Source organism: Polaromonas potterensis, assembly GCF_033446725.1.
Taxonomy (GTDB): Bacteria; Pseudomonadota; Gammaproteobacteria; order Burkholderiales; family Burkholderiaceae_C; genus Polaromonas.
This window is the reverse complement of sequence record NZ_JAWQLX010000012.1, coordinates 106914-164584: the sequence shown is the minus strand read 5'-3', so window position 1 is coordinate 164584 and position 57671 is coordinate 106914. Positions and strand designations below refer to the sequence as shown.

General features: G+C 61.2%; 47 protein-coding genes and 1 pseudogene (1 of these 48 only partly in view). 10 read left to right on the top strand and 38 right to left on the bottom strand.

Annotated elements, in window-relative coordinates:
• The 13 genes from R6254_RS19620 to R6254_RS19560 all read right to left on the bottom strand — a co-directional run.
• Positions 1-218: the 5' portion of a YchJ family protein gene (locus R6254_RS19620; RefSeq protein ID WP_318409357.1), read on the bottom strand. It extends 214 nt beyond the left edge of the window; the window shows 218 of its 432 coding nt (coding positions 1-218); its start codon is at positions 216-218; its stop codon lies beyond the left edge, outside the window.
• Positions 215-631, bottom strand: a complete 417-nt coding sequence (locus R6254_RS19615; protein ID WP_318409356.1) for a rhodanese-like domain-containing protein — start codon at positions 629-631, stop codon at positions 215-217. Before R6254_RS19615 ends, R6254_RS19620 begins: the two co-directional genes overlap by 4 nt.
• A gap of 75 nt (positions 632-706) precedes the next feature.
• Positions 707-1891: a DUF1501 domain-containing protein gene (locus R6254_RS19610; RefSeq protein ID WP_318409355.1), complete on the bottom strand. Its 1185-nt coding sequence runs from the start codon at positions 1889-1891 to the stop codon at positions 707-709.
• Positions 1892-1914: 23 nt separating this feature from the next.
• On the bottom strand, positions 1915-3483 hold the full coding sequence (locus R6254_RS19605) for a DUF1800 domain-containing protein (protein ID WP_318409354.1): 1569 nt from the start codon (positions 3481-3483) through the stop codon (positions 1915-1917).
• Positions 3484-3638: 155 nt separating this feature from the next.
• On the bottom strand, positions 3639-4766 hold the full coding sequence (locus R6254_RS19600) for an acyl-CoA dehydrogenase family protein (protein ID WP_318409353.1): 1128 nt from the start codon (positions 4764-4766) through the stop codon (positions 3639-3641).
• A 97-nt stretch (positions 4767-4863) separates the two neighbouring features.
• Positions 4864-6114, bottom strand: a complete 1251-nt coding sequence (locus tag R6254_RS19595; RefSeq protein WP_318409352.1) for a glutamate carboxypeptidase — start codon at positions 6112-6114, stop codon at positions 4864-4866.
• A 159-nt stretch (positions 6115-6273) separates the two neighbouring features.
• A complete protein-coding gene (locus R6254_RS19590; protein WP_318409351.1) occupies positions 6274-7455 on the bottom strand; it encodes an acetyl-CoA C-acyltransferase in 1182 nt (393 codons plus the stop codon).
• 28 nt (positions 7456-7483) lie between these two features.
• The gene (locus R6254_RS19585) at positions 7484-7960 is read right to left on the bottom strand and encodes a hypothetical protein (RefSeq protein WP_318409350.1); all 477 of its coding nucleotides are present in this window, start codon (positions 7958-7960) and stop codon (positions 7484-7486) included.
• A gap of 10 nt (positions 7961-7970) precedes the next feature.
• Positions 7971-9782, bottom strand: coding sequence for a bifunctional isocitrate dehydrogenase kinase/phosphatase (gene aceK / locus R6254_RS19580; protein WP_318409349.1), 1812 nt, complete (start codon positions 9780-9782; stop codon positions 7971-7973).
• A gap of 52 nt (positions 9783-9834) precedes the next feature.
• A complete protein-coding gene (can, locus tag R6254_RS19575) occupies positions 9835-10488 on the bottom strand; it encodes a carbonate dehydratase (RefSeq protein WP_318409348.1) in 654 nt (217 codons plus the stop codon).
• Between the two features lie 103 nt (positions 10489-10591).
• Positions 10592-11773, bottom strand: a complete 1182-nt coding sequence (locus R6254_RS19570) for an isovaleryl-CoA dehydrogenase (protein ID WP_318409347.1) — start codon at positions 11771-11773, stop codon at positions 10592-10594.
• 54 nt (positions 11774-11827) lie between these two features.
• Positions 11828-12271: a PaaI family thioesterase gene (locus R6254_RS19565; protein WP_318409346.1), complete on the bottom strand. Its 444-nt coding sequence runs from the start codon at positions 12269-12271 to the stop codon at positions 11828-11830.
• Positions 12272-12302: 31 nt separating this feature from the next.
• The gene (locus R6254_RS19560; RefSeq protein WP_318409345.1) at positions 12303-12713 is read right to left on the bottom strand and encodes a MerR family transcriptional regulator; all 411 of its coding nucleotides are present in this window, start codon (positions 12711-12713) and stop codon (positions 12303-12305) included.
• Positions 12714-12827: 114 nt separating this feature from the next.
• Here R6254_RS19560 and R6254_RS19555 point away from each other — a divergent pair, with 114 nt between their 5' ends.
• Positions 12828-13895: an MBL fold metallo-hydrolase gene (locus R6254_RS19555; RefSeq protein ID WP_318409344.1), complete on the top strand. Its 1068-nt coding sequence runs from the start codon at positions 12828-12830 to the stop codon at positions 13893-13895.
• Between the two features lie 84 nt (positions 13896-13979).
• On the opposite strand, the gene R6254_RS19550 is transcribed toward R6254_RS19555, so the two are convergent.
• The 11 genes from R6254_RS19550 to glyQ form a co-directional block, all read right to left on the bottom strand.
• Positions 13980-15548 (bottom strand): sensor histidine kinase, encoded by a 1569-nt coding sequence (locus tag R6254_RS19550; RefSeq protein WP_318409343.1) that lies wholly within the window; start codon positions 15546-15548, stop codon positions 13980-13982.
• A gap of 60 nt (positions 15549-15608) precedes the next feature.
• Entirely contained in the window at positions 15609-16250 is a 642-nt protein-coding gene (locus tag R6254_RS19545) for a response regulator (RefSeq protein ID WP_318409342.1), read from the bottom strand.
• A gap of 80 nt (positions 16251-16330) precedes the next feature.
• The gene (locus R6254_RS19540) at positions 16331-21049 is read right to left on the bottom strand and encodes a PAS domain S-box protein (RefSeq protein ID WP_318409341.1); all 4719 of its coding nucleotides are present in this window, start codon (positions 21047-21049) and stop codon (positions 16331-16333) included.
• 123 nt (positions 21050-21172) lie between these two features.
• Positions 21173-21613 carry a response regulator gene (locus R6254_RS19535; RefSeq protein WP_318409340.1) on the bottom strand — a complete coding sequence of 147 codons (441 nt, stop codon included), beginning with the start codon at positions 21611-21613 and terminating at the stop codon, positions 21173-21175.
• Positions 21614-21751: 138 nt separating this feature from the next.
• Positions 21752-22735, bottom strand: a complete 984-nt coding sequence (locus tag R6254_RS19530; RefSeq protein WP_318409339.1) for a M48 family metallopeptidase — start codon at positions 22733-22735, stop codon at positions 21752-21754.
• Between the two features lie 43 nt (positions 22736-22778).
• Positions 22779-23534, bottom strand: a complete 756-nt coding sequence (locus tag R6254_RS19525) for a lysophospholipid acyltransferase family protein (RefSeq protein WP_318409338.1) — start codon at positions 23532-23534, stop codon at positions 22779-22781.
• A gap of 83 nt (positions 23535-23617) precedes the next feature.
• The gene (gene gmhB / locus R6254_RS19520) at positions 23618-24175 is read right to left on the bottom strand and encodes a D-glycero-beta-D-manno-heptose 1,7-bisphosphate 7-phosphatase (RefSeq protein ID WP_318409337.1); all 558 of its coding nucleotides are present in this window, start codon (positions 24173-24175) and stop codon (positions 23618-23620) included.
• Between the two features lie 12 nt (positions 24176-24187).
• Entirely contained in the window at positions 24188-26305 is a 2118-nt protein-coding gene (gene glyS, locus R6254_RS19515) for a glycine--tRNA ligase subunit beta (protein WP_318409336.1), read from the bottom strand.
• 140 nt (positions 26306-26445) lie between these two features.
• A complete protein-coding gene (locus R6254_RS19510; RefSeq protein WP_318409335.1) occupies positions 26446-27861 on the bottom strand; it encodes a tetratricopeptide repeat protein in 1416 nt (471 codons plus the stop codon).
• A 113-nt stretch (positions 27862-27974) separates the two neighbouring features.
• A complete protein-coding gene (locus R6254_RS19505; RefSeq protein WP_318409334.1) occupies positions 27975-28271 on the bottom strand; it encodes an antibiotic biosynthesis monooxygenase family protein in 297 nt (98 codons plus the stop codon).
• Positions 28271-29176, bottom strand: a complete 906-nt coding sequence (gene glyQ, locus R6254_RS19500) for a glycine--tRNA ligase subunit alpha (protein ID WP_318409333.1) — start codon at positions 29174-29176, stop codon at positions 28271-28273. The genes R6254_RS19505 and glyQ overlap by 1 nt, the downstream gene beginning before the upstream one ends.
• 380 nt (positions 29177-29556) lie before the next feature.
• On the opposite strand from glyQ, the gene R6254_RS19495 reads away from it, so the two are divergent.
• Positions 29557-30432, top strand: coding sequence for a bile acid:sodium symporter family protein (locus R6254_RS19495; RefSeq protein WP_318409332.1), 876 nt, complete (start codon positions 29557-29559; stop codon positions 30430-30432).
• Positions 30413-32173 (top strand): N-acyl-D-amino-acid deacylase family protein, encoded by a 1761-nt coding sequence (locus tag R6254_RS19490; protein ID WP_318409331.1) that lies wholly within the window; start codon positions 30413-30415, stop codon positions 32171-32173. Before R6254_RS19495 ends, R6254_RS19490 begins: the two co-directional genes overlap by 20 nt.
• A gap of 80 nt (positions 32174-32253) precedes the next feature.
• On the opposite strand, the gene lnt is transcribed toward R6254_RS19490, so the two are convergent.
• From lnt to R6254_RS19470, 4 genes are all read right to left on the bottom strand, one after another.
• The gene (gene lnt / locus R6254_RS19485) at positions 32254-33888 is read right to left on the bottom strand and encodes an apolipoprotein N-acyltransferase (protein WP_318409330.1); all 1635 of its coding nucleotides are present in this window, start codon (positions 33886-33888) and stop codon (positions 32254-32256) included.
• 13 nt (positions 33889-33901) lie between these two features.
• The gene (locus R6254_RS19480) at positions 33902-34759 is read right to left on the bottom strand and encodes a CorC family transporter (protein ID WP_318409329.1); all 858 of its coding nucleotides are present in this window, start codon (positions 34757-34759) and stop codon (positions 33902-33904) included.
• Between the two features lie 194 nt (positions 34760-34953).
• Complete coding sequence (locus R6254_RS19475) at positions 34954-35679, bottom strand: GNAT family N-acetyltransferase (RefSeq protein WP_318409328.1); 726 nt, start codon at positions 35677-35679, stop codon at positions 34954-34956.
• Between the two features lie 268 nt (positions 35680-35947).
• Positions 35948-36421, bottom strand: a complete 474-nt coding sequence (locus R6254_RS19470) for an Lrp/AsnC family transcriptional regulator (RefSeq protein ID WP_318409327.1) — start codon at positions 36419-36421, stop codon at positions 35948-35950.
• Between the two features lie 117 nt (positions 36422-36538).
• Between R6254_RS19470 and hppD the strand changes: the two genes are divergently transcribed.
• From hppD to R6254_RS19450, 4 genes are all read left to right on the top strand, one after another.
• Positions 36539-37669, top strand: coding sequence for a 4-hydroxyphenylpyruvate dioxygenase (gene hppD / locus R6254_RS19465; protein ID WP_318409326.1), 1131 nt, complete (start codon positions 36539-36541; stop codon positions 37667-37669).
• Positions 37670-37686: 17 nt separating this feature from the next.
• Positions 37687-38547, top strand: coding sequence for a phenylalanine 4-monooxygenase (phhA, locus tag R6254_RS19460; protein ID WP_318409325.1), 861 nt, complete (start codon positions 37687-37689; stop codon positions 38545-38547).
• 314 nt (positions 38548-38861) lie between these two features.
• Entirely contained in the window at positions 38862-39380 is a 519-nt protein-coding gene (locus tag R6254_RS19455; protein ID WP_318409324.1) for a hypothetical protein, read from the top strand.
• Positions 39381-39411: 31 nt separating this feature from the next.
• Positions 39412-40065: a class I SAM-dependent methyltransferase gene (locus R6254_RS19450; protein ID WP_318409323.1), complete on the top strand. Its 654-nt coding sequence runs from the start codon at positions 39412-39414 to the stop codon at positions 40063-40065.
• Here R6254_RS19450 and R6254_RS19445 read toward each other — a convergent pair.
• The 10 genes and pseudogenes from R6254_RS19445 to R6254_RS19405 form a co-directional block, all read right to left on the bottom strand.
• Positions 40043-43069: an ATP-binding protein gene (locus R6254_RS19445; protein WP_318409322.1), complete on the bottom strand. Its 3027-nt coding sequence runs from the start codon at positions 43067-43069 to the stop codon at positions 40043-40045. The two genes, R6254_RS19450 and R6254_RS19445, sit on opposite strands and share 23 nt — an antisense overlap.
• Positions 43070-43147: 78 nt before the next feature.
• Positions 43148-43273 (bottom strand): annotated as a pseudogene (locus R6254_RS21980) (double zinc ribbon domain-containing protein); the annotation flags it as partial.
• A gap of 96 nt (positions 43274-43369) precedes the next feature.
• Positions 43370-44458 carry a M4 family metallopeptidase gene (locus tag R6254_RS19440; RefSeq protein ID WP_318409321.1) on the bottom strand — a complete coding sequence of 363 codons (1089 nt, stop codon included), beginning with the start codon at positions 44456-44458 and terminating at the stop codon, positions 43370-43372.
• Positions 44459-44555: 97 nt separating this feature from the next.
• Positions 44556-45209, bottom strand: coding sequence for a Crp/Fnr family transcriptional regulator (locus R6254_RS19435; RefSeq protein ID WP_318409320.1), 654 nt, complete (start codon positions 45207-45209; stop codon positions 44556-44558).
• A 66-nt stretch (positions 45210-45275) separates the two neighbouring features.
• Positions 45276-45935 (bottom strand): helix-turn-helix transcriptional regulator, encoded by a 660-nt coding sequence (locus R6254_RS19430; protein WP_318409319.1) that lies wholly within the window; start codon positions 45933-45935, stop codon positions 45276-45278.
• A 276-nt stretch (positions 45936-46211) separates the two neighbouring features.
• Positions 46212-49586 carry a response regulator gene (locus R6254_RS19425; protein WP_318409317.1) on the bottom strand — a complete coding sequence of 1125 codons (3375 nt, stop codon included), beginning with the start codon at positions 49584-49586 and terminating at the stop codon, positions 46212-46214.
• Positions 49587-49638: 52 nt separating this feature from the next.
• Positions 49639-50760 carry a response regulator gene (locus R6254_RS19420; RefSeq protein ID WP_318409315.1) on the bottom strand — a complete coding sequence of 374 codons (1122 nt, stop codon included), beginning with the start codon at positions 50758-50760 and terminating at the stop codon, positions 49639-49641.
• Between the two features lie 83 nt (positions 50761-50843).
• Complete coding sequence (locus R6254_RS19415) at positions 50844-51770, bottom strand: esterase/lipase family protein (RefSeq protein ID WP_318409313.1); 927 nt, start codon at positions 51768-51770, stop codon at positions 50844-50846.
• A 26-nt stretch (positions 51771-51796) separates the two neighbouring features.
• Complete coding sequence (locus tag R6254_RS19410; RefSeq protein ID WP_318409312.1) at positions 51797-53422, bottom strand: GMC family oxidoreductase; 1626 nt, start codon at positions 53420-53422, stop codon at positions 51797-51799.
• A 16-nt stretch (positions 53423-53438) separates the two neighbouring features.
• Positions 53439-53945 (bottom strand): hypothetical protein, encoded by a 507-nt coding sequence (locus R6254_RS19405; protein WP_318409311.1) that lies wholly within the window; start codon positions 53943-53945, stop codon positions 53439-53441.
• A gap of 68 nt (positions 53946-54013) precedes the next feature.
• Here R6254_RS19405 and R6254_RS19400 point away from each other — a divergent pair, with 68 nt between their 5' ends.
• From R6254_RS19400 to R6254_RS19390, 3 genes are read left to right on the top strand one after another with little or no spacing between them, the layout of a single operon-like run.
• Entirely contained in the window at positions 54014-54748 is a 735-nt protein-coding gene (locus R6254_RS19400) for a DUF8198 family protein (protein ID WP_318409310.1), read from the top strand.
• 60 nt (positions 54749-54808) lie between these two features.
• Entirely contained in the window at positions 54809-56494 is a 1686-nt protein-coding gene (locus R6254_RS19395) for an AMP-binding protein (protein WP_318409308.1), read from the top strand.
• Between the two features lie 21 nt (positions 56495-56515).
• Positions 56516-57436 carry an MBL fold metallo-hydrolase gene (locus R6254_RS19390; protein ID WP_318409306.1) on the top strand — a complete coding sequence of 307 codons (921 nt, stop codon included), beginning with the start codon at positions 56516-56518 and terminating at the stop codon, positions 57434-57436.
• Positions 57437-57671 lie beyond the last annotated feature (235 nt).

The window sequence follows — 57671 nt, the reverse complement described above, 5'->3', positions numbered from 1 at the left end:
GCCGGGCGCTGGCTGGCATGCCAGGTGGCGAGCAGGTAGTCGGCGCGTTCCAGCACAAAGGCGGTGTAACGCGAACGCATCAGCGACTCGGCGTCGGGCGCCGGTGTCTTGGCAAAGTCGTCGATGAAACGGCCGCAGCAGTGGGCCAGAGCCAGCGGTTTTTTGGACGGCCCCAGGCGGCCGCAGGGACAGGGCTGAGTAGGCTGAAAAACTGTCATGCGCCCTTTTTCGCCTTGCGCGCTTCCAGGGTTTCGGTCGGCGCGCCCTGCTTGACCCACTCGGCGTAACCGCCGTCAATGTGGGCAACGTTGCGCATGCCCATGTCCTGCAAGGTTTTGGTCGCCAGTGCGCTGCGCCAGCCGGCGCCGCAGAACAGGATGAACTCCTTGCTGTCGTCGGCAAACATCGGCTTGTGGTAGGGCGAAGCCGGGTCTACCCAGAACTCCAGCATGCCGCGTGGCGCATGGAAAGCGCCGACCACCGTGCCGGCAGTCAACTCGCGCACGTCGCGGATGTCGACAAGCTGCACGCTGGGATCGGCGAGTTTGGCCTTGGCCTCTTCAACGCTATAGGTTTTGACCTCGGCCATGGCCTCGTCGACGAGGGCCTGGAAACCTTTGGTGATGGGCATCCGCGTTCTCCTGAAAATGTTCGGGCGGCACAGGCCTCGAACACCCAAGAATAGCGGACACACGGCCCGCCCGCTTCAGAGCAGGCCCAGATCCCGCGCTTTGACGCCAGCAAACACCTGGTCGAGCTGGCCGGTGTTGAGCCCGAACTGGCGCGCGAACAGGCCCGCCAGCACCGCCCGGTACTCGTTGAGCACGGGGTAGTCGCGGTTCTGGAACAAGCTGGCGGGCTCAACCCGGACCTGCTCGCCGGCCATTCTTTGGCCACGCACGCTGCCGCCCAAGACCCAATACACCGTGCCATGGCCATGGTCGGTACCGCGGTTGCCGTTTTGCCGGAAGGTGCGGCCGAACTCGCTCACCACGACCACCGTGGTATCGCGCCAGGCCGGCCCCATTTCCTGCGCAAAAGCGGCCAGGCCCTGGCCGAGTTCGTCCAACCGGTTCGCCAGATAGCCCTGGGCGCCACCCTGGTTGACATGGGTGTCCCAGCCGCCTACATCGACAAAACCGAGGTTGTAACGATCACGCATCAGGCGCGCGATGCGGCGCGCCTCGCCGCCAAAACCCTTGGCCGTCATGGCGTTGCGGCTGGCCGCATCCATCTCGGCAGACATCTCACGCATCACCTCGTCACGCACCGAAAAACCTTCATCCACGCGCGAGGCCAGCGCCGTGCCCTGGTACATGGAGGCAATCAGCTGACTCTGGCGCGTATCGACCGAGGACTTGGCCACCGCCTTGAGTGCCGCATTGGGCACCTGGACCTGGCCTTGCAGCACCAGCGGCAGCTGGTTGGTGAAGGCAATCGGCGCAGCGCCATTGACCACCGCCGCCAGCCGGTTCATAAACCCCGAGCGGTAGTCCCGGCTGCGGTCCAGCGCCTGGCCCAGCTCGATGCTGTCCTGGGTCTCGAAATGGCTGCGCGAGCTGTCGTCGGTCCCGGCAAAGGGAATAAAAGCGAGCTCGCCTTTTTGAAACAGCGGATACACCGTGTCGCGCAGCGCCGGGTGCAAGCCCCAGTCGGCCGTCAGTGGCAGCGCGCTGTTGAGATCAGCGCCGGGGCGCAGCACGGCGATATCGGGACGCGCCTCGTAATAAAAGTTGCTGGAGATAGGCACCAGCAGGTTGCAGGCGTCGTAAGCACCGCGCAAAAAGACCACCAGCAGGCGCGATTGCGCGGCTGGAGCGGCCAGCAGTTGCCCGGCGCCCGCCGCCAGCGACAGGGCTGCGACGGATTGCAGCAAGTTGCGACGTTTCATGGCGACTCCTACTAATTAGTTTCTTAACGGTTCATCCACTCGGGGGAAGACAGCAACAAGGTGTTCCATTCCTGCGGCGAGGCCGCCTGGTCCAGCGCATGCAAGGTGGCTGGACTCAGCGTCTGGCTGATGGCCTGCTCGTACAGGGCGCTGGCCAGTTGCGGAAAGGCCGGCCGCTCGCGCGGCTGCGGTTCGTCGGTTTTGAACAGACCGGCACTGCCCGAACCTATGGCCTTGGCGATTTCAAAACGTGTGGCCATCTGGCCCGAGCTGGCCCAGGCCGAATCCACCAGGGGGTAACCGTCAGGTGTCTGGCGTCCGTATAGCGGCTCGCCCATGCGGTTCAGCCAGTTCAGGATGGGACCAACGTTGAGAATGACCTTGTCGTTATAGGCCAGGCGCACCGACGAAATCACGTAACGCACCGGGTCCTTGAACTTGCGGCCGGCCGCCTGCGCAAACTCCTGAGAGTTCAGCAGGGACTGCAAGGTCACGGCGATGTCGCCGTCGCTGCTCAAAAAAGTCTGGGCCATACGTTCCACCAGCGCCGCTGGCGGGTCGTCCGCCAGCCAGTACACCGCCAGCTTGCGGCTGATAAAACGCGCCGTGGCCGGCGCACTGGCCAGGCGGTCCAGCGCCTCGTCGAACTCGGCCAGGCCGCGGCCGCGTATGGGCTGGCCCAGGAACTCCTTGGCACCGAAATCATGCCGCGCGGGGTTGAACATAAACACGCCCTGGCGCACGTAATACGGCTGCAATTCGGGGCGCAGCCTCGGCTCGTTCGCGCCGTAACTGATGCCCACACCGGTCAGGATGCGTGCCAGTTCCTGCACGTCGCGCTGGCTGTAGCCGGCGTTCACGCCCAGCGTGTGCAACTCCATCAGTTCACGCGCATAGTTTTCGTTGATACGCCCGGCGGCGTTTTGCACGTTGTCGAGGTAGACCAGCATGGCCGGGTGATGCGCCACTGCGCCCAGCAAGTCCCTGAACTTGCCGAGCGCACGCGGTCGGACCGCCGCGTCCTCGTAGTCACCTATCGTGGCGCGCAGATTGGCCTTGTACTGGTGAACGTTGAAGTGGTTCATCCAGAACCAGGTCATCTGTTCCTGGATCTGGTTCGGCGAATAAAGCGCACGCAGGATGTGGCGCGTGGCCGCCTCGCGCCCGAGCCGGTTCATCTCCTGCTGCCAGGCCTGCAAAGCCACTTTTTTCTCGTCGTCGTTGGCCAGCGCCGCGGCATCCTTGCGGCGTTGCGCCATCTCCTGCTCCAGCGCAAGCACCGGTCGCTGGCTGATGGTCATGACGTCGATTTGCGCCTGCACCGCCGGCGCAAGCCGTGCGGGAGACGGGTGTAATTGCTGGCGCAGGTATTGGTCCAGACCAGCGCCATCCACAGACGCGACCGCAGCGGTGTTGGCACCCCAGGACAGGTGGTTGATGAACTTGAAGGTCTCCACAGCGGCCGGCTTTCCCGATACCGGAGCGACCGGCATCCCCGCGTTGCCATTGATACCGGTGACGCCAGGTGCGGTGCAAGCGCTCAGAGCCCAACAGCAGAGCAGCGCCAGCATGCTGGGGACCGAGGTCTTCATGGTTTTTTCCTGGTGGGTTCTGGCCAAGCGGTTTGGCCCGCCGACCTACTCTAACGCCAGAACAGAACGCAGCGCCTACAGCCCCGACCACCTTTACAAAAAACAAGGCCTACAGCCGGGCTCGCGTGCGGCCGGAATCCAGGAAGCCTTCTAAATCACAGCGCGCGCTGGATGATGATTTTTTGCACGTCGGAGGTGCCTTCGTAAATCTGGCAGACACGCACATCGCGGTAAATACGTTCGACCGGGAAGTCGCTCACATAGCCATAACCACCCAGGGTCTGGATGGCGGCGCTGCAGACTTTTTCGGCCATTTCGCTGGCGAAAAGTTTGGCCATGGCGGCTTCCTTCAGACAAGGCCGACCGGCATCACGCAGGCTGGCCGCATGCCAGATCAGCTGGCGTGCCGCTTCAAGCTGGGTCGCGCAATCGGCCAGGCGGAAACCCACGGCCTGGTGGTTAAAGATGGCGGTGCCAAAACTCTGACGCTCCTTGGCGTAGGCCACGGCAAACTCGAAAGCGCTGCGCGCCATGCCCACACTTTGCGCGGCTATGCCTATACGTCCGCCTTCCAGCGCGCCCAGGGCGATCTTGTAACCTTCGCCCTCGGCACCAATCAGGTTCTCGGCCGGAATACGGCAGTTGTCGAAATTGATCTGCGCCGTGTCGCTGCTGTGCTGGCCCAGCTTGTCTTCCAGCCGCGCGACCACATAACCGGGTGCGCTGGTCGGCACCAAAAAGGCGCTCATGCCTTTTTTGCCGGCGCCCTTGTCGGTGACCGCAATCACAATCGCCGCGTGGCCGTTTTTGCCGCTGGTGATGAACTGCTTGACGCCGTTGATCACATACTCATCGCCCTGCTTCACCGCCGTGGTGCGCAGCGACGAGGCATCGCTGCCCACATGTGGCTCGGTCAGGCAGAACACACCCAGCATCTGACCCTGCGCCAGCGGCTCCAGCCATTGTTTTTTCTGCGCTGCGTTGCCGTAACGCATGAGGATGGCATTGACCGGGCAGTTGGTCACGCTGATGGCGGTGCTGGTGCCGCCGTCGCCGGCGGCAATTTCTTCCAGAACCAGCGCCAGGGTCACGTAGTCGAGGTTGGCGCCGCCAAACTCTTCGGGCACACAAATGCCGTAAGCGCCCAACGCCGCCAGGCCCTGATGCGCCGCTGTCGGAAAGTCGTGTGTCTTGTCCCAGCGCGCGGCGTGGGGCCAGAGTTCTTCTTTCGCAAAAGCGCGAACCGCGTCGCGGATCATTTCCTGGTCTTGGGTCAACAACATGAAAGAGTCCTGGTCTGAGCGTCGCCGGGCCGTCCCAAGACGCGAGCGCCCCCTCGGGGGGCAGAGAGCCACACGCAGTGGGCGAACGTGGGGGCCACTATTTTCCTTGACCCAGGTCCATGATCATGCGGGTCGTCAGGTAGAGACGACGCGGGATCGCATCAATCATCACGAACTCGGCCTGGTTGCTGTGATAACCGAAACCGGGCAGGCCCAGGCTTTCGATCACAGGTTTGCCCGACAAGGCCGCATACGCCGCATCGGTGCCGCCGCCAGTGCGATCGACAATGGTCAACTCGGCGCCAACTTCCTTGTAGATGGCCACGGCCTTGTCCACCAGCTTGCGGCCTTCCGTGCCGGCGTTGAAGGCCGGACGGCCACGGACGACGTTGACCTGGACCTGGGCATCGGGCAGGCGCTTCTTCGCGGCCTTTTCTTCAAGCTTCTTCATCGCGGCTTCGAAGTCTTCGTTGCGGGCATAACGCACGTCGGCGCTCAAGGTCGCTTCATCGGGAATGATGTTGCTCACCGCGCCGGATTTGGCGACGGTCCAGTTGAAACGCAAGTCCCCTGCCTTGTTGTCGATATCCATCGTGCGCAGCACCAGGTCAGACGCCTCGACCAGTGCATTGACACCCAGCTCGGGCGCCGCGCCCGCGTGTGAAGCCTTGCCCTTGATCTTGGCTTCGACATAGGCGATGCCCGAGGTGCCCAGGGTCAGGTTCTCTTTCATGGCCATGGTCGGCTCGAAGGACAAGACGTAATCGTTTTCCTTGGCCAGCGCCTGGATCAGGTCGCGCGAGCCGAAGGAGCCTTTTTCCTCGTCGGTGTTGAACATCACGGTGATGCCGCCAAAACCCTGGAAACCCTGGGCTTTCAACACACGCAGCGAATGCAGGATGACGGCGATGCCGCCCTTGTCGTCGGCGATGCCGGGGCCGAAAGCGCGGTTGCCGTCGATGCGGAACGGTGCTTTTTCCAGCGTTCCCTTCACGTACACGGTGTCCATGTGTGCGATCAGCAGCAGGCGCTTGCCGCCTTTGCCCTGCAGGCGGCCAACGATGTTTTCGCCGACCACATCGCCCGCGGCTTTTTGCCGGGTGACGGTGAAACCTAGGCTTTTCAGTTCGTTTTCCAGCAACTGGCCCATGGCGGCCATGCCGTCGGTGTTGCCGGTGCCGGTCTCGATGTTGACCAGGCGCTCCAGTGTTTTCACGGTGGCCGACTGCTCGGCACTGGCCGCGCCAAACAGTTTTTCATCACGGGCCTGGGCCCAGCTTGCGCTGGCAAGCACAGCCGTGACCAGCGCCACGACGGCGCGCATTTTCCAAGGGGTAGCAATCTTCATTGGTGTTCCAGATTCAGAGGGTTGTCTCGTCGATTTTCATGGCAGCACGCAGCCAGCCGTGCCGCGCGAAGCTCCGATCCCCTGGATCGGAGCTTGCTCGATTTCTTAAGAAAAATAGGGCCCTAGCCCAGGTGGACATTGCGCAAGCAGCTACTGAATTTATAGCAACTCAATTGCCAGAGCGGTGCCTTCGCCGCCACCGATACACAAGGTCGCCACACCTTTTCTCAAGCCACGGGCTTGCAGCGCATGGATCAAGGTGACGATGATGCGGGCACCGCTGGCGCCAATCGGATGGCCCAGCGCACAAGCGCCGCCGTTGACGTTGACGATGTCGTGGCTGATGCCCAGCTCTTTCATCGCGGCCATGGGCACGACGGCAAACGCCTCGTTGACTTCCCACAGGTCCACGTCTTTCACGCTCCAGCCGATTTTCTTGAGCAGCTTGTTCACCGCACCGACAGGCGCCGTGGTGAACCACTCGGGTGCCTGGGCAAAGGTGGCATGGCCAACGATGCGGGCGATGGGTTTGGCGCCCAGTTCCTTGGCGGTGGATTCGCGGGTCAGCACCAGCGCGGCGGCGCCGTCGTTGATCGAGGAGCTGGAGGCTGCGGTGATGGTGCCGTCTTTCTTGAAGGCCGGACGCAGCGTGGCGATCTTGTCGAGTTTGACCTTGCCCGGGCCTTCATCGATGGCAATCACGGTGTCGCCGGCACGGCCTTTGACGGTGACCGGGGTGATCTCGGCCTTGAAGGCGCCGGACTCGGTGGCGGCCTTGGCGCGCTGCACGCTGGTGATGGCAAACGCATCTTGCGCTTCGCGCGTGAACTGGTATTTTTCGGCGCACTGCTCGCCGAACGTGCCCATGGCGCGACCGGGTTCGTAAGCGTCTTCCAGGCCGTCCAGCATCATGTGGTCCATCACGCGGTCGTGGCCGATACGGATGCCGCTGCGGCCCTTGAGCAGCAGGTGCGGCGCATTGGTCATGCTTTCCATGCCGCCAGCGACCATCACGTCACGGCTGCCGACCAGCAACTGGTCGTGCGCGAGCAAGGTGGCTTCCATGCCGGAGCCGCACATCTTGGATAAGGTAACCGCGCCGGCGCTGGCAGGCAGGCCGCCCTTGAAACCCGCCTGGCGCGCGGGCGCCTGGCCCTGGCCCGCCATCAGGCAGTTGCCGAACAAGACTTCGTCGACCTTTTCAGGCGCGATGCCGGAGCGCTCGATGGCCGCCTTGATGGCCGCGCCACCCAGGTCATGCGCGGACAGGCTGGAAAAGTCGCCCTGAAACGCGCCCATGGGGGTACGGGCGGCGCCGATGATAACGATGGAATCAGACATGGTTTTCTCCTTGATTAAAAAACGTGAATCATTGAATCAGCGTGCCGCGCTCTTCCTGAGCGACACGCAAGATGTATTTCTGAAAGCCCGGGTCCTCGCGGCGCAACAGCAGCGGCAAGGCATTGAAAAAACTTTCGCGCTGGCACCACTCGCGCATGTAGTCGTCCCAGCTGTTCCAGCGACGCGCCTCGACCTCGCTCATCCGTTCGGCCCAGGCCACGAGATAAGCGCGCTCGAACAGCGAGATCAGCATATCGAAAATAATCATGGTCCGCTCGTTCTGCTCGCGCGTCGGGTTGTCCAGCGGTTCGTTGGTGCGCAGGTGCAGGTCGGGGTTGGCCAGCACTGTTTTCAGAAAATCGCTGTAGGCGTCCGACAGCGACTGGTAAGCGGCCTCTTCCTCGTTGTTGCGCTCCTTGCGCTGCTCCAGCGCAAAAAAGATGATCGCAAACGGCAAGGCCAGGGCCGTGACCACAAAACTCGCATATTCCCAAACGTCTCTCATGGTGGTGCCCTCAGGCTTTCCGCGCGGCGTATTTGCGCCCGAAACGCCGGTCCCGCTCGTAGGGGAACACGTCATGCACATGGCCGGCGGCAATCCGTTCCTTGTGGCTTTGCCAGAAGGCGGCGTCCAGCAGCTCGCTGTGGTGTTTCATGAAGACCTCGCGCACTGCGTCGTTGCCCAGCAGGAAGGGGGCGAAGGTTTCCGGAAACACATCCTTGGGCCCAACCGTGTACCAGACCTCGCCGCTCATTTCTTCTTCATCGTTACGCGGTGTCGGCACGCGGCGGAAGTTGCAATCGGTGATGTATTCGATCTCGTCGTAGTCGTAAAACACCACCTTGCCGTGGCGCGTGATGCCAAAGTTCTTGAACAACATGTCGCCGGGGAAAATATTGGCCGCCACCAGGTCCTTGATGGCGTTGCCGTATTCAAGCACCGCCCGTTCAATCTGCTCCCTTGCCTCGGGCTCCTTGACGCCAATATCAAAAGCTTCCTGCAGGTAGATATTGAGCGGGATCATGCGGCGCTCGATATACACGTGTTTGATGATGACTTCGGTCTGCCCGTCGCCATCGCGGTCGCTGATCTCCAGCTGGCTGGGCGCAAACTTTTCGATCTCGGCAATCAGTTCGTCATCAAAACGATCGCGCGGGAAAGCCACTTCGCGATACTCCTGGGTGTCGGCCATGCGCCCAACGCGATCGTGCTGCTTGACCAGCAGGTATTTGCCCTTGACCTTCTCACGTGTCGTGTCTTTTTGCGGCGGGTAATAGTCCTTGATGACCTTGAACACATAAGGAAACGAAGGCAGGTCAAACACCAGCATGACCATGCCTTTGATGCCGGGGGTGATGCGAAACTTGTCGGAAGAATGCCGCAGGTGGTGCAGAAAATCGCGGTAAAAAAGGGTCTTGCCCTGTTTGGCCAGGCCTAAGGCGTTGTAAATTTCCGCGCGTGGCATACGCGGCATCATGCTGCGCAAAAACTGCACGTAGGCGGAAGGCACACCCATGTCGACCATGAAGTAGGCTCGGGCAAAACTGAACAGGATCAGCAAGTCGTCTTCACCAAACAGCGCGGCATCAATGATCAGCTTGCCGTGTTTGCCGTGCAGCAGCGGCAGGGCCACCGGCAGCTCGCTGAAACCGTTGATGATTTTGCCGACGACGTAAGCCCCTTTGTTGCGAAAAAACAGGCCGGACAAAACCTGAATCTGAAAATTGGCCCGCAGCTTGACATCACCCAAGCGCTCCCGCAAGGCCTCGACCACATAGCCGGCATCACGCGACAGGTCTTCAAAATCGAGGCGTAAATCAAAGTCCTGCACCAGTTGCATGACCGTGGCCTGCAGGGTCTCGGGGGTCGGGTAATACGCGCGGTAGGTTGGCAGCGCGGCCGGCTCTTCGTTTTCTATGTATTCGGTGCTGACCGCGGGCCGGACAAAAATGAAATCATTCTGAAAATAACTGCGGTGCAGAATTCTGGTGGTGACCGAGTTGAAAAAAGACTCGGCCAGCTCCGGCTGCTGGTGGTTTACCAAGAGGCCAATGAAATGCAGCTTGACCTGGTGCCACACATCCATGCTTTGTTCGCCCGCCTTGAACTCGCGCTCCAGCCGCATCGAGGCTTCGCGCACCCGCAGGTCGTAAAACTCGATGCGCTCCCGCTGCGCCCGTTGCTGGCCGTGCCAGTCCCCTGTTTCAAAACGGTGTTTGGCGCGCGCCGACTCGCTGCGAAACAACTGGTAATGGCGGTTAAAGCCATCCCGCATCGCTTTGGCGATGTCGTAAGCAAGCGGCGAGTCGAGGCGCTGGGGGAACATGGACAAGGCTTCCTGAAGCAGACGACAGCGTGTCGGGAATGGCCCCGCGACTTTAGCGGCGCGCCGCCGCCACGCCAGCCACGGCGGCTTGGTAGCGGGCATCCAGCCCTTCGTTGCTGTCCACGGACATGTTCAGGTTGTTGATGAGCCCGTCCTTGAGCCCGTAACACCAGCCGTGCAGCGTGACCTTCTGGCCGCTTGCCCAGGCGTCTTGCAGCACGGTGGTGTGCGCAATGTTGACGACCTGCTCAATGGCGTTGAGCTCGCACAGCGCATCGTGACGATGTTCGGGCGCGGTCGCGGCTATCAGTCCGCGGTGTTTGTCGCGCACATCCTTGACGTGGCGGATCCAGTTGTCGGCCAGACCCACGCGGATGTCGTTCAGCGCCGCCAGCACGCCGCCGCAGCCATAGTGGCCCACCACCATCAGGTGTTCGACATGCAACTGGTCCACGGCGTACTGGATGGTGGACAGGCAGTTCAGATCGGTAGGCACCACCACGTTGGCCACATTGCGGTGCACGAATATCTCGCCCGGCTCCAGACCGGTGATCTGATTGGCTGGCACGCGGCTGTCGGAGCAGCCAATCCACATGTAGCGCGGCTTTTGCTGGGACATCAGCCCTGTGAAGAAACCTGGACGCTCGCGCTCCATCTGCGCGGCCCAGGCACGGTTATGGGCAAAGAGGTCTTGAATGGAGGTCATGGATACTATTTTCACCTTCTTTGACAGTTGTGTCGGCCTGGCGGCGTCTGCCCGACTTTCGATCCGGGGCATTCATACGGCGAGGCCATGACTCATTCGGGATTTACATCGTCTCCGCGAACAGCTCGCGCCCGATCAACATGCGGCGGATCTCGCTGGTGCCGGCGCCAATTTCGTAGAGCTTGGCGTCGCGCCAGAGCCGGCCCAGCGGGTAGTCGTTGATGTAACCGTTGCCGCCGAAAATCTGCACGCCTTCGCCGGCCATCCAGGTGGCTTTTTCCGCGCACCAGAGAATGACCGAAGCGCAGTCCTTGCGCACCTGGCGCACATGTTCAGTGCCCAGCATGTCCAGGTTTTTGGCGACGGTATAGGCAAACGAGCGCCCGGCCTGCAACACGGTGTACATGTCGGCGACCTTGCCCTGGATCAGCTGAAACTCGCCAATGGAAGTGCCAAACTGCTTGCGATCGTGGATGTAGGGAATCACGCTGTCCATGACGGATTGCATGATGCCCAGAGGGCCGCCGGTCAACACGGCACGTTCGTAGTCCAGGCCACTCATCAGCACTTTGGCGCCGCCGTTGAGGCCGCCCAGGATGTTTTGCGCCGGAACTTCCACATTTTTGAAGACCAGCTCGCCGGTGTGGCTGCCGCGCATGCCCAGCTTGTCGAGTTTTTGCGCGACGGAAAACCCCTTCATGCCTTTGTCGATCAAAAAGGCGGTGACGCCGCGTGCACCGAGTTCGGGCTCGGTTTTGGCGTAAACCACCAGGGTATCGGCGTCCGGCCCGTTGGTGATCCACATCTTGTTGCCGTTGAGGACGTAATAACCGCCTTTGTCTTCGGCTTTCAGTTTCATGCTGATCACGTCGCTGCCGGCGTTGGGCTCACTCATGGCCAGCGCACCCACATGTTCACCGCTGATGAGTTTGGGCAGGTATTTTTTGCGCTGCGCCTCGCTGCCATTGCGCTTGATCTGGTTCACACACAGATTGCTGTGTGCGCCGTAGGACAAACCGACGGACGCGCTGGCGCGGCTGATCTCTTCCATGGCGATCATGTGTGCCAGATAACCCATGTTGGCGCCGCCGTATTCTTCGCTGACGGTGATGCCGAGCACGCCCAGGGAACCCATTTTTTGCCACAAGTCCATGGGGAACTGGTCGTTGCGGTCGATCTCGGCGGCACGCGGGGCGATCTCGGCCTGCGCAAAATCGCGCACGGTGTCGCGCAGCGCATCGATGTCTTCGCCGAGCTGGAAATTGAGTCCTGGCATGTTTGTCATGATGGTCTTTCTGAAGGCTGAAGGTGCGCGCCGGAGAGGGTCTGGGGCGCGTGTTTAATAGGTTTTGGGGACGGGAACAAGCGTCTGCTGCATCATGGCGCAGGCACTTTCCTTGCCGCCTGTGTCCAGGTGACTCACTTCCGCCGTGGTCACGATGATGCGTTTTCCGGCCTTGACCACGCGGCCCACCGCGCGCAACTCGCCGTCCGTGAAGCCGGCCAGGAAATTGATTTTGTACTCGACGGTGGTGACCTCGGCGTCCAATGCCACCACCGTCAACGCGGCATAACCGCCGGCAATGTCGGCCAGCGCGCCCATGGCGCCACCGTGAAAGCCGCCTTGCTGCTGGGTCACACGCTCCGAATACGGCAGCGCCACCTCGCACAGGCCGGGCTCGACGCGCAGCAGCCGGGCACCCAGGTGCTGCATCAGCCCCTGGCGTAAAAAGCTCGTTTCTATGCGCCGGAACAACTCTGACGGCGCGGTGGCTGCATCCATATGAAGGACCTCTGAATAATTTGGTTTCGGCCTACAAGAGACCTTTTTTCGGCTTTTCAGCCTTGCCGAGCAGCGCTTTGGCGTCTTTTTCGTGGGTGCGTATCTCGTCCAGATTGGCCTGCAAGTCCAACATCTGAGCTTCCAGCTTCTTGCGGTGTTCGCTCAGGATGTCCAGGAATTTCTTAAGCTGCGGGGCCGTGTCGCGCGGGCTGTCGTAGGAGTCGATGATTTCCTTGGCCTCCACCAAGGAAAGCCCCAGCCGTTTGGCGCGCAAGGTCAGCTTGAGTCGGGTCCGGTCGCGCGCTGTGTAGACGCGGTTGCGCCCGCCCGGCCCTTCGCGCTGCGGCTGCAGCAGCCCCATGTCTTCATAAAACCGGATGGCGCGTGTGGTCAGGTCGAACTCTTTGGCCAGATCGCTGATGGAGTAGGTGATGCTTGCCATGCTGTGAAACCCTGGGGACAGGACCTTTGTGTAACCGCCCGATAAATCAGGTGTAATGAGGGATCTTCGAACTTACGTTAACGTAAACGTCAACCTACTGAGCGATCTTACAAGATGAATGAACTGGAAGCACAACTCCACTATCCTTTTGGCGATGCCTTGCCGCCGCCCGGCGGCACGCTGGAGGTAGCCCCAGGCGTCAAATGGATAAGGATGCGCCTGCCTTTTGCGCTGGATCACATCAACCTGTGGCTGCTGCGCGATACGCTGGACGGCCCGGAGGGCCCGCGCGAGGGCTGGACGGTGGTGGATTGCTGCATCAGCAAAGATGAATCCAGGGCGCAATGGGAAACCATTTTCGCCAACGAGCTGGAAGATTTACCGATTCTGCGCGTGATCGTCACCCACATGCACCCGGACCACATCGGGCTGGCGCACTGGTTGTGCGCACGCTGGAACGCGCCGCTGTGGATGAGCGCCACCGATTACCACACGGCCCGGCTCAGCACCCTGGGCCCCACCGGCTTTGGCGGCGCCAGCGCGGCCGACTTTTTCGTCGCGCACGGGCTGAGCGACCCGGAATACATCACACAAATCCGGGGCCGCACCAATTACTACCCCGGCCTGGTGCCCGATGTCCCCAGCCGTTACCACCGCATGATGGACGGCCAGGTCATCGCCATAGGCGGCCGCCAGTGGACCTGCATCAGCGGTTATGGCCATGCGCCGGAACACATCGCGTTGTCCTGCCCCGACGCCGGTTTGCTGATCAGCGGCGACATGATCCTGCCGCGTATTTCGACCAATGTCAGCGTGTACGACGCGGAACCGGAGTCCAATCCGTTGACGCTGTTTTTGCAGTCCATCGACAAATTCAAGCCACTGTCGCCCGAGACACTGACCCTGCCTTCCCACGGCAAACCCTTCAAGGGCCTGCACACGCGTATCGCGCAATTGCACGCGCACCACCACGACCGGCTGGCAGAAGTCATGGAAGCCTGTGAGGCCAGCCCCTGCAGCGGCGCGGACATCCTGCCGGTCATGTTCAAGCGCAAGCTGGATGTGCACCAGACCACCTTCGCCCTGGGCGAGGCGGTGGCCCATCTGCACACCTTGTGGTTTGAAGGCAAACTGAAACGCCGGCTCGGGGCCGATGGTGTTTACCGCTTCCAGCCAGCTTGATATGCCCCCACGCTTGTCACTTCGTGTACTTCGCTGCCCCCCGAGGGGGCTGTGCTTGCTTGGGGCGGCCCTGCGCTGCGCACGCTAAGAAACTGGCGGCAGGGTGTTGCCGCCGCCCTGCGGCAGGGACAGGAAAAAGCTGGCGCCGCCCTGGTCGGAGCTCACCCCCCAAGCCGTGCCGCCATGGCGCTCGGCCACCCGCTTGACGATGGCCAGGCCCAAACCGCCGCCGGGAAAATCAGCGGCCGAATGCAGCCGCTGAAACGGTGTGAACAACTTGTCGGCGTAGGTGGTGTCAAAACCAGCCCCGTTGTCCGACACAAACAACACACACCCGGCCGGTGATTTGCCCGGCACCAGCCCGATCTTGATCCAGCCCTGCTCTTTTTTGGCGCTGAACTTCCAGGCGTTGTCGATCAGGCAGGCCAAGGCCGTGGCCAGCAGGTTTTTGTCGCCGACCAGTGGCAAGGTCGCCGCCATTTCAAGCACCAGTTGCCGCTCCGGCTCGCGCTGGCGCAAGTCGTCAATCAGGCGTTGGCACACCGGCGCCAGGTCCAGCAACTCGGGCGTCAGGGGCCTGCGCGGCAAATGGGTCAAGGTGCGTAAATCGTCAATCAGTTTGGCCAGTTGGCGGGTGCTGGCGCGAATGCGCGCGAGGTAATGCTGGCCCTGCGCATCCAGCGCCGCCGAATACCGCTCCGCCAGCGTCTTGGCAAAACCGTTGACCACATGCAAAGGTGCTTTCAGATCGGTGGACATGGCGTAGCTGAAAGCCTCCAGCTCCTGGTGGCTGCGTTGCAAGTCGGCATTGCATTGCTCGAGACGCTGCGCCAGCACGGCATTGCGCCGCTGCAACTGCACGTCGGCCAGGTGCCTGGCGCCCACGTCCACCACGCTGACCAGCACGGCGGCGTGTTCGAACCACTGCACACGGCTGCAGGCCAACTCCACGAGCACACGCTCGCCATTCATTTTTTGCTGGGTGCACAGCCGCATCTGCGGCTGGAAATCCCCCGCCGGCAGGGAGTCCAGCCAGCCCGCACCTTCCCCGTCCGGGAAAAGTGTCTCAACCGGCAGGGCGTCCCAGGCATCCTGCGCCATGCCGTAAAACGCAGCCGCCGCCTGGTTGATCGCCAGAAGACGCCGGGAAGAGGGATCAAACAGCCACATGGCTTGCGCATTCGCGTCAAAAAGGCGTTGGTTGCAAAGCTCGCTGCCCTGCAGTTGCAGCAAGGCCTGACGGGTCTCGCTGACATCCCGCAGGTTGACCACCAGTCCGTCGGCATGCCGCTTCATGCGGTACTCCACCCATTGGTCCTCAAACACATGATGGGCAAAAAATGTGTGACTGTCGCCGGCCTCCAAGACCTGCTCGGCCAGGCTGCGGTGCTTCTCGGCAATCGGCGCCGGCACGGCATCCCAGAACGGGATGCCCGTCAAACTGGCCTGCGCTGCTTGAAAAAGATCGCGGGCCCGGCTGTTCATCGCCAGCAGCTGCCCCTGGCTGTCCAGCAAAACAATCCCCTCGGTCGCCAGCTCCAAGCCGGACTGGAAAGTGTCCAGACTTTCTGTCGCCTTGCCGGCCTGACCGTCAACCACCCCACTCCCTGGCCGCTTCTTGGACCGGGTCAGCGACTTCAGCCATGTTGTCAAGGTAGTCAATGGACGCGGGACCGGGTCCGCCCTTTCAAGTGCAAATAAGCTGCGACGGGCTTAACGCCATTTTCGATTGGCCACCAGCAATGCGGTGATGTAGCCATGCAGCCAGTCGAAATTGATTGGTTTTTCCAGATAATGCGCGCTGGGTGGCAGTCCGCCTCGTTCCTTGACCACCTCTTCGGGCAAGCCGCTGATCACCAAAATCTGCATGGCCGACAGCTGCTGGTTGCGCTTGAGCGCACGCAGCATCTCCAGGCCGTCGACCCCGGGCATGTTCAGATCCGTGATCAACAGGTCAGGCCGCATGCTGGCGATGTCCATCAAGGCTTCCAGGGCGGAGTTCATGAAGCTGCAATCCACCGTCATGTCCCATTGCTCGAACTGGGCTTTGTACAACTCGCGTGCGGCCTCGTCATCTTCCACGACCAGCACACTCAGGCGGCTCCTGGGGTCCGGGTCGGCATGCGCCAGTTGCGGACTGTGTTTTTGCAGGTAGCCGTTGATGGCGCGCAGGGACAACCGGCGATGGCCACCCAGCGTTTTCCAGGCCTCAATTTCGCCTTTTTCCACCAACGATTGCACCGTGGCCACCGACAGGCCCAGCAGTTTCGCGGCATAGGTGGTGCCGCAATAGTCCTCGCTGGAGAAATCGGTCGCCGTGATGGCACTCTCAAAAGACAAAGGTTCACGCGGCATAGGAAAAGCCTAAAAAAAATTCAACTAGCAATTTAAACAGATTAATAGGTTTATTCAATTGGGCTAACTCTCGGTCACTTTCAAGCCTCTTCTAACAATCCCCGCTTCAGGGCTGGTGCCCCGGGCAAGGTAAAAAAGAAGGTGGCGCCCTGGCCCGGCTTGGCCTCCGCCCACACCTGACCCCGGTGGCGGCCAATCACCCGACTGACCGTCGCCAGGCCCACACCCGTCCCCGGAAACTCGGTCACCGCATGCAAGCGCTGAAAAGTATTAAACAGCTTGTCGGCATAAGCCATGTCAAAACCGGCACCGTTGTCCCGGACGAAAAAAGCGGTGACGCCGGCAGCGTCTGTGGTGTGTCCAACCTTAATAACGGCAGAAGGTCGCTGAGAAGTAAATTTCCAGGCATTTCCCAGCAGGTTTTCCATCACCACGCGAATCAACCGCCCGTCACCCTGGGCCCGCAAGCCGTCTTCGACACTGATCTCGGCCTTGCGTTCGGGGTTGCGAACCCGGCATTCGTCGGCAATCTCGCGCGCCAGCGCGCTCAGATCGATGGTTTCATAACGCAGTTGCATGCGTGAGACTTGCGCCAGCGACAACAAATCCTCGATCAGCCGCCCCATCTGCGCCACGCCGGCCTGAATACGCGACAGGTAATGCTGGACTTTTTCGTTGGGCTGGCCGGTACTCAGCTGTTTGGCCAGCAGGCGGCTGAAGCCGTCCACGGTGTTCAAAGGGGAACGCAGATCATGCGACACCGAATAGGAAAAAGCTTCAAGCTCCTGGTTGGACAGACGCAACGCGGCCTCGATCGCCTTGATCTCACTCACGTCGGCATCGATACCCACCCAGAACAAGACCTCGCCGCTGTCATCCAGCACCGGGGAGGCCCGGTAAGACATGGTGTGGCAAGTGCCATCCCTGACCATCAGCCGCCGCAGACCCATAAAAGGTGTCAGGCTTCGGCGTGAGACTTCCCAATTGGCGGCCATGTCAGGCAAGTCGTCGGGATGCATCGCCGCCATCCAGCTCCTGCCCTGCCAGTCCGCCAGCGTGCCGCCCATCAGTTCGTACCATTTCCGGTTCAGGTAAGTCACCCGGCCTTGGGCGTCTATGGTCCAGATGACTTGCGGGGCCTGTTCAGCCAGGGCCCGGAACAAGGCTTCCTGCCGCTCCAAAGCCGCCGTACGTTCGGCCACTTTGGCTTCCAGCCCCTGGTTAAGCTGGTGCACCTGCTCAAACAGTTTGGCATTTTCAATGGCGATGGAGGCCAGCTGGGCGATTTCGACCGTCACATACTGGTCCTGCAAACTGAACTCGCCCTCGTATTTATCGGTCAGTTGCAGCAGCCCGATATTTTCGCCATTGCGGCCCGTCAGCGGCACCGCCAGCCAGCCGCGCATCGCCGGCTGTTTGGCTGCGGCCTCACCAGCCACGGCGCGCCAGCGTGGATTCGCCGCCAGTTCGGCCTCCGTCAACCGCATCGGGCTGTTGGTTTCACACACGGCCGACCAGAGCCCACTGCCATAAGACTGGCTGACAAAATCCCGGCAGTTCGCATATTTGTCCGTCAGGGACACGGCATTGATCGTCTGCGCCCAGTCGCCCTTGGCCGTCAGGCTCACCACGGCCTGGTGCGCGCCCACCACGGCCCTGGCTTGGTCCACGGTCTCCTGCATGGTGGCTTCCAGCCTGCGGTGGCTGGTGATTGCCTGGGTCGCATCGGCGGCCCGTTGCAGGGTGAACAAGTGGGCCTGCACATCGTTCTCGGCCTTGAGTTGCGCGGCGATATTGTTCGCCACCACAAAGCGGGCCTCTCGCCCCAGGTAGACGATGGCACGCGAGACCGTCTCCACCGGAAACGACTGGCCCGCCTTGTCAACATGAAACCACCGGTGCGCGCCGTCCAGGAAGCCTCTGGCCAGATGTTTCTTCAGGCGCTCTTGCTCGGCCTCGGGCAGGATATCGGTGACGGTCAGACCCAAAAATTCGTCCCGGGAATAACCGTAGCTATCGAGGGCCGCCTCGTTGACCGCGAGAAACCCCAGGACCTCGAAATCGACGATCCACATCGGCACCGGTGCCGACTCGAACAGGGCGGCGTAGCGCTGTTCGCTGTCGATCAGGGCTTGTTCGGCCTTTTTGCGTTTGGTGATGTCGCGCTCAATCGCCACGAAATGCGTGAACTTCCTTTGGGCATCAGCGAGGGGCACCATGTCGAGGTCCAACCAGAATTCCTCACCATTTTTCTTGTAGTTGATCAGCTCGGCACGCACCGGCTTCATCTCCCGGAGCGCCGCCGTAATGCGGTCCAGTTCGGCGCGCTGCGTTTTGGGGCCTTGCAGAAACCGCGGTGACCGGCCCAGCACCTCCTCGCGGCTGTAGCCGGTGCGGCGTTCAAACGCATCGTTGACAAACACGATACGTGGTCCCGGCTCGCCCAGCGGATCGGCTTCGGTGATCAGCACGATGTCGTTCAAGCGGGCAATGCTGCTCCCCAACAGCCGCAGTTGTTCTTGCGACTCATGTTTCTCGGTGATGTCCTGCAGCGCGCCCACCACGCGCACCACCGTGCCATCCTGCATCAAGGCCTGGCCCTGGGTCCGTACCCAGATACGCCGGCCTTTGGCGGTCACCAGCGGCAACTCCAGGTCCCAGGGCGTGCCGTGTTCCGCGGCAGCCCGCGCGGCGCGGTTCATGGTCGCTCGCGCCTCGGGCGCGTAAAAAGCAAAGGCGGAATCGATGGTGATCGCCGTGGCGGGGTCCACCTCGTGGATACGGTAGACCTGCTCCGACCAGGCCATGCGCATGCCGTCGAGCACCACTTCCCAGCCGCCGATTTTCCCCATCTCGCCGGTGCGACGCAACAACTCGGCGCTACGCGCAGCCACTTGTTCCGCGAGTTTTCGCGCTGTGATGTCCTGCACCACACCAGCGCGCAACACCGCCGCGCCCGTGTGGTCGAGAAAAGGTTCGCCATGCTGGTGTATCCAGCGGATCTCACCGGCCGGGGTGATGATGCGGTACTCCGAGTCCAGGGGCAAGGCGTCGCGCGCGGCGGCATCCCGCTGGCGCACGTAGCCAGGCCTGTCCTCCGGGTGGATCAAGCGGGTGAACTCATCCCGGCTGCCGAGAAAATCGTCCCGGCCCATCCCGAACAATTCATGCGCATCGTCGGACCACCAGAGCTCCTGGGTGATCAGGTTCGACTCCCAGTTGCCGATGCGCCCCAGACGCTGGGCGTTGAGCAGCTTGTGCTGGGCTTCGCGCAACTGCGCGTAGCTGCGCGCCTGCTCCAGCTGCAAGCGCTCAACCTCGGTGATGTCCGTGAACACCATCAAGGCGCCGACCACGCTGCTCGGGCCGCGCATGGGCCGGTAATTGCAGCTGATCAACCGCCCGGCAGGCTCGCGCGCATTGCGCACGAGGATGGGCAAAGGGCCGCCGCTCTCGCCCTGCAGCGCCCGGTACAAAGGCAGCTGGTCAAAGGCATACAAGGTCTGCGTGCCCGGCACAAACAGGCCCTGGCGCTCGGGCCAGCGCGCGGACAGCACCAGGGACAACTCGTCGATGGCAAACAGCTGCGAGGCAGTGTCGTTGACCAGCAGCGGCCGACCGGTGGCGTCCACCGCCATCAGGCCTTCCTGCATGCTGTTGATGATCAGCTCCAGGGTTTCGTAAGCCTGCCGGCTGCGCGCCAGTTCTTTGTCCATATCCTGCTCGCGCTGCTCCAGCGAATCGGCCATCAGGTTGAAACTGGCCGCGATCCTGAAAAACTCGCTCTGCCCCGTGTTGTGGCGGATCGGCACACGTACCTTGAAATGGCCTTTCTCCAGCTCGCGCGTGGCATGCAGGATTTGCCGGGTCGGCGCCACAATCGCGCGGCCGCCAATCATCCAGGCGATCCAGCCGCCGAGAAAAGCCACCAGGGACAAGGCCGCCAACTCCAGCCACAGCTGCTTGCGGCTGGGCCCGACGATCAGGTCGCGGGCCATGCTGACCGAGACAAACACCGACGACTCCGCCCGCGGGCTGCTGGGCATGAAGGCCCACAAACGCGCTTGGCCGGCACCGTCGGGCCCCTCACGCACCCCCGAACTCAAGCTTTTCACCGCGTCCTGCAGAACCGGGGCGCGGACCATCTCCCCCACCCGGATCGGCAAGGCGGGTTTGCCCGCCAGCAACACGCCGTCCCGGTCGTGAATCCCCAGGGCCGCACCGTTGGGCAACTGCAGTCCGGCGATGGACTTGGCCATCTGGTCCAGATCGAAGGAGGCATACACCACACCCGTCACCTTGTCGTTGGCATCGATCACCGGCTGGGCAAAGGTCATGATCGGCTTGGCGACGGCCAGCCGCCCCAGCGTGTAAGGGCCGACAACAAAACGCCGCTGCGCGATGGCGTCGCGAAAATAGCGGCGGTCACCCAAAAAGGCCTTTTTGTCGCTGCCCAGCGCATGGCAACGGGTGTAACCATCCAGCCCCAGAAGGCCCAGGTTGGCATATTCGGGCAGGTGCTGGGTCAGCTTGGAAAAATAGCGGTCGCAATCGGTGTTTTTGCCGTCCTGCAGAAGCGGCAAGGATGCGATCACCGTCAGCACCTGCCGGGCCGAGTCGGCGATGTTTTCCTGGCCGGCCGCAGCCAGCGACGCGGCAAACTGCAGATTACCCCTGGCCAGCGCTACTTCCGCGTCGGCATTGTGCAAGGCCTTGAAAATCGACATGCCAAACAGCGGAACAATCGCCACCACCACCAGCATGACGATACGTGCACGCAAACTGACCCTAGCCTTCATGTTGCTTCCAGCTATTTAAGTCATGCGACTGTAAGTCATGGACGTACGCAAGCAAGGGAAAAAAACTGCCGGCGCCGGATGCGGGCCCGGCTTCGGACCGAAGCCGGGTGGCAGCACCCGCTATCAAGCCGTGGCGAGAGACTCGTTGACCCGCAGCCAGTAGTCTTGCAGGCGGCTCAATTTTTCGGTGAACTCCCCAAAATCGACGGGTTTGCGAACAAAGCCGTTGGCCCCGCTTTGGTAACAGGCCACGATGTCGGATTTTTCGCTGGACGAGGTCAGCATGACCACCGGGACCAGCTCGGTCAAGGGGTTGCGGCGCACACTGCGCAAAACGTCCAGGCCGGACAACTTGGGCAATTTCATGTCCAGCAGGATGAAGGCCGGTTGTTTGTGAGTGTCGCGGCCGGCGTGGGCGCCCTGGCCAAACAGGTAGTCCAACGCCTCGGCACCGTCACGCGCCGTGACGATCACCGTGTGCACCCCTTGTTCCTGCAACGTCAGAACGGTGAGCTCAAGGTGGTCGGGATTGTCCTCCACCACAAGAATAGGTTTGTCGTTCATGGGGGGCCTTTACTATGAATTGTTATGAACTTATTATTTTTGTCATATTTATGATATTGCACGAATTCAACAACTTGTTCAATCTTCTTGCTGTTCCCGGCCGCTTAGGCGCAAATTTCGGCAATTTGTCACCAAGTCCTACCATTTAGGCATGGCTTCGTCCTTCAACTGGCCGCGCAACTCGGCGTAATCCGGCACCACGGCGCGCACCGTGTCCCAAAAACGCGGGCTGTGGTTCATCTCCCGCAGGTGGCTCAACTCATGCACCACCACATAGTCGATCACCGAAAGTTTGAAATGGATCAGCCGCCAGTTCAGGCGGATGGACCCGTCGGCGCTGGCGCTGCCCCAACGGGTACCGGCACTGCTCAAACTCAGCTTGCGCCACTGCACACCCAGTTGCGGCGCAAAGTGATCGAGGCGTTCGGTGAACAGGCGTTTGGCCTGACGCATCAGCCAGGCCTGCACGGAATCGCGGATTTGGTCGGCCGTGGCGTCCTGCGCCAGCGCGATGTGCAGGGCCGATGCCGCTGCCTCGCCCGGGCTGTCGGTGGCCGCGGGGGTCTTGAGTTCGCCGCCGACACCGCCAAAAGCATGGCGCGGGTCGATCACCAGCGTCACCGGTGCGCCCAGGAAAGGCAGGCTCGCGCCGTTTTTCCAGTCAATGCGCGCGGATTCGAGCCGCGTATGCCGCGCCCGGGTCTCCTGCAGCTTGGCGACAATCCAGCCGGCTTTTTCCTGCACCGCCTTGTCAATCTCGTACAGCGGCACCCACTTGGGTGCGCTCACGACCAGCCCCTCGGCACCGACGGAAAAACCGATGGTGCGGCGTTTGCCACGGCGGAACTGGTAGGCCACCACGGTCTCGCCCAGCAGGGCTTCGCGGCTGGCATTCGGATGGCGGTAGGTGGCGGGGTCCAGCAACTGCTGCAAGGTCTGCGTCGGCAGCGGGTCGGCGGCCAGCGCCTGACTCGCTATGCTTTCAGGAGCTTCTTGCGCATACTCCGCAAGGGCTGGAGGCCGATTTGACTCTTTATTTTCAGAGTGATCCGGTTTTTGCACCGCGGGCTTGGCGGGCACGGAATCAAAGAGGTCAAGCGTGAACTGAAGAAGCCTTTGCATGCTGGCAGTTTAGCGCTGCCGGGTCCTGCGCAGGCGATGCCGTTCAAGCTTTTGCGCCGGCCGTTTCAGGGTAAGCCTCGGGATCGAGGCGGCGCATCTCGGCTTCTATCCAGGCCTCGACCTCACGCATCAGTTCTTCGGGTTTGCGGCCCACACTGCTGATGGGTTTGCCGATGGAGATATCGACAATGCCAGGCCGTTTGATGAACGCCTTGCGCGGCCAGCACTTGGCCGAGGTCACGGCGACCGGGACCACGGGTGCGCCGGTTTCAATCGCCAGCCGCGTGCCGCCGGTTTTATAGACGCCTTTTTGCCCACGCGGGATACGTGTGCCTTCGGGGAACATGATGACCCAGGTGCCCTGAGCCATCAAGCGTTTGCCCTGGGCCACCACCTTGTTGAAAGCCTGGGCCCGCTGGCTGCGATCGATGTGGATCATGTCCATGCGGCTCATGGCCCAGCCGAAAAAGGGGACGTACAGCAGTTCGCGCTTGAACACAAAGGCCAGCGGATGTGGCATCAGGGTCACCATGGAAAAGGTCTCCCAGGTGCTTTGGTGCTTGACCAGCAACACCGCGGCGCTGGTTTCGCCCGTGGGCAGGTTTTCCATGCCGGTCACCCGGTTCTGGATGCCCAGGATGACCGTGCCGCCACTGACCGCCAGACGCAGCCAGCCGGCACACAGCCAGTAAATCTGGGTGCTGCTGCCGAACAACGAAAACACCAGCACGGCCAGCGCCCAGGGCACCACCGTGATGGCCATCCACAAAAGATGAAGAATGGAGCGAATCAGTGCCATGGCGTGTTGTCAATCAAGTTTGTAAGCATTTTTGGCATCTAGCCCTTTACACATGGGCATAAGCAGCTATTGTTTTTATAGCGTCACGCCGCCGTGCCGCGATTCAGGATGAATTCGACAAAGGCGGCCAGGTCGGCGTGCAAGCGTGTCCCTGGCGGCAGGCCCTCGGGCTGGCCGCCAGCCTGGTATTGCGCCGACTTGCCGGTCAGCACCAGGTGCGGCTCGCAACCAGCGGCGGCGCCGGCCAGCAAATCACGCACCGAGTCGCCGGCCGTCGGCACGCCTTTGAGCGGCACGCCAAAACGCGCACCAATCTGCTCGAACAGGCCGGGCAGCGGTTTGCGGCAGTTGCAGGACTCTTCCGGGCTGTGCGGGCAATAAAACACCGCGTCAATGCGCCCACCCTGGGCCGCCAGCAGCTTGTGCATCTTGGCGTGCATGGCGTTGAGCGAGGCCACGTCAAACAAGCCACGACCCAGGCCCGACTGATTGGACGCAATCACCACATGCCAGCCCGCATGGGTCAGCCGCGCAATCGCCTCCAGCGCACCGGGCAGCGGCATCCACTCGTCCGGCGTCTTGACGAAATCGTCACTGTCGCTGTTGATGGTGCCGTCGCGGTCGAGGATGACGAGTTTCATGGGGGCTCCTGATCAGGCCGCGAGTTTGGACAGATCGGCGACGCGGTTCATGGCCTGGTGCAGCGTGGCCAGCAGGCCGAGGCGGTTGGCACGCAGTGCCGGGTCTTCGGCGTTGACCATCACCCCGTCGAAGAAGGCATCGACCGGCGCCTTCAAGGCCGCCAGTGCCTGCAGCGAAGCGGCGTAGTCGTCCAGCGCAAAATGCCCATCCGCAATCGACGAAACGATTTGCAGTGTGGAGAAAAGCTGTTTTTCAGCATCCTCTTGCAACAAGGCAGGATCGACCTTGGCTTCTACCGTGCCTTCGGCTTTTTTCAGGATGTTGCCGACACGTTTGTTGGCGGCGGCCAGCGCCGGCGCTTCGGGCAGCGCAGCAAAAGCACGAACGGCCGCCAGGCGTTTGGCGACATCGCCCAGGCGCTGTGGCTTCAAGGCCAGCACGGCATCGACTTCCTGCGCGCTGTAACCTTGCTCACGCAACGAACCGGCCAGACGGTCGTAAATAAAGTCCACCAGAGCCGCGGACGCGTCCTGAATCTTGTCGCCAAACACAGCGCCAGCGCCCGCAACCAACTCCGTCAGCCCCAGCGGCAAATCTTTTTCGACCAACATGCGGGTCACCCCCAGGGCATGGCGGCGCAGCGCAAACGGGTCCTTGTCGCCGGTCGGCAAATTGCCAATGCCGAACATGCCGACCAGTGTCTCCAGCTTGTCGGCCAGCGCCACTATCACGCCGATAGCGTTGCGCGGCAACGCGTCGCCGGCAAAACGCGGCTTGTAGTGGTCTTCAATCGCGTCGGCCACATCGGCAGGCAAGCCATCGTTAAGCGCGTAGTAGCGACCCATGATGCCCTGAAGCTCAGGGAACTCGCCAACCATGTCGGTCACCAGATCGGTCTTGGCCAATTCGGCGGCGCGCTGCACGTCGGCCACATTGACACTCAATCGGTTGGCGATTGCTTCGGCGATGGCCCGCACACGCTGAATACGTTCACCCTGCGTGCCCAGCTTGTTGTGATACACCACCTTGTCCAGCCCCGCCACACGCGAAGCCAGCGTCTTCTTGCGGTCCTGGTCAAAAAAGAACTTGGCATCGGCCAGGCGCGGGCGCACCACACGTTCGTTGCCGCCAATCACGGCGCTGGCATCAGCCGGGCTGATGTTGCTGACGACCAGAAACTGGTTACTCAACTTGCCCGAAGCATCGAGCAGCGGGAAATACTTCTGGTTGGCCTTCATCGTGAGGATCAGGCATTCCTGCGGCACATCCAGGAATTCTTTTTCGAACTCGCAGACCAGCACGTTCGGGCGCTCGACCAAAGCCGTGACTTCATCAAGCAGGGCGTCGTCTTCAATGGCTTTGACACCACCGCCAAGCTTGGCCGCAGCAGCCGCCAGCTGGCGGGCTATCTCGGCGCGGCGCGCGGCAAAACCGGCAATCACGGCGCCGTCTTTTTCCAGGGTCGCGGCATAACTATCGGCATCTTTCAGGACCACCGGATCAACAGCAGCCTCGAAGCGATGGCCATGGGTGCTGTTGCCCGACTTCAGGCCCAGGGCCGTCACAGCCACCACGCTGCTGCCATGCAAGGCCACCAAGCCATGGGCAGGGCGCACAAAACTCACGCTGCTCCAGCCCGGCAGTTCGCAATCGGTTTCCAGCTGGTAAGTCATGACCTTGGGGATGGGCAGCTTGGCAATGGCTTCGAGCAAGGCTTTTTGCAGGCCTTCGGCCAGGGTCGCACCGGTGACCGTGCTGTCGTAAAACAGCGCCTCGGCCTTGCCGTCCATGGCTTTTTTCAGACCCGCGACGCTGGACGCATCAGCGCCCAGCGCGGCCAGCTTTTTCAGCAAGGCGGGCGTGGCATTGCCAGAGGCATCCAGCCCCACCGTCACCGGCATCAGTTTTTGCGACACGGACTTGTCGACCGCTTGCGCCGCCACAGCGGTGATGTGCGCAGCCAGACGGCGCGGCGAGGCAAACGCCGTCAGCACGGCGTCGGCGGGTGCCAGCCCCTGGCTTTTCAGTTGCTCCAGCAACACGCCAGCAAAGGCGTCGCCGAGCTTTTTGAGCGCCTTGGGGGGCAGCTCTTCAACAAACAGTTCAACAAGAAGATTTTGTGCGGTCATATCGAAATCAATTCCAGCCCTGCAGCCTGTGCATGGGCCCTACGGTTACGGTCAAACGGTAAAAAGTGGCTGCGCCCCGGAGTCGCTGGCCTGCCTCGCGGCGCATTTTCACCACTGTATCTTTTATTCTTCTGTCCACCTCATGGCTGCGGGCTGACATTGTCCTGCCGCGCCAACACATCAATAATTTCCACCATCTTTTTAAAGGTCGCTTCGCCGGCCAGCATGGCCGCTGCAAATCGTTCCGGGTCCGGCGGGAATCGCGCCTGGTCACTGGCAATACGTGGCCGGGTGTCTCGTTGCACACGCAAATGTTCAAAGCCGATATTGAAATAAAACTCCAACTGGTAAAACAGCCAGCCCCGGTCTTGCGGGTAACGCTGCGCGTAATACGCCATCTGCTGTTGCGCGGCCCGGTTGACTTCCAGCATCTGGGCGTACTCGCCGCCGTCCCCATAAAACCTGGCGATTTTTTGGTGGATCTCCACCAGATGAACCTGCCACAGGATATTGGCCGGTTCCCGCTCAAGCAGTTGGGTGCGTATTTTCAGCGCGTCCTGGTAAGCGGCCAAGGCCTGCCCCTGGAATTTTGCCCGGCGCCGGTTTTCCAGATCGGCAATGTCCAGGTAAACCGTGCCCAGGTCGCTTTGCCACTGGGTGTTGGCTGGGTCCAGCTTGGCCAAATCCTCATGCAGCCCCTGCCCGTCGGTGTAGGCATCACGTGCAGGAGCTAGTTTGCCCAAATAGTTCAGCGTCTTCCCGATCTTGTCAAAAGTCAGCGCCAGTTCACGCGTCCACAGCGTGTTGGTTTCGTCTTGGCGGAACAGGTTTTGACGTATCGCCAGTTCCTCATGGTAGGCCGCCGGAACTTTGCTTTGCGTGCTCTCCACGGCATCGCCCATTTTCCCGTAGATGGTGGCGAGATCGCGCTGCCAATCGGTGTTGGCCGGGTTGCGTTTTGCCAGGCGCAGGTGAATGTCAAGCGCAGGCTGGTAGTGGGCCAGGCGTTTCTCCGCGCTGCCCTGGCTTGGGGCTGTTTTGCCATAACTGAGCGCCAGCGCCCGCTGCCATTCGTCCTTGTCGGGCTCTAAAGCCGCCAGGCGTTCGTGTATCAAACGCGCGGCGCGGTAGTAGCCTCTTGCCGCATCGCGGAACGCCCAGGCACGCGCCTCGTCGTCTCTTTGCCCAGTCACCTTGATGCGTTTGACGGTCTCCATCAAGCGGCTTTTGGGATTCCCCTTCACATCATTGCGGGCCAGAAGCAGCGCCCGGCTGTAACCGGGATCGTAAGGATAATGGCTCGTATCTTTCTGGCCTTGCAGGTGTTGAAGGTCGCCCATCTTGTCCAGCATCACGGCCAGGGCATGCTGAGACTGGGTGTTGCTGGCGTCCTGCGCCACACGCGCTTCAACCAGCTTCAACTCGGCGACGGCGCTGGTCCAGGCTTGGCTCGCCTGGATGTCGCGCAGGTCTTGGGGATGGCCGGCTTGCGCGGCCGAGAGCGACCCCATGCAGCACAAGACCACCAACATCAGCGCCATGACAAAACGCTTCATACCGAGGCTTCTTTTGCTGCGCGGCAAGGCCCAACGTCGCCCCGCTTGTGGCGCGCCTTTAGGGGCCGCGCTTCGACCAACAGCTCAACATGAAGATTCTTGCTGGCCACGCGTCACTTCGGCTCGGTCAGGGTGTAATGCAGCACCGTGGGGAAAGGGTCGTAAAAGTGGTGCAACAGGGCCCGCCACTGCTGGTACTGCGCCGACTGGCGAAAACCCACGGTGTGGTCTTCCAGCGTGTTCCAGCGCACCAGCAGGACGTACTGGTGGTCATGCTCGACGCAATGCTGCAGCTCATGGCCCAGATAACCGGGCATGGCGGAGATGATGGTTTGCGCCTGTGCAAAAGCAGCCTCGAAGCCGGCGGTTTCTCCCGGCTTGATCTGCAGCATGGCGACTTCCAGAATCATCAGGCGGCTTTCTTCGCCATCTGTTCCACCCACTCGCGCGGCGCCATCGGGAAGCCCAGACGCTCACGGCTTTCGTAATAACTTTGCGCCACGGCGCGTGCCAGGTTGCGAATACGGCCAATGTAGGCGGCGCGTTCGGTCACGCTGATGGCACCGCGGGCATCCAGCAGGTTGAAGCTGTGCGCGGCTTTCAAAACCTGCTCATACGCCGGCAGCGCCAGTTGCGCCGCTATCAGGTGTTTGGCCTGCTTCTCGTGCGCGGTGAACGCGGTAAACAGGAAGTCGGCGTCGCTGTGCTCGAAGTTGTAGGTCGACTGCTCGACCTCGTTTTGTTTGTAAACGTCGCCGTAGCTCAGGCCGTCTGTCCACTGCAGGTTGTAGACGTTGTCCACGCCCTGCAAATACATGGCCAGGCGTTCCAGGCCGTAGGTGATCTCGCCGGTGATGGGTTTGCAATCGATGCCGCCCACCTGCTGGAAGTAGGTGAACTGCGTGACTTCCATGCCGTTGAGCCAGACTTCCCAGCCCAGGCCCCAGGCGCCCAGCGTCGGGTTTTCCCAATCGTCCTCGACAAAACGGATGTCGTTTTTCTTCAGATCAAAACCCAGCGCGGCCAGCGAGCCGAGGTAAAGCTCCAGGATGTTGCTTGGTGCGGGTTTGAGCACGACCTGGTACTGGTAGTAGTGCTGCAGGCGGTTCGGGTTTTCGCCGTAACGGCCGTCTTTCGGGCGGCGGCTCGGCTGCACATAGGCGGCCTTCCAGGGCTCGGGGCCAAGCGCTCTCAAAAACGTAGCAGTGTGCGACGTCCCGGCGCCGACTTCCATGTCATAAGGCTGCAAAAGTGCGCAACCCTGGTCAGCCCAGTAGGTCTGCAGCTTCAGAATAATTTGCTGGAAAGTGAGCATTTTTTAAGTGGCCCCAATAACTGGGCAGGTCTGCGAAATCGCGTAAACCCTTGATTTTACGGGGCTTCCGTCCGTTTAAGCTTGTTAGAGCCTGTTTACGATCTCCATGGGGTCGCGTTGGGGCGCAATCGGGATGAGTTGGTCGCCAAGACCTCGCAGCATGAGCCCATGCCCATGCAAAAGGTTTGGCGGGCAAATCGCCCGATTTCGCCCCAACCCGAAGGGCTGGTGCCTTTTCGGGCGCTCTGCGGCGTTGCGGCGCTTGCCAATAGCCAGCTATTGGCGGCGCACCGCGCCTTGCAGCCCATCCCGAAAAGACGCCAGCGCGGCCCCATCGAGATCGTAAACAGGCTCTTACTGCCCTTCGCTGGACACGAAACATGACAACCCAACAGCTGATTTTGAGCCTGGTCCTGGCGACCATGGTGTTTTCGGTGGCGCTTGATCTCAAGGTCGGCGACTTCCAGCGCGTGGCCCAGGCGCCCAAAGCGGTGATCTGCGGCCTGATCCCGCAGTTCATCCTGCTGCCCGTGGGCACCTGGATCGCCACCCTGTTGCTGGATCTGCCGCCCAATGTCGAGGCCGCCATGATCCTGGTCGCGGCCTGCCCGGGCGGCAGCCTGAGCAATGTGATCACCCACCTGGGCCGGGGCAACGCAGCGCTGTCGGTCAGCGTGTCGGCCGTGGCCAGTGTGATTGCGCTGTTTGCCACGCCGTTCAACTTCAGCTGGATGATCGCCAGCAACCCGGCCACCGCCGCCTGGCTGCGCACCCTGGACCTCGACCCCTCGGGCATCTGGATCAGCCTGCTTTTGCTGCTGGCCGTGCCCATGGGCCTGGGCCTGCTGATGTCGCACCAGTGGCCCGCGCTCACGGCCCGCATCCGCAAACCCCTGGGCAATTTCGCCGTCATCGCCTTGCTGCTGTTTATCGTGGCCGGCCTGATCAAGGAGCGCCAGTTGCTGACCTTGGGCCTGCTGCCCCTGCTGCTGATTGTGGTCTTGCACAACGCCAGTGGCCTGTTTTTCGGCTGGATCACCAGCATTGCCATGCGGGTCAGCGAAAAAGACCGGCGCGCCGTCATGATCGAAGGCGGCATGCAGAACTCGGGGCTGGCGCTGGGCATCATTGGTGTGCAATTCAACAGCGACCTGGGCATGGTCACGCTGGCCAGCTTGTGGGGCATCTGGCATATCGTGAGCGGCCTGTCACTGGCTTATTGGTGGAGGGGAAAAGATGCTCGACTTGCTGATTAAAGGGGCGACTGTGGTGGACGGCAGCGGCGCAGAGCCGTTTGTCGCCGATGTCGGTGTACGCGCTGGCCGCATCGTAGCCGTCGGGGCCATCAACGAGGCCGCGCATGAAACCGTGGACGCACAAGGCCTGTGGCTGACACCCGGTTTTGTCGACATCCACACGCATTACGACGGCCAGGTCACCTGGGACGAGAACTTCACGCCCAGCATTTACCACGGCGTGACCACCCTGGTGATGGGCAATTGCGGCGTGGGTTTTGCGCCTGTGCGGCCCGGCCATGAAGACGATTTGATCAAACTCATGGAAGGCGTCGAAGACATTCCCGGCGCCGCGCTGCACGAAGGCATACGCTGGAACTGGGAGAGTTTTCCGCAATACATGGACGCGCTGGACCAAGACCCGCGCAGCCTGGACTACCTGGTGCAGGTGCCACACGACCCGCTGCGCATGTATGTCATGGGTGAACGCGCCGTGGCCCAACAAAGCGCCACGCCAGCAGACATCGCCGCCATGCGCGCCCTGCTGCATGAAGCGCTGAAAGCCGGCGCGGCAGGTTTCAGCACCGGGCGCAGCGACAACCACCGCACGTCTGAGGGCAAGGAAACACCGGCCGCCGAAGCCAGTGCCGCCGAACTTGCGGGCATTGCCGGCGCCTTCCAGGGCCTGGCTCACGGCGTGGTGCAGGTGGTCAGCGACTTCGACCTGCTGAAAGGCCCACAAGGTTTTGACGCCGAGTTTGCGCTGATCGAACAGCTGGCACGCGCCAGCGGCAAACCCCTGTCCATGACCTGGCTGCAGCGCGACCCGGGCGGCGAACAATACGAGGCCATACGCGCCCGCGTTGAAGCGGCGGTGGCGGCCGGCCTGCCGCTTTACCTGCAGACCGCGGCGCGCGGCATTGGGGTGATCAATGGGCTGGACGCGAGTTTTCACCCTTTCATGGGTTTCCCAGGCTACAAGGAAGTGGCCCACCTGCCGCTGGTCGAACGTGCGGCCGCGCTGCGTGAGCCGGCGCGCAAGGCCCGTATCCTGGGCGAAAAATCAGAACGCCTGGCCGGCGACGGCACGGCGATTCCGCCGCTGGTGGACATTTTGTTGGCGCGCATAGACCTGATCAGTGGCCGCATGTTCCCGCTGGACGGCCAGCTCAACTACGAGCCGTCGGTGATGCAGAGTTTTCTGGTGCAGGCCAAACAGCGCGGCATCACGCCGCTGGAAGCGTTGTACGACCACCTGGCCGCCGGCGACGGCAGCGGGCTGGTTTATTTCCCCATCTTCAACTACAACAGCGGCTCACTGGCAGCCGTGCGCCAGATGCTGGCCCATCCGCGCGCCTTGTCCGGCCTGAGCGATGCGGGTGCCCACGTGGGCACGGTGTGTGACGCCAGCTTCAGCACCTTCATGCTGACACACTGGGTTCTGAGCCGCGCGCAGGACAAACTTTCGCTGGCGCAGGCCGTGGAGATGATGAGCAGCCGCAATGCGCGTTATCTGGGTCTGCAGGATCGCGGCCTGATCGCGCCCGGCCTGCGCGCCGACCTCAACCTGATCGACCCGCAACGCCTGGCCATGGGCACGCCGGCACTGGTGCGCGACCTGCCGGCCGGTGGCAAACGTTTTTTACAAAAAGCGCAGGGCTATGTGACGACCTGGGTCGCCGGGGTGGCGGTGCAGCGCGAAGGCGAAATCACGACCCACCGACCGGGCCGGCTGGTGCGCATGGGCCAGGCTGCGGCCTGACTTTGTAAGCAAATAGTAGCCAACGCCCTTTAACAACGGGCGCAAGCAGCTATTGTTTTTATAGCGACTGGAGCAACGCCCTAGCGGCGACGCCCCAGCCAGGCCAGCAGCACCAGGCCGGCCGCGCCCAGCCACAAGGGCCAGAGGCCGAAGCGTGACACCCACCAGGCATAAGGCGTGACGCCGTTGCGCCCTTCGACCTCGCCCACCAGCACACCACGGGTGAGGCGCGGCAGCTCGTGGGTGACCTGGCCGCGGTGGTTGATGATCACCGTCGCGCCGGTGTTGGTGGCGCGGATCATGGGGCGCTCGAACTCCAGTGTGCGCATGCGCGAGATGGCCAGGTGCTGGTCGATGGCCACGGTGTTGCCGAACCAGCCGATGTTGCTGACGTTGACCAGGATGGTGGGTGCGCTGGCCGGGTCGACAAAAGCCGCCGCCAGTTCTTCGCCAAACAAATCCTCGTAACAAATATTCGGCGCCAGCCGCTGGCCCTGCCAGTCCAACGAGGCTTGGCCCAGCGCACCGCGCTTGAAGTCGCCCAGCGGAATATGCATCAGGTTGATGAACCAGCGAAAACCTGGCGGCACAAATTCGCCAAACGGCACCAGGTGGTGTTTGTCAAAACGGTAAAGCGGCGCCGGCGCGCTCGCAGCGGCGGCTGATGATGACGCCGGGCGCAGCCCGACCACCGCATTGGCGTAACCCTCGGTATAACTGCCCATGGGCATGCCTATCAGCGCCGCCTGCTGGCCGCTGGCAAAACGATTTTGGATGGCGCTCCAATACCCTTCGGGCAATTGCTGCGGTAGCAGGGGCAGCGCGGTTTCGGGCGCCACCACCAACGCGGTTTTGGCGTCCCGCAGCTGCTCGCCATACCAGCGCAGCGCCGTTGGCAAACCGCTGCCGGGCTGGAATTTTTCGTCCTGGGGAATATTGCCTTGCAGCAGCGTGACCTCCAGGCTGCCGGCCGGTGTGGAGTTCGGGCGACCGGCAAGCAGCGACAGCCCGAAGAACAAGACGATCACCGGCACAAACAAGCGCTGGCGCCGGAACTGGCCCAGCCCCGCAAAGCAGGCCGCCACAAAGGCCGCGAGAAAGGTGATGCCATGCACACCCACCCAGCGCGCGTAGTCGCCGAGTAAACCGTCCAGGTGGGCATAACCGGCTTCGCCCCAGGGGAAACCTGTGAAAAACTCGACACGCGCCAGCTCGGCCAGCAGCCAGAGCGCGGCAAACACCAGCGCGCGCCGCAGCCGCGTCGCGGGTGCTAATGCCACAAACGCGGCACAGGCGGCGGCGTAATACGCGGCCAGAAAAACCGCCAGCCCGACAATCGCCAGCACGGCCAGGGGCGCGGCCAGCCCGCCGTACACATGCAGCGACACAAACAGCCACCAGAAAATGCCGCACAACCAGGCGCTGGCAAACGACCAGCCCAGGACCAGCCCCTGCTTCCAGCCGGTGCAGCGATCCAGTTGCCAGACCAGCATACCCAGCGCCAGCAACTGCAGACCCCAGACCGTCTGGCCTTGCGCCAGCCCCCAGGAAAATGGCCAGGCGATGCTCAAGGCATGGGCGCCGCCAGCTATAAAAACAAGCGCAAGCCGCAACAGGGAAAGTTCTTTGCGCTGTCTGGGGTGACCGATGTGTTCGAGCAAGGCGGGCAAGGTGGGCAGGGCGGACACCATGCTGTCGATTGTCTGCCGTCCCATCTGTGCGTGGCCCTTATTCGGCGCCGACCGCGGCGGGCGCGACCTTGAACCAGCGCACGGCGCCGCCTTTGGTGTGCAAGACGGTGAACTGCAGGCCGGACAAGACGTGAATTTCGCCGCGTTTGGGCACATGGCCCATCTCGTGCGCAACCAGGCCGCCTATGGTGTCGAAGTCGGTTTCGGGAAAGGTCACGCCAAAAGCTTCGTTGACCCGCTCGATCGCAGTGTCGCCGCTGACGCGGTAGGTGTGGTCGGTCAGGCCGAAGATGTCGCCGTCGTCTTCGGCGATGTCGAACTCGTCCTCGATCTCGCCGACGATTTGCTCCAGCACGTCTTCAATGGTGATCAGCCCGGCGACCCGGCCGAACTCGTCAATCACGATGGCCAGGTGGTTGCGGTTGCCGCGGAACTCACGCAGCAAGTCGTTCAGGCCCTTGCTTTCAGGCACAAACACGGCGGCACGTAACAAGGCGCGGATGTTGAGCCCGGGCGCACGCTGCAGCTTGAGCAAATCCTTGGCCATCAGGATGCCAATGATGTTTTCTTTTTCGTTTTCGTAGACGGGAAAACGCGAGTGGGCGGTGTCTATCACCAGGTGCAGCAACTCGTCAAAAGGCGCATCGATGTTGATGGCGTCCATGCGCGGCGCGGCCACCATCACGTCCCCGGCCGTCATGTCGGCCATGCGGATCACGCCCTCAAGCATTTCGCGGCTTTGCGCGCCGATCACGTCGTTGTCCTGCGCTTCAACCAGGGTTTCAATCAGCTCGTCTTTGGAGTCGGGCCCGGGGTGAAGCATTTCAGCGAGCTTTTGCAAAAAGCCGCGTTTGTCTTCCGGTTTGGAAGGTCTACTGGGGGGAGCGTCGGACACGAGGGTGTTCGGTAGTTGAGAAGCTGTCAAGGATAGCGCATTCCCCGGCGACCCCGTATTCTTAGCGAGCCGTGCGCCGCGTGCGCCTCCCGCACATACCAGCAGGGGCCGCGGGCCTGGCTTCGCCAGACCGCAGGCGCAGCGCCCCCTCGGGGGGCAGAGAGCTACACGTTAGTAGAGCGAACGTGGGGGCTCTACATCGGCATGCGGTCGCGCCCATCACGCACGCCGCGCCGCACTTCCTGCACGATCGCCAGGAAGTCCCAGAACTGCTTGGCCTGGACTTTCAGGCGGTAGTCGGTCTGGGCCAGTTGTTCTTCCACCATCTCGGTCATGCGCGAGTCCAGGTCGGCCGGCGGCAGCTTGAGGTAGGCCTCGCTTTCGGAGCCGTCACGCTCGATCACGGCGCCGGCTTTGCGGGCGATGTTGAGCATGGCGGTGTTTTCGCTGAGGGCGTGGATGAACATCATGCTCACACCTTCGTTGCGCGCATGGATCACGGCACGGTCGAACAGCCGGGCGCCGTAGCCACGTCCGCGGGCATGGGGCAAGACCGACACGCCGAACTCGGCGCAGCTGGTGAGTTTGGGGTCTACCGACAGCGCCAAGTGCGCCATCGCGATCAGCTCGAGCTTGCGGTTGTAGATGCCAAAAATCTCGTCGCGCTCGAAATTGAGGCCCGCCACATAACGGCGCACCTGCTCGTCGCTGGCGGCATAACCAAAACGCAGGTAGCGGTCGTGCTGGCTCAGCGCCAGCAAGTGGTTTTCAATCCGCTGGCCATGGCTGGGGCCTATGGAACGGATGGGCACCATCACGGGCGCTTTGTGCGGCTTGCGCTCGTTTTCCGCCACGGGCGGGCGTAGCAGTTCTTTGCCTGCGTTCAGGGATGCCTTGAGAAAAGTGCCGGGGGTAACCATGGGTCCAATATAAGGGTTTTCCCTAGAACGCCTAGTACTAAGGGCTTCTTTCTCGGGCAGAGCAGCAGGATCGCTTCAGTTTACATGCCAAATCAGCCTCCAGCCCTTGAGACATATGCGCAAGCAGCTATAAAAACAGGAGCGAATTCGGCTTGCAGCGCCCGCCTGGTGGGCCGGCACCAGTCCCAAACTGGGGGCGATCCCCTAATTCAGTTCCTGAATTAAGCCCGCAAGCCGCCGCAAAAACAAGCGCGCCGACGTATCAACGTCAAACCGGCACCGCCGTGGTCGCTTTGACACGGTCCAGTACAAAGCTGGTTTTGCAATCCTGCACGCTGGGGTGTTTAAGCAAGGTGTCCATGATGAAGCGGCTGTAATGGCTCATGTCGGCCACCACCACCCGCAGCAAATAGTCCATTTCCCCAGTCAGGGCCGCACATTCCACCACCTCGGGCCAAGTCTGCACACTGGCGCGAAACAGATCCATGGGGTTGCGTTTGTGCGATTCCGTGTGTTTTTCCAGCCGCACATTGATATAGGCGGTCAGCCCCAGCCCCACGGCCTCGGGCTTGACCAGTGCCACATAACGATCGATCACGCCGCTTTCTTCCAGCCGCTTGACCCGGCGCAACACGGCGCTGGGCGAAAGGCTGACCTGCTCGGCGATTTGCTCGTAAGTGGCCCGGCCGTCGGCTTGAAGGCTGCGCAATATCAGTCTATCCAGCTTGTCTAATGCTTCCATTCTTCATATTTTGCATGTTTACTGCGCAACATTCAACTTTGGCGCCTCACTATGCATAAAAAATGATGGCTGGTGCGCCTACAGTCATGGCATCCCTACTTCGTCCTGGAGACATGCATGAACGCCCCCCTACCCACCGCCACCACCAACTGGGACAACCCCATGGGCACCGACGGCTTCGAGTTCATCGAATACGCCGCGCCGGATCCGGCCGCCATGGGTGCGCTGTTCGAACGCATGGGTTTCACGCCTATCGCCAAACACCGCCACAAAAACGTCACCTTGTACCGCCAGGGCGGCATCAACTTCATCATCAATGCCGAGCCTGACTCGTTTGCGCAGCGTTTTGCGCGCCAGCATGGCCCCAGCGTTTGCGCGATCGCCTTCCGGGTGCAGGACGCCAAGGCCGCTTACGAGCGCGCCATCAAGCTGGGCGCCTGGGGTTATGCCGACACGGCCGGCCCGGGCGAGCTGAACATTCCGGCCATCAAGGGCATTGGCGACTCCATCATTTATTTCATCGACCGGTGGCGCGGCAAAAACGGCGCCCAGCCCGGCGACATCGGCAACATCGGCTTTTACGACGTGGACTTTGAGCCCCTGTCCGGCGTGAGCGGCCCGGAAGCACTCAACCCGGTCGGCCACGGCCTGACCTACATCGACCACCTGACCCACAACGTGCACCGCGGCCGCATGGCCGAGTGGTCGGGCTTTTACGAACGCCTGTTCAATTTCCGCGAAGTGCGCTACTTCGACATCGAAGGCCAGGCCACGGGCGTCAAGAGCAAGGCCATGACCAGCCCCTGCGGCAAGATCCGCATCCCGATCAACGAAGAAGGCAATGAAAAAGCCGGCCAGATCCAGGAGTACCTGGACAAATACCAGGGCGAAGGCATTCAGCACATCGCCATGGGGTCCAGCGACCTGTTTGCCACCGTGGACGCCCTGCAACTCAGCGGCATGAAGCTGTTGAGCACTGGCGACACCTATTACGAGCTGCTCGACAAACGTATTCCGGGCCACGGCGAAAATGTGGCCGACTTGCAGGCGCGTAACATCCTGGTGGACGGCACGCCGGGCGAGTTGCTGCTGCAAATTTTCAGCGAAAACCAGCTCGGCCCCATCTTCTTCGAGTTCATACAGCGCAAGGGCAACCAGGGTTTTGGCGAGGGCAACTTCAAGGCCTTGTTCGAAAGCATAGAGCTCGACCAGATGCGCCGCGGCGTGCTGGCCGCCAACAAAACCTGAAGCACAAGGAGCTGATCATGGCTGTCGAACCGGTTGTTTATGGGGCCAGCGAACGCCCGCCGCGCGGTGACTACGCGCGTGGGGGCCAGGTGCTCAGCGACTACACCTGCCCGCAAAATTATGCGGCCTACACCGCGGCCGACCATGACACCTACCGTCGTCTGTATGAGCGCCAAGCCGCGCTACTGCCAGGCCTGGCCTGCGACGAGTTCATTGCCGCCCTGCCCTCGCTGGGCATCAAGGATCACATCCCGCGCTTCGAGGCAATCAACGAGCGCCTGTACAAAGCCACGCAGTGGGAAATTGTCGCGGTGCCGGGTCTGATTCCCGAAGTGCCGTTTTTCACCTTGTTGGCGAATCGCAAATTCCCGGTGACCGACTGGCTGCGCACCCCGGAAGAATTCGACTACATCGTCGAGCCCGATGTGTTTCACGACCTGTTCGGCCATGTGCCGCTGCTGTTCAACCCGGTGTTTGCGGACCACATGCAGGAGTACGGCAAAGGCGGGCTCAAGGCCCACGGGCTGCACGCCTGCGAGCAGCTCAGCCGGCTCTATTGGTACACGATTGAGTTCGGGTTGATCCAGCAAAAAGACGGCCTGCGGGCTTATGGCGCCGGCATCCTCAGCTCGTCCGGCGAGCTGCAATATTCCGTCACCAGCCCCGAACCCCAACGTCTGGCGCTGGACATTGAACGTGTCATGCGCACCCGCTACAAGATCGACAGCTACCAGCGAACCTACTTCGTCATCAACAGCTTCCAGGAACTGTTCGACAAGACGGCGCCGGACTTCACGCCGATTTATCAGCGGCTCCAGGGTCTGTCCGAGATCGAGGCGGATGTGCGGCGGGCTGGCGAGGTCCTTATTCAGCGCTGAAGCGTTGGGGTCACGACAAGCGAGACAACGACCCGCGGAGTGAGACTTCTCCGCAAGGGCCTCGTTGCGTGACATGCATATAGCAGGCGCCGTTTCGGGCCTGAGACACGCGTTGGATGGTGAGCCACAGTCCATCAGCGACGAACTCCCATACGGCGTGGTGCTTTCAGACTCTAGGAACACGTGGCTCGCACGCCCCCGCGAGCCCGCCTCTCTGGCCAAACGCTTGGCCTGAACCAAATAGGCCTTACAGTACGCCGTAACGTTTACTAACATGTAGTCATTTCATCAACCGCGACCACTGGAGAGAACTTATGGGCTATTTCATGAAGGAACACGACATCCACGTTGGAAGTCTGCTTGATCAGTTGAACGTCCGTTTCGGACCAACGCCTGACAAGAAAACACACTTTGGAGGCATTGATGAAATGGTTGCACTGCAAAAAGAATTCAAAATTTTCAAAAAAGGTCGCTCCTTTAAAAGCAGCGTGGCGGTTCTCAATATCGGAGCCTCCCACGCCGAAGCAAGAAACCGCATGCATGACTACTTCACCAATTTGAGCAAGCATGACTCCAACGTGCTCAACCAGAATGGCGATGCGGCCGTTGTCAATGCCTTGGTAAAAAACCTCGCCTCAAAGACGCCTCTGCCGGTGTATTTCACATTTCACGACATGCGGGCAGAAAAAGGAAACACCCGGGTATTGATCACCGAAAAGAATCGACCCGTTACGTATTTCAACCGTGACTACCTGACCATTTCATTTCCGACGCTGCCAGAAAAATCGGCCAAGTCGGCAGCGAAGCCAGCGGCAAAAGCAGCCAAGAAATAAGCGCAGCAATGAACGCGGGGGTGGGTTCATCATGACGACAGCTCCGCCCCCCAGCAAGCGGCTCGACAGCTTGCACGCGGAAATTGAACGCTACTACACACACAAGGTGTTGACACATGGGGCAACCGCCCTTGGGGTGGACTGGACCTGCCAACCTACCCAGGAGTTGCGCTTTGTTCAACTCCTCAAGCTGTGTGATTTTCGCAAAGAGCTCTCCCTCAACGATGTCGGCTGCGGTTATGGCGCGCTGCTGGCCTTTCTGTTGAAACGGCATCGCAGCGCCTGCGTCGACTACCTCGGCACAGACCTCTCGGAAGCCATGATCGCGCAGGTGCAACCCTCTTCCCGTCCAAACATTCGCGCTCAATTTATCGTCGGCAGTGCGATTCCGCGCGTGGCGGATTACTCTGTCGCCAGCGGGATTTTTAACGTCAAGCTTGCACAGCCTGCTGCGCGATGGACTTTGTTCATCAAGAAGACCCTGGCCGACATGAATAATGCAAGCCGCCTTGGTTTTGCCGTCAATTTTTTGATGCCGCTTGGCTCTGAGCTACAAGCCATCCCTGCGCTTTATCACGCATCAGCTGAAATGTGGATGCGTTATTGCGAGCAGCAGTTCGGTGCAAAAGTCGAACTGCTTGCCGACTACGGCATGCGGGAGTTCACGCTGCTTGTCCGACGCTGATGCCCGTGTGACCAGGAAAATCGGTCAATACGGCCAATCGAGACTGTTCGCGCAACAAGGACTCTTGATAAATAGTGGCGCCGGTCAAACGTATCAACCGCTCCGCCTCCGCGAACAAGGCCTGCGCCTGATCTGCCCGCGCCGAGCCGAAGGCATCAAGCATCGCTGACGCACGGGTAATCAGCGCCCGGCACTCGGGCAAGCGGGTACTTCGCTGACGGGAAATTTCAATCGCTTCCTGGGCGACATCCAAGGCTTGCTCAGAGTTACCAAGGCCGCGGTGACATTCCGCCAGGCTAGCGAGAATTTCCGTTTCAAACTCCATGGCGACCTTGGCATGTCGAACCAGTGTCAACGCCTCCGAAAAAGTCCGTGCAGCCGTCTCAAAGTCGCGGTCAATACTGGCAACCGTCGCGCGACAGCTCAACGCAAATACACGCAAATAGGGATTTTCATGCTTGGCCGCAATCTCCGCGACATACGCGTAGTGCTCGTGCGCCAACTCAGCGTTCTGACGGCACCACGCCAAATCTATGTACCCAAAATGAGCGAATTGCAGGATCACCGGGTCATTCGATGACTCCCCACGGCCCAACAGCTCCTGCAAGCATTGCGCGGCATCCTCCAGACGCCCCAACCGCATTAGCAGTCGCCCCCGCATGCCCATCACCCAATGCTCAATGCTGAAGCCAATCCATTCACGGTCAAATCGGTCAATGGCGCCCATGTCCCGAAGCGCAATATCGTTGGCCGCCAAGGCTTGCGCCAGCATGCCCGCCCAAGCATAGGCCTGACTCAATGCGGCATTGATCGTCGCTGCGCGCCCCGGGTCGGCATCGGCATCCATCAGCGACAAGGCCTTCTGCAGACGCTCAACATACTCGTCCGCCGGACCACCGCTTGCTTGCAACATCCGTCCTTCGCCCATCAAGAGTAATTGGATTGAGCGGCTATCTACTTCACCGGCAAGTTCGGTTGCTTCGTCGATAAAGGGCTGCACCTCCTGCAAAGTCAGACCTTCGCGCCACCCAAGCACCGAAATCTGTCCGCCAGCCCGCACCCGCAAGCTGTCGCTCGCGGTGGATCTGGGCTGGTTTTGTAGAAGCGCGCGCACCTTGTGCCAATGCTTGATCGCGAGAGCCGAATTGGTAGAGCCGACCCATTGCGCGGCGCGAGCCGCATGACTGGCGGCATCAAGAAACTGTCCCGCGGCCTCATAGTGGTACGCGATCAGGCCAGCATATTCATCGAGCTGATCACGGTAATAGACCTCCATCGCTAGGGCAACCGCGCAATGAAGCGGGCCGCGATGTACTTTGAGTTGCGTGCTGTACGCCACCTCCTGAATCAAGGGATGACGAAATGTAAAACGACGTCCACCTACCGCGGGCTGCGGCAAGATCAACTGGGCATGGCAAAGGCCATTCAGCCCCTGTTCAATCACACTGGCGAGCGGGCTGGCCATGTGTTCGAGCACCGCCAATGGAATTTCTTTGCCGATGATGGCGCACATTTGAAGAAGCGTTTTTTCGGGCTCCCCCAAACGATCAAGTCGGGCGCCAATGACGGCTTGCACGGTCGCCGGTAACGCGCGCTCGAACGCATCCAGCCCTGCGATGCGCAGATCCACGCCCTCGACCAGCAGTCCGCTGTCACTCAGCGAACGCACCAACTCTTCCGCAAAAAAAGGATTGCCACCACTTCGTCTGACAACCAACTGGCATACGTCCTGAAATTCCTGGCGAGGGCCGATCAATGTCCTGACAAGGTGTTCGGTCTCCTTGTCGCTCAACTGTCCCAATTCAATTTTCTGGGCGTTCTCGGGCCGTGCCCAGGGCAAGTGATAAGAGGGTCGGTAATTCAGGACCACCATGGTCCGCGACTCTGCGGCGGCTTCAATGAGCGTCGCAATAAATTCTTCGCTGGCTTCGTCCAGCCAATGCAGGTCTTCGATGAGAATTACCGAGGTTGTTGCTACATCGTGTTTGACCAACTCCCGCACGATATTGAGCAAGCGGGCATGCCGCGCTTTGGGACTGGATGCCGCATGCAGACTTTCAGCTGGCGCGACCCCAAGGAACTCGTACAAAAGCACCAGGTCGGTTTCAGCCGGCGGGCCGAGCTCGGACATGCGTACCGCGATCCGGGCTCTGGCAGCGGCAGCATCGTCCGAAGGCGGAATTCGGAAGAAAAATGTGCGGAGCAGACTCAAGCCCGGCTGCAATGGCGTAGCGTGACCATAGGGCTGCGCACGCACCTCATACACGGGTATCTGACGGGCACGACACCACTGGGCGAACTCGTGGCAGAGTCGACTCTTGCCAGCGCCGGGCTCACCCGAAATATCGACCACGCGCGCCTTGCCATGTTCGGTGAAATGCAAGGCCTGCTGGAGCAAGGCAATCTCCCGGTCGCGACCAAAAAACGGTGTCAGGGTCGCCTGATGGAACCCTTGGCTCCCCGTCTTGAGCCCCTCCAGCGCATAGACCCCGTATTGACCTGAAATGCCTTTCAGGGCGTGTGAGCCCATGGGCCGCGCGTCGCACAAAGAACGAACCAGCCCATAACAACTTTCCGACATACAAATGCCGCCCGGATCGGCCAGACTCACCACCCGGCTCGCCAAATGAATGCTCAAGCCATGGGCGCCGCCGCCTCGGCCATCGGCATTCCGGGGGTCGGACGCAACCTGCCCAGAGTGCAACCCGACACGAATGCGCAAGCCCTGCGCCCCGCCAGGGAACGCCTGCTGCATGTCGAGCGCGGCTTCGCAGGCCAGCAAGGCATGCCCCTCGAGCGCTTTAGGGACACCGAACAAGGCCATCACGCCGTCACCCATGGTTCGCACCACGGTGCCGCCAAATGCCTCGATGGACTCGCACATGAGCGCCAACGCCGGACCCAGGCGCTCCATGGCTTGTTCAGCGTCCAGATCGGCAATCTGCTCGGTGGAACTCACGATGTCGGCAAAAAGAACCGTGGCCTGCTTGAGTTCACCCCACATGAGCGTTCGGGGGAGGACACGTGGAACCGTCGCAGCAGCAGAAGAATTAACGGAAGTTTGAGGGGTGCCACAGGCACCACAAAATCGCGCCGAAGGACTACATTCTTGTCCGCAATGCTGACAAACCAGCGATAAACCTGCGCCACAGCCCTCGCAGAACCGATTGGCGTCAGGATTGACAGTCAGGCACGATAAGCAACTCATCGACATTTTTTGAAACTCTCAGCAACAGACCGCCGCATCAATGCGAATCCCCGCATCATGCCATTGGTAAAGCCAAGCTTTAACCAACATCTGCGCCTAAGTGACGACTTTGACGGCCTCCCAGGCGAAAATCACTGCTTTGTATTCTTTTGACTTAATACCAAAGCGCACACCAGCCACCCGGCTCGTTGCCTTTGCGGCATCCAGAAAACTGGCTTTGGGTTTGAGTGTTTCAAAGGCTTCGTACCAGATGGGACCGGCCTTCTCCCATGAAAATCCGCCAATTTTTTTAGCCGCCAGGTAAAAGGCATGGTTGGGAATACCTGAGCTGTCATGAACGTCCGCGCCGTCGACGTACTGATCCATGCTTTTGAATTGATCGTCTTCGTACCACGTCAACTTGCGATTGCCCGGATCTTTGAGCGAGCGGATGGCCAGTCCATGCTCGGGCGCAAGCAGATGTTCACCCAGCAGCCAGTTCGCTTGGGTGACGTTTTGCCGGCCATGCCACTGCTTGACCATGCTGCCAAAAATATCGGCGAAAGACTCGTTGAGAGCACCACTCTGGCCCTTGAGCGCATGGGTTTGCTCTTTGAATTCACGGTCTTTCACGGGCACCCGAACCACACCCAGGCCACCAGGAATCAGGTGTTGCATGACCCCGTGCGCCAGCTCGTGGGCAATGATGTCCAGCGCCGCGGTAAATCCGGCCACATGCTGGTCACCATCGCCAAAAATCATCTGATCGCCGGTCCACATGGCATTGCTGAAGTTTTCCCCAAAATGCACCGCTGACTCGACCCGCATGCCGCGGTTATCGATGGAGTTGCGCCCGAACATCTTCAGGTAGAAATCCAGCGTGATGCCGGTGTTGTCATAGGCCTGGTTGACGGCGAGGTCGCTGACCGGCTTGTCGCCCTCGTTGCGCACACGTTTACCAGGCAATTCGGTGCCTGAGCCCGCATCGAAGATGGCGCGGCTATAGACCGCCTTTGTTGGACCGGGTGGCGCAAACGGAAGCAACAGGGGCAAATGAACAGGCCCGGCCCAGGCGCTGCGCTGGGTTCTCAAGCGGGCGGCCGTGCTGTCCAGGCCTTGGCCATCGGCGGCACCAGCTTTTTCAGCGCATTTTCGGAGTAGTTTGGCGGGAACGGCGAAACATACGCAGCCATACACAGAACGCATCGGTGTTGTCCTGAAGTGCAAAGAAGGCGACAGAGGCGGTACGGCTGTGCGCGATGGCTGACCGCAGGGCCTTAAGAAATGATGCCGATTTGGCGGTTTACCAGCGGCTAGGCAGCTTCTTGAGCAGGGTTATACGCCGAATACCCAGCTCGATGTAGCCCCCTTTTTCAAGGTCTTTGAGCAGACGGCTGACCATTTCGCGCGAGGCGCCAACACGGTTGGCAATGTCCTGGTGTGTGATGCCTTCCAGCGTGGCGCTGCGGCCGTCCGTCGTGTCACCGCGGCGGCCCTCCAGCAGGGCGATCAGCCGGCCATAGACGTCGAGCAGCGCCATGTTGCGCGCCGTCTCTGTCGCCGCACGGGCCCGGCGGATCACCTGAACCACGAGATTGATGGCGAACTCGGGCTCATCGACCAGGTGCTCGCTGACGTCGGCGCGGCTCAGCACGGCGCACGTACAGGGCTCCAGCGTCATCACGGAGGCCGACCGGGGTCCGCCATCCAGCGACATTTCACCGAAATAATCACCGGTGTGAACGGTGCCGTAGGTGATTTCTCGCCCGCTCTCGTCCATGGCAAAAACCTTGACGCTGCCTTTGAGCAACACAAACAGGCTGTCGCCGGCTTCGCCTTCGTTGATCAACACCGCATTTTTGCGATAGGTGCGAGATACGCCGCGCTGCGCCAGCGAACGCAACTCGGGGACCAGTAGTGCGTACAGGTCGTCGCTGGAAGGAAGTGGCGTGCTCATGATGAGCCGTAATCTAGCATGCGGCGGGCCGTCGGTGTAGCCGACGCGGCCGGAGGGGGCGCATTTTTAGTGTATTTGCACCAGATGCAAAGGTGCCACTGGCGGCAAAGCCGCAACCTGGTTCACCAGTTCCCGCACCCCGCTGGAGCCGGTTTTTGCGCACAAGCTGCGCACATGGCTGCGCACCGTAGAAACAGCCACGCTCATCTGCACAGCGATTTCAGGGGTACTCAAGCCCCGGCACAGAATGACCAACACCTGCTCTTCGGTCTGTGTCAAACCATAACTGCGGGAGAAAAACCCGAACATGCCGGAGTCACACACGTCGGTACGGGAAAAAAGCAGCGCAATCCGGGTCTGCCAGGCCCCTGGGTCTTTCTGAAGAGGAACCACGGCCAGCATCAGGCTCAAGCCCCCGCTAGATACCTTCACCAGGCTGCGTTTGCCGGCCACGGCTTTGACCAAAGCGCCTTGCAGTGTTTTGCCGTCTGCGGGGGTGATCGCCTGAATCTCGCCACCGACCTGCGCCAGCATCCGGCGACGTTTCAGTTCGGTGCGAGCGGCCTGGTTGGCGTGAATGATTTGACCCCGCTCATCGACCACCACCACGCCGTGGGCCAGAACATCAATCAGACTCGACAAGACGTCCGCGCCCGGATCGGGATGTCCGGGATTGCCAAGAAGCAGGGCCGGGTCCGCAAATCCGGCATTCAACAGGGTGTTCATCTTCACGCGCCTTGTGGCTGTTACAGCTTGTTGAGCGTATGAAGCCTGGCGGCATCTTGATAGTGAATATGTGGCCTGCAAGCTGTGAAAAATTCACCAAGGAATCCGTGAACGCTTAAGCGCAATGCCCGCAGCAAGGCTTTCTTGACGAGCCCCTTAGGCCTGCTGTCGGAGCGCGCTCTCAAAAAAAGTGAGCGCACGCTCTCTACGTATGGCACACCGTTCTATTTCGACAAATCCGTGCAAGGACCACCGCAACTATCCAGCCCGAGGCATTCAGACCCAGGTGTCCAGAATTGCGCTGGTCTTCTCCCAATAAACCTGCAACCGCTCAAGCTGCTGGACGGCATTGACGGGAACCTGCCCTGCTTTCGCCGCCACCTCCAGCTCGCTACAAACCGCCTGCATGGCCACCGCCCCCACATTGCCAGTCGCGCCAACCAGGGCATGGGCGGCCCAAGCGAGAGCAAGCGCGTCATCGGCGCGGATACTCTGTTCGATGGCCTGGACGCGCAGGGCGGCGTCGGCGACAAACAGAGCAATCACCTCACGGGTCATGCTGAGTTCGTCGTCGTCGAATTCCTTGAACTGGGCCAGGCGCTCCATGTCCATCAACTGCGGTTCAGGGGCCAGCGCTGGCTCGGGTGTCTCCAGCGGCGCCATGTCGCCCTCGGTCGCGAGTGTGCCTGCACCTTCCGCAGCCAAGGTCATCGCGGGCAACCAGCGCTCCAGCGCTTGTGCCAGCGCGGCCACATGCAGCGGCTTGGTCAGGTAATCGTCCATGCCCGCCGCAGCGCAGCGCGCGCGGTCTTCAGGCGACGCGGCGGCCGTCAGGGCAATGATGGGCGGTGCACGCTCGCCCATCATGGTCTGAATTTGCTGCGTGGCCTGAAAGCCATTCATTCGCGGCATGTTCACATCCATCAACACGGCACCAAACCGCCGGCCGGCCCCCTGAACGCGCGCCACGGCTTGCACAGCCTCCAGCCCATCCAGCGCGGTTTCGGTCTGGTAACCCAGTTTGACCAGCATGGCGCAAGCAACCTTGAGGTTGACGGCGTTGTCATCAACCACCAGCAAGGTCATATTTTTCGTCACAGCACTCGCCTTGGGTCCTGTCAGGTGATTCCCACTAGCGCCCGCCGAAAGGCAACGTGCCAACGTATCAAACAGCTGCTTCTGGCGGGCAGGCTTGAGCAGACGCGCCTCGAACAACTGGGCTGCTTCGTGGCCAGGCGGCATGAAGCCCGACGTGAGCAAGACCAACGGCACCTTGGCCAGGGTGGGCTGGGCCTTGATGGTGCGCGCCAGCGTCACGCCGTCCATCTCGGGCATGTGCATGTCCGTGATGATGATGTCGGGCGGGGTGGCGTTCACCTGTGCCAGCCCCTGCAAAGCCTGGGCCCCTGATTCGGCGCTGCGCACCTGCATACCCCAGAGCTGAAGCTGGCGTGTCAGGACGCGAACATTGGTGACATGGTCGTCGATCACCAGCACGTGTTTGCCCTGCAGCGCCGCGGCATCGACGGTCCCCGGCAAAGCAGGCAGTACCGCTGGCGGCGCCTGGATGGTGAACCAAAACGTGGAGCCCTTGCCGAGCACGCTGTCGACCCCGATCTCGCCACCCATTAGTTCGACCAGACGCTTGCAAATGGCCAGGCCCAGGCCGGTACCGCCATATTTGCGGGTCGTGGACGTGTCGACCTGGGTAAAGGCCTGGAACAAGGCATCGATGCGGTCTGGCGGTATACCTATCCCCGAATCAGACACACGGAACTCGATCAGCAGACGGCCCGGATCGCCGGGGTTGGGCAACTGCCGCACACTGACGGCCACTTCGCCTTTTTCGGTGAACTTGACGGCGTTGTTGATCAGGTTGATCAACACCTGCCGGATACGCGTGATGTCGCCGGCAATCGCGGCCGGAACATTCAGCAAGCCAGGGCCTGCCACCTCGGGCACGTCAACAATCAGCTCCAGGTTTTTCTCCCTGGCCCGGGGTGCGGCGATGTCGCAAGCTTCTTCCACCGCGCTGCGCGGGCTCAGCGGCTCGGCTTCCAGATCCAGCTTGCCGGATTCGATTTTTGAAAAATCCAGGACATCGTTAATCACGGCCAGCAACTGATCACTCGACAGCCGGATGGTCTGCAGGTAATCGCTCTGCTCGTCATCGAGCGAGGTCTCCGCCAGCAGCGTGCTCATGCCCACCACGCCATTGAGCGGGGTGCGGATTTCATGGCTCATGGTCGCCAAAAAAGCCGCTTTGGCTTTGGCCGCCTGCAAGGCTTCTTCGCGGGAAGCGAGCAACTCGACCGTGCGCTGCGCGACCCGCTCTTCCAGCAACTCGTTGGCCTCTTCAATCGCCCGCGTTTTGGCTTGCACCTCGGCCCGGTAACTTTGGAGCTGCTCGGCGCTGTCGTGCATGACCTGGGACAACTCCCGCACTTCCCGCAAATGGGTGTTGCGCTCTATTCGTGGCACCTCGCCGCGGCCGAGCTGCTGCGCAGCCGCACTGAGACGCTGAAGCCGGTGCCCAATGCGGGTGGCGACATACAAGGCCGCCAGAGCGCCCAGCAAGACCAACCCGGCTATCGCGATCAGCGACAACTTCCAGGCCCGGGTGATGTCAGCCGTGAAGTCGCTCTCGGGGGCGGCCACCACCAGGGTCCAGTGCAAACCCAACGACTCGCCAAACGGGCGCTGAACCATCAGCAAGGTATCGCTGGTCATGGGCAAACGTTGCAAAGCCGTGTTGCTCGCGACCGAGTCCTCGCGCTTGAGGGACTGCTCGCGCTGCAGGGCCGCAAAACTTTCGCGGATCGCCGGGTTGGCGCTGTGCTGCGGGCTGCGCCGCACCGGCTTGCCCTGCGCCTCCTGGAACAAGCCGTCGCCTGCGGACCCTGCGACCAGCAAACCCGACTCATCCACGATATAGGCCGCACCCCGTGCGCTGATCCGCTGGGTCTGCAGCAGGTCGGCGAGCCGCTGCAGGTACAGGTCCACACCAAACACACCGGCCGCGCCGCCATCACCGTCATACACAGGTTGTGACAACGTGACGAACAGCTGCGGCTTGCCCGGGACGGGTTGAACGGGAGAAAAAGTACGGCCTTTGGCCACCATCGCGCCCTGGTACCAGCCCCGGGTGCGTGGCTCAAAGTTGGCTTGTGCCGTCGCCAGCGGCCGGCTTCGGTCACCGGGTTGCCGCGCCATAAAAGCGCGCAGACCCGTGTCGCGTTGGCGCCGAAGCAGGACTTGGGTGCCACTCTCCGTGTGGTCGACCGCAAAATACTCGCCCTGGCTGTTGCCGAAATACAAGCTGGGCACATCCGGCGACTGCCTGGACAAGGCAAACGCCATGGGCTCGAAGGATGAGCCATGGCTCAGCCAGTCTCTGGCCTGCTCGGTTTGGGCTGCCGTCAAACGCTCAGGGAACAAGCCGTTCAGGACGTTGTGGGCCTGCCCCAGATGGGCTTGCGTTCCGGCCTCAATCCTTGTCGCGACATTCAAAAGAATGCTGCCGGCCAAGTTCTCCACGGCCTCCGCACTGCTGCGCGCCATGAGCCAGGCCACCAGGCCTGCGGGGAGCAGCGCAAACACCAGCAGGCTTGCAACCAGAATACGGCGTAACGAAAACGTTCTTTTTGACATGAGGCCAAACACCTGGTGAGTTAGCGCTGGGTCGACCCAGCGGCGTGCAGATTTAGGACTGAAGCGCCAGGCCCAACAATTCAGCGGCATCCAGCGCTGCCGTCCGGCCAGGCAAGGAAATAAGCGCCCGACCGCCGGTGTTGACCGCACCGGTCACGCCACGCAGCATGGCCACACTGGCGGCGATCTGCCAGTTGGCCCGGTGTGCCTGCTTCTGCAGCAACAAAGTCGCGCTGACCGTGTCGCCGACGGGCAGCACTTGCACCCCGCCGCGCAGCGGATCCTCGAGTTTGGCCAGGGCCACCGGCCCGCTGTTCAATGCCACGCTGACATCGAAACGGGGCAAACCATGCGCCGGAAAGTGGTGGTTGAGAAAATTTTGCACGCGTTTGGCCGAGTCAATCAGCCCCAGCGCGGCGCGGGCGGCGCGCAGGCCATGGTTGACGGAAGAGGTGTCCGTGCTGTCGACAAAAACGACCAGCAGGCCTTCGCCGACAAACTGCATGTGGCGCGCCCCGAACAAATGCACGGTGTCACCGGCATTGTTGTAGAACTGGCGCACCACATCGCTGAGTTCTGCACTGGACAGTTTTTCGGCGAGGCTGGCGTAATTGAGCACATCCACAAACAGGACCGTGGCGTTGGAAAAACGTTCGTCTTCGCTTGCGCCGTCAGCGGCCGGCCATTTCTCGCTGAGCTCGGAGGCCAGCTTTTTTTCGTACAAACGGGCCAGGTGGTGTTTCTGGTCTTCCAGCGCGGCCTGAACCGCGGCCTCCACCGCCATGGTTTGCAGCGCGGCCTGCATATGCCGCTTGTTGAGCTGGGCGGACGCTGCCTCGCGCAACTCGCCCGGCCTGAAGGGTTTGGTGATGTAGTCGTCGGCGCCGCTGGTCATGCCGATACGCATGTGGGCACGTTCTTGCAGCGAGGTCAGCAAAACGACCGGCGTCGCCATGATGCTGGGGTCTGTACGCAAGGCCTGCAACATGGCAAAGCCGTCCATGCTGGGCATTTGCACATCGCTGATCACCAGATCCGGCTTGTGTTGTCGCACCAGTTCCAGTCCTGTCAGGCCATTGTCGGCCGACAAGACCTCATACCCATCTTTCCTGAGCACCGACGTCACCAGCGTGCGCGTGGCGGCATCGTCTTCCATCAACACGATCAGAGGCATTTTTCTCCCGGGCAAACGCCCAAACAAAATCAGCCCCAAGCATACACAAGTCGCTACCCGTCAACGGTGGCGCAAGCGCCTGTTTAAGCAGGGCGCGTGTCCTTTGGCGCCCCCTCATCGAGCATGGCCAGCGTGGCCTGTATCACCTGCGGCAGAAAAGCCAGCTGCACATGGGCGGCACCACGCAGCAGCCGATTGTCGGCGCCAGGCAAGGTGGCGGTGGAGACCGGGAACACAATGTTGTCGCAATTCGAGTACCAGCAGGTAAACAAGGCATGACGCTCCGGCTGCATGCCCTGGTCCAGCCGCTGCAACCAGAGGCCCGCCAAGCGCATCTGACGGCCATTGGGCACCTGGCTGAAACGGGCGAGCCAGGTGCCGCGGTGCGGCGTTCCCAGCGTCACCACATGGTGCACCCGCGCCTCGGCTTGCATGGTTTGAAGCCAGGCCCGGGCCGCCAGGCCGCCCATGCTGTGGCACACCAGCAGCGGCGGCAGGCCGCTGGCCGCCGTCACCTGCCGCACAGCGTCTTCGATCAGCGGCACATAGTTGTCGATGGAGGCGAAGGGCGGCTCCAGGTTGACGGCCGCATAGGCATGCCCGGTGCCCTGAAGTGGCTTGAGCCACGGTGCCCAGAAGCCGCGGTTGCAGAAAAACCCATGAATAAACACCACACCGCGCCGGCCTGACAGCACGGACGGCGGCGACAACTGGTCGGGGAATGCCCGGGAGCGAAAGGGTTGGCGCCAGCAAAACACCCGGGGCGCCGTCAAGGTTTCGCCTAACCAGGCGCTGGCGAGTTCTTTCCATGACGGCCGGGGCGTGGGATCGTTACGGTTGACGAATCGCAGGGCCACAAACTCCATGGCCAGAAAACCGGAATAACCAAGGATCAACATCACGAAACCGGCACAAGCCAGGAGCGGCGAACTTTTCCAGAAAAAAACCACCCATGCGCTCGCCGCCGCCAGCAACGAGAGGGTGATGAATTGTTGAAGGCGTGCCAACATGGAAACGCGCCACTCAACGCAGGGGTTCAAGCCAGCGTGACATCGCGACCGGTCAGTTTTTTGGCCAGGCCCTGCGCCAGGCGGTTGACCGTGCCGTAGACCGACAACTGGGGATTGGCACCAATGCTGGTGGGAAAAATCGACCCATCGTGGATGGACAAGTTTTCAAGCTGCCAGTGCACCCCATCGGGCCGGGTCACACCCAGCGTTTCCCGCCCGCCCAAACCGCAGCCGCCCATCACGTGGGCACTCACCACTTTGGTCAGCATGGGTTTCATGGGCAAGGCATTCACGGCCTCACGGGTCTGCGCCCAGCTGGTGTAGGGCTGGGCCATTTCATGCAGAGGCAAGACCTGGCGCGCGCCGGCGGCAAACTGGATCTCCGCCATCGACAGCAGGGCCCGGCGCGCACCGTCCATCACATAGTCGGTCAGCGGGTAGGCGAGCACGGCGGAGCCGTCACTGCGCAGCTTGACCTGCCCACCGCGCGACTGCTCATGAAAGCCATCACGCAGCAGCGCCAGCAAGGTGTGGTTGTGCGGAAAGGTCTTGAGCAAGTCTTGCTGGCTTTGGCCCATGCCGGGCACGGTCGAGGCAAAGATCACCGGATGTAGCGGCGGCGCTTCCAGCTTGTAGCCGATCGGCCCATCAATGGCTTGTGTGTCCAGAAAATGGTCGGTGTAAATGGATTGCGGTGCGCCGTTCCAGGCTTCCACTTTTTGCGCAAACACCGCCGAGCTCATCACCACCGGGTGCAGAAAAGTCCGGGCGCCCAGCAGCCCATGCGGATCAGGCGCACCCGAGCGCAGCAGCACCGCCGGCGAATTGATGGCGCCGCCCGCCAGCACGTAGTGGCTCGCTACTATTTTAGTAGCTACCTGCGCAGGTACCATCCGGGCTAGAGCACCATTTGGCATCACATTTTGACAATACAGAGCGGTCACCTTGCCATTGGCCAGCTCGAAGCGTTCCACCCGCATTTCAGTCAACAGTTGCGCGCCCTGGTCCAGCGCCGCCGGAATGGTGGTCACCAGCATCGACTGCTTGGCATTGGTCGGGCAACCGAGGCCGCAGGAGCCGAGGTTCCAGCAACCTTTGACGTTGCGCGAAATCGCCGAGGCAGCGATACCCAGCTTGGCCGCGCCGCGACGCAACAAGTCGTTGTTCTCGTTGGGCGCCGTGAGCCAGGGCAGGATGTTCAGGCGTTGCTCGGCCTGCGCAAAATAGGGCGCGAGGGCTTCCGGGCTGTAGTCCGGCAGGGCAAATTGCGCCTGCCAGAACTTGAGGGTAGGCGCTGGGGTGCGAAAAGAACTGGTCCAGTTGACCGTGGTGGAACCGCCTACGCAACGGCCCTGCAGGATGTTGATCGCCTTGTCTTCGGTCTTGCGCGCCGCGCTTTCCTGGTAAAGCTGCGGGTAAGCTTCCGACTCTTTCTGGTTGAAGTCGCTACTGCTTTTGAGCGGCCCTTCTTCAATCATCACCACCCGCAAGCCCGCCTTGGCCAGCAGCTCGGCGGTAATGCCGGCGCCAGCGCCGCTGCCAACAATGGCGACATCACAAACGATTTTTTCCGGCGCCGGGCCCAGCACACCCCCCAGCACTTTCCAGCCGCGTTGGAGGCCGTCGCGTATCGGGTCTTGTAGTTGACTCATGCTGCTGGCGTCACTTTCAGATGCGCTGCGGGCCGGGATAACCGAGCTGGGACCAAGTGGCGCTATCGGTGAAATAAGCCGCCGCGCTGATGTCGTGCAAGGCGGCGTAGGCTTGCCGGCGCAGCGCCAGCGCAGAAAGCCGCATGCCTTGTAGCGCCTGCTGGACCTGGGCCTCGCTGGCCAAGGGCCAGGCTTGACTCAAACCCGCCAGAGCGCGACGCCCGGGCGGGCTGGCCAGCAAGGCCAGCAACTGCGACAGCTCGTCTTGCGCATGGGTGGGTAAGGCCGCCGTCAATTCATCGATCCGGTCCAGCAAACCATCCAAAGCGGTTTGCCTTGAGGCCTCATCAACCGGCAAGCTGCCCTGCAACACCCCGCGGCCCACGGCGCGGAACACCTCACGGCCACTCAGGCTGAGTTCGCCGTTTTGCAAGCCAGCCTGCAGCAGGGCGGCCGCGCCACCGGCCAGGGTCAACACCACAGCCGAAGCGACACCCAGCTGGAGTAAGGTCCGTCTTTGCATCGGCCGAGTGTCGCACGCGACTGTCTCCTTTCAATAGAGCACCCCACCTAGATAAACTCGGTGTTTATATGGACCCTGTTGCTCTCCGGATTCGTGAAGCCATGCAGGCTGTGTCGGCACTGCGCGAGCGCCGCGCGGCCGACCCGCGGCTCGACCAGGCCTGCCTGGAGGTCAAACGTTTCCAGGCGCAACGTTTCAAGGCTACCTACGCGGATCTGATGCACAGCCCCCGCTACCAACGGGCGGCAGATTTCTTTCTGCAGGAGTTGTATGGCGACCAGGACTATGCGCAGCGCGACCAGCAGTTCGCCCGCATCGCCAGCACCATTGCCCGTCTTTTCCCAGCCGCGGTGGTGGAAACCGCCGCCGCACTGGCGGAAGTCCATGCGCTGACAGAACAACTCGACGACCTGATGGCTCAGCAATGGCTGATCACCAGGGCCTCCAGCCTGCCTGCGCGTTACATCCAGTGCTGGCGCCAGGTTGCGGACCGGCCGGCCCGACGCCAACAGTTGCAAGTGGTGCTGCATTTGGGGCGCGAGCTGGATCGACTGACACGTATGCGCGGCCTGCGCAGCTTGCTGAGAATGATGCGGGCGCCGGCGGCGGCGGCAAGCCTGAGTTCCCTGCAAAATTTTCTCGAAGCCGGCTTCGACGCTTTCGCGGACATGAAAGGGGCTTCAGAGTTTTTACACTTGATTGAGGACCGCGAGTCGGCCTGGATAGATGCATTGTTCGAGAAAGACACTGTCGCCTGGGAGACCCAATTGCGTCAACTTCTTGCCAGCGCCCCAGCCTACTAGGGACAAGCCTCATACGCTTGTTGCCACGGGGATTTCACAATGGGGCACAAGGAGTTTTCAATGAACAAGTTTTGGCTCGAGAGTTATCCCGAAGGCGTTCCGCACACGATTGACACCGAGCAGTTCAGCTCACTGAACCAGCTACTGGAGGACTCCTTCAAGAAAAATGCTTCGCGACCGTTTTCAGTCTGCATGGACAGCTGGATGTCCTACGGACAACTCGACCAACTGTCCACGGCCCTGGGCGCCTGGCTGCAGCGCCTGGGGCTGGAGCCCGGTGCGCGGGTGGCCATCATGCTGCCCAACATTCCGCAGTTTGCCGTCACCATGGCGGGCATTTTGCGCGCCGGATACACCTGTGTGAACGTGAACCCGCTGTATACCGCCCGCGAGCTGGAGCATCAGCTCAAGGACTCCGGCGCGACGACCATCGTGATTCTGGAGAACTTTGCGAAAACACTGGAAGAAGTCATCGACAAGACGGCTATCCAACATGTGGTCATCGCATCGATGGGCGACTTGTTGGGCTTCTGGTACGGCCGCTGGATTTCTTTCGCTGTCCGCCATCTGGCCAAAATGGTGCCGGCCTACACATTGCCGTTGGGTGATGGCCGTACCGTCACGCCCTTTAAACGCGTGATAGCCGACGGCCTGGGCATGGCGCTCAAGCCCACGCCAAGCAATCTGGACTCCGTCGCTTTCCTGCAATACACCGGTGGCACCACCGGCTTGTCCAAAGGCGCGGTACTCACCCATCGCAACATCGTCGCCGCCATCTTGCAGGCCGAAGCCTGGTTTACGCCGGCTTTACGCCGGGTGGGCGATGTCAGCAAAACCAACAGCATTGCGGCCTTGCCGCTGTACCATATCTTCGCGCTGACGCTGTGCCTGCTGGCCATACGCTGGGGCTCCCACCTGACCTTGATTCCGAATCCGCGCGATTTCGGCCAATTCATCGAGGTCTTGAAGAAGCGACCTTTCCACATGTTGCCCGCGGTCAACACCTTGTTCAACGCCTTGTTGCAACATCCGCAAATCAAATCGGTCGATTTCTCCAACTTGTGTGTGTCCCAAGCGGGCGGTATGGCCGCCTCTGCAGGCACGGCCAAAAACTGGCTGCAAGTCACCGGCTGTCCGATGATTGAAGGCTGGGGCATGAGTGAAACCTGCGCCATCGGCACCAACAACCCGGTCTTAAGCACGGCCTTCAGCGGCACCATAGGCCTGCCTTTGCCAAGTATTGAGATCGCCATCAAGAACGACGAGGGCGATTCTCAGGTCGTGGGTGCGTCCGGTGAAATCTGCATCAAGGGCCCGCAAGTCATGACGGGTTATTACAAACAGCCCGAGGAAAATAAAAAGGCCTTCACCGCCGATGGATTTATGCGGACCGGTGACATCGGCATCATGGATGCATGCGGCTACACAAAAATTGTCGATCGGAAGAAGGACATGATCATTGTTTCCGGCTTCAATGTTTTTCCCAACGAACTCGAAAATGTGATCTCACTGTGCCCGGGTGTGGTCGAATGCGCGGCCATCGGTATCGCGGATGAGAAACAGGGCGAAGCCATCAAGGTTTTTGTTGTGAAGAATGATCCGGCACTGACGGAGGATGGTCTCAGCGACTACTGCAAACAACATCTAACGGGCTACAAACGCCCCAAATACATTGAGTTTCGCGATGACTTGCCAAAAACAAATGTGGGGAAAATCCTCAGGCGGGAATTACGAGCGGCCCCTTAGCCAGAAAGCCAGCGTGCATCCATGACGAAAAGTCAGTTGCCGGCAGGTGTCTTGGTTCTTGAACGAGGCTGGCTGTCATCCAACAACATCCTCTTCCTTGGTTCAAGGTCGACCGCGCTGGTTGACAGCGGCTACAGCACACACTCGGCGCAAACCGTCGATCTCGTCGACGCTGCCTTGCAGCAGCGCTCGCTGGATGTTCTGCTGAATACTCACTTGCACAGTGACCACTGCGGCGGCAACGCGGCGCTCCAGCGTGTCTATCCGGAGCTGCAAACTCTCATTCCACCTGGCCAGGCGGCCTTGGTGTCTTCCTGGGACCCGGTGGCCCTGACCTATGTCCCGACGGGGCAGCACTGCCCTCGATTTCGACTCAACGGCATCCTCTCACCCGGCACAGACATCCAGCTGGCAGATACGCCCTGGCAAGTTCATGCCGCGCCCGGGCATGACCCGCACTCGCTGATTTTCTTTGAGCCGAAATCGCGCACCTTGATTTCAGCTGATGCTTTGTGGGAGAGTGGTTTCGGCGTCGTATTTCCGGAGCTCGAAGGTGAGCACGCCTTTGACGAGGTGGCCGCCACCTTCGATCTGATCGAGCAACTGGATCCGTGCTGGGTCATCCCCGGCCACGGCCCGGTGTTCGCCTATGGCCCGAATATTCTGGCCCGTGCACGCCAACGCCTGAACGCCTTTGTCAGTAATCCAAGCCGACATGCACAGCACGCGGCCAAGGTCTTGCTCAAATTCAAACTCTTGGAACAACAGCTGTTGCCCTTTGCTGACTTTGTCAGTTGGGCCCAGCGGAGCAGCTACTTCGAATGTATACGTGAGAAGTTCTTCCCGTCGATAACGTTCGAGCTTTGGATAGAACAACTGGTGGAAGAACTTGTACGTTCTGGTGTCGCACGCAGAAATGGCGCGATGGTCTACAACGCGTAAATCGGAGGGTGTTCTTTGTTGAGGCTGAGGAACTCAGCATCGTTGCGGACTGCTGCCGCGAGCTACATCTAGTGGAAAAGTTGTTCCCTGAGCTCTGATTTTGCTTCGCACAAAAGAAAACGCCCAGCTGACATCAGCTGGGCGTTTCTTGCTGTAAGAGCCTGACAATGTCCTACTTTCACACGGGAATCCGCACTATCATCGGCGCTAAGTCGTTTCACTGTCCTGTTCGGGA

Bases quoted from the DNA above. Each gene is read 5' to 3' on its own strand.
- R6254_RS19615 (WP_318409356.1), bottom strand. From the start codon at position 631: ATGCCCATCACCAAAGGTTTCCAGGCCCTCGTCGACGAGGCCATGGCC.
- R6254_RS19610 (WP_318409355.1), bottom strand. From the start codon at position 1,891: ATGAAACGTCGCAACTTGCTGCAATCCGTCGCAGCCCTGTCGCTGGCG.
- R6254_RS19605 (WP_318409354.1), bottom strand. From the start codon at position 3,483: ATGAAGACCTCGGTCCCCAGCATGCTGGCGCTGCTCTGCTGTTGGGCT.
- R6254_RS19600 (WP_318409353.1), bottom strand. From the start codon at position 4,766: ATGTTGTTGACCCAAGACCAGGAAATGATCCGCGACGCGGTTCGCGCT.
- R6254_RS19595 (WP_318409352.1), bottom strand. From the start codon at position 6,114: ATGAAGATTGCTACCCCTTGGAAAATGCGCGCCGTCGTGGCGCTGGTC.
- R6254_RS19590 (WP_318409351.1), bottom strand. From the start codon at position 7,455: ATGTCTGATTCCATCGTTATCATCGGCGCCGCCCGTACCCCCATGGGC.
- R6254_RS19585 (WP_318409350.1), bottom strand. From the start codon at position 7,960: ATGAGAGACGTTTGGGAATATGCGAGTTTTGTGGTCACGGCCCTGGCC.
- aceK (WP_318409349.1), bottom strand. From the start codon at position 9,782: ATGTTCCCCCAGCGCCTCGACTCGCCGCTTGCTTACGACATCGCCAAA.
- can (WP_318409348.1), bottom strand. From the start codon at position 10,488: ATGACCTCCATTCAAGACCTCTTTGCCCATAACCGTGCCTGGGCCGCG.
- R6254_RS19570 (WP_318409347.1), bottom strand. From the start codon at position 11,773: ATGACAAACATGCCAGGACTCAATTTCCAGCTCGGCGAAGACATCGAT.
- R6254_RS19565 (WP_318409346.1), bottom strand. From the start codon at position 12,271: ATGGATGCAGCCACCGCGCCGTCAGAGTTGTTCCGGCGCATAGAAACG.
- R6254_RS19560 (WP_318409345.1), bottom strand. From the start codon at position 12,713: ATGGCAAGCATCACCTACTCCATCAGCGATCTGGCCAAAGAGTTCGAC.
- R6254_RS19555 (WP_318409344.1), top strand. From the start codon at position 12,828: ATGAATGAACTGGAAGCACAACTCCACTATCCTTTTGGCGATGCCTTG.
- R6254_RS19545 (WP_318409342.1), bottom strand. From the start codon at position 16,250: ATGCCGCGTGAACCTTTGTCTTTTGAGAGTGCCATCACGGCGACCGAT.
- R6254_RS19540 (WP_318409341.1), bottom strand. From the start codon at position 21,049: ATGAAGGCTAGGGTCAGTTTGCGTGCACGTATCGTCATGCTGGTGGTG.
- R6254_RS19535 (WP_318409340.1), bottom strand. From the start codon at position 21,613: ATGAACGACAAACCTATTCTTGTGGTGGAGGACAATCCCGACCACCTT.
- R6254_RS19530 (WP_318409339.1), bottom strand. From the start codon at position 22,735: ATGCAAAGGCTTCTTCAGTTCACGCTTGACCTCTTTGATTCCGTGCCC.
- R6254_RS19525 (WP_318409338.1), bottom strand. From the start codon at position 23,534: ATGGCACTGATTCGCTCCATTCTTCATCTTTTGTGGATGGCCATCACG.
- gmhB (WP_318409337.1), bottom strand. From the start codon at position 24,175: ATGAAACTCGTCATCCTCGACCGCGACGGCACCATCAACAGCGACAGT.
- glyS (WP_318409336.1), bottom strand. From the start codon at position 26,305: ATGACCGCACAAAATCTTCTTGTTGAACTGTTTGTTGAAGAGCTGCCC.
- R6254_RS19510 (WP_318409335.1), bottom strand. From the start codon at position 27,861: ATGAAGCGTTTTGTCATGGCGCTGATGTTGGTGGTCTTGTGCTGCATG.
- R6254_RS19505 (WP_318409334.1), bottom strand. From the start codon at position 28,271: ATGATTCTGGAAGTCGCCATGCTGCAGATCAAGCCGGGAGAAACCGCC.
- glyQ (WP_318409333.1), bottom strand. From the start codon at position 29,176: ATGCTCACTTTCCAGCAAATTATTCTGAAGCTGCAGACCTACTGGGCT.
- R6254_RS19495 (WP_318409332.1), top strand. From the start codon at position 29,557: ATGACAACCCAACAGCTGATTTTGAGCCTGGTCCTGGCGACCATGGTG.
- R6254_RS19490 (WP_318409331.1), top strand. From the start codon at position 30,413: ATGCTCGACTTGCTGATTAAAGGGGCGACTGTGGTGGACGGCAGCGGC.
- lnt (WP_318409330.1), bottom strand. From the start codon at position 33,888: ATGGGACGGCAGACAATCGACAGCATGGTGTCCGCCCTGCCCACCTTG.
- R6254_RS19475 (WP_318409328.1), bottom strand. From the start codon at position 35,679: ATGGTTACCCCCGGCACTTTTCTCAAGGCATCCCTGAACGCAGGCAAA.
- R6254_RS19470 (WP_318409327.1), bottom strand. From the start codon at position 36,421: ATGGAAGCATTAGACAAGCTGGATAGACTGATATTGCGCAGCCTTCAA.
- hppD (WP_318409326.1), top strand. From the start codon at position 36,539: ATGAACGCCCCCCTACCCACCGCCACCACCAACTGGGACAACCCCATG.
- phhA (WP_318409325.1), top strand. From the start codon at position 37,687: ATGGCTGTCGAACCGGTTGTTTATGGGGCCAGCGAACGCCCGCCGCGC.
- R6254_RS19455 (WP_318409324.1), top strand. From the start codon at position 38,862: ATGGGCTATTTCATGAAGGAACACGACATCCACGTTGGAAGTCTGCTT.
- R6254_RS19450 (WP_318409323.1), top strand. From the start codon at position 39,412: ATGACGACAGCTCCGCCCCCCAGCAAGCGGCTCGACAGCTTGCACGCG.
- R6254_RS19445 (WP_318409322.1), bottom strand. From the start codon at position 43,069: ATGTGGGGTGAACTCAAGCAGGCCACGGTTCTTTTTGCCGACATCGTG.
- R6254_RS19440 (WP_318409321.1), bottom strand. From the start codon at position 44,458: ATGCGTTCTGTGTATGGCTGCGTATGTTTCGCCGTTCCCGCCAAACTA.
- R6254_RS19435 (WP_318409320.1), bottom strand. From the start codon at position 45,209: ATGAGCACGCCACTTCCTTCCAGCGACGACCTGTACGCACTACTGGTC.
- R6254_RS19430 (WP_318409319.1), bottom strand. From the start codon at position 45,935: ATGAACACCCTGTTGAATGCCGGATTTGCGGACCCGGCCCTGCTTCTT.
- R6254_RS19425 (WP_318409317.1), bottom strand. From the start codon at position 49,586: ATGTCAAAAAGAACGTTTTCGTTACGCCGTATTCTGGTTGCAAGCCTG.
- R6254_RS19420 (WP_318409315.1), bottom strand. From the start codon at position 50,760: ATGCCTCTGATCGTGTTGATGGAAGACGATGCCGCCACGCGCACGCTG.
- R6254_RS19415 (WP_318409313.1), bottom strand. From the start codon at position 51,770: ATGTTGGCACGCCTTCAACAATTCATCACCCTCTCGTTGCTGGCGGCG.
- R6254_RS19410 (WP_318409312.1), bottom strand. From the start codon at position 53,422: ATGAGTCAACTACAAGACCCGATACGCGACGGCCTCCAACGCGGCTGG.
- R6254_RS19405 (WP_318409311.1), bottom strand. From the start codon at position 53,945: ATGCAAAGACGGACCTTACTCCAGCTGGGTGTCGCTTCGGCTGTGGTG.
- R6254_RS19400 (WP_318409310.1), top strand. From the start codon at position 54,014: ATGGACCCTGTTGCTCTCCGGATTCGTGAAGCCATGCAGGCTGTGTCG.
- R6254_RS19395 (WP_318409308.1), top strand. From the start codon at position 54,809: ATGAACAAGTTTTGGCTCGAGAGTTATCCCGAAGGCGTTCCGCACACG.
- R6254_RS19390 (WP_318409306.1), top strand. From the start codon at position 56,516: ATGACGAAAAGTCAGTTGCCGGCAGGTGTCTTGGTTCTTGAACGAGGC.